54 protein-coding genes and 7 pseudogenes (2 of these 61 only partly in view) are annotated in these 56,149 nt (G+C 55.8%); 27 read left to right on the top strand and 34 right to left on the bottom strand.

Annotation, left to right across the window (positions count from 1 at the left end; translation table 11 throughout):
- Positions 1–1,423, top strand: the 3' portion of a protein-coding gene (locus tag ACWPW2_RS07620; protein ID WP_454122190.1) for a methyl-accepting chemotaxis protein. It extends 236 nt beyond the left edge of the window; 1,423 of the gene's 1,659 nt are visible here — the last part of the coding sequence; its start codon lies off the left edge, out of view; its stop codon occupies positions 1,421–1,423.
- A gap of 154 nt (positions 1,424–1,577) precedes the next feature.
- Here the strand turns inward: ACWPW2_RS07620 and ACWPW2_RS07615 are convergent, their stop codons facing one another.
- A complete protein-coding gene (locus tag ACWPW2_RS07615) occupies positions 1,578–2,195 on the bottom strand; it encodes a LysE family translocator (protein WP_454122188.1) in 618 nt (205 codons plus the stop codon).
- A gap of 188 nt (positions 2,196–2,383) precedes the next feature.
- On the opposite strand from ACWPW2_RS07615, the gene ACWPW2_RS07610 reads away from it, so the two are divergent.
- The 3 genes from ACWPW2_RS07610 to ACWPW2_RS07600 all read left to right on the top strand — a co-directional run bounded on the left by ACWPW2_RS07610 (position 2,384) and on the right by ACWPW2_RS07600 (position 3,636).
- Entirely contained in the window at positions 2,384–2,824 is a 441-nt protein-coding gene (locus ACWPW2_RS07610; protein WP_454122186.1) for a GNAT family N-acetyltransferase, read from the top strand.
- 244 nt (positions 2,825–3,068) lie between these two features.
- Positions 3,069–3,320, top strand: coding sequence for a hypothetical protein (locus ACWPW2_RS07605; protein ID WP_454122184.1), 252 nt, complete (start codon positions 3,069–3,071; stop codon positions 3,318–3,320).
- Positions 3,292–3,636, top strand: a complete 345-nt coding sequence (locus tag ACWPW2_RS07600; RefSeq protein WP_454122182.1) for a low molecular weight protein tyrosine phosphatase family protein — start codon at positions 3,292–3,294, stop codon at positions 3,634–3,636. Before ACWPW2_RS07605 ends, ACWPW2_RS07600 begins: the two co-directional genes overlap by 29 nt.
- A 119-nt stretch (positions 3,637–3,755) precedes the next feature.
- Here the strand turns inward: ACWPW2_RS07600 and ACWPW2_RS07595 are convergent.
- Both ACWPW2_RS07595 and ACWPW2_RS07590 read right to left on the bottom strand, forming a co-directional pair.
- Positions 3,756–3,908: pseudogene (locus ACWPW2_RS07595) on the bottom strand (LysR family transcriptional regulator); the annotation flags it as partial.
- Between the two features lie 755 nt (positions 3,909–4,663).
- Complete coding sequence (locus ACWPW2_RS07590; protein ID WP_454122180.1) at positions 4,664–5,497, bottom strand: hypothetical protein; 834 nt, start codon at positions 5,495–5,497, stop codon at positions 4,664–4,666.
- A 66-nt stretch (positions 5,498–5,563) separates the two neighbouring features.
- Here ACWPW2_RS07590 and ACWPW2_RS07585 point away from each other — a divergent pair, with 66 nt between their 5' ends.
- The gene (locus ACWPW2_RS07585) at positions 5,564–5,878 is read left to right on the top strand and encodes a hypothetical protein (protein WP_454123670.1); all 315 of its coding nucleotides are present in this window, start codon (positions 5,564–5,566) and stop codon (positions 5,876–5,878) included.
- Here the strand turns inward: ACWPW2_RS07585 and ACWPW2_RS07580 are convergent.
- Positions 5,810–6,038: pseudogene (locus ACWPW2_RS07580) on the bottom strand (terminase small subunit); the annotation flags it as partial. The gene ACWPW2_RS07585 and the pseudogene ACWPW2_RS07580 overlap by 69 nt on opposite strands.
- 21 nt (positions 6,039–6,059) lie before the next feature.
- Here ACWPW2_RS07580 and ACWPW2_RS07575 point away from each other — a divergent pair.
- Positions 6,060–6,506 carry a hypothetical protein gene (locus ACWPW2_RS07575; RefSeq protein WP_454122178.1) on the top strand — a complete coding sequence of 149 codons (447 nt, stop codon included), beginning with the start codon at positions 6,060–6,062 and terminating at the stop codon, positions 6,504–6,506.
- Between the two features lie 205 nt (positions 6,507–6,711).
- On the opposite strand, the gene ACWPW2_RS07570 is transcribed toward ACWPW2_RS07575, so the two are convergent.
- The 6 genes and pseudogenes from ACWPW2_RS07570 to ACWPW2_RS07545 form a co-directional block, all read right to left on the bottom strand.
- The gene (locus ACWPW2_RS07570; protein WP_454122176.1) at positions 6,712–6,873 is read right to left on the bottom strand and encodes a hypothetical protein; all 162 of its coding nucleotides are present in this window, start codon (positions 6,871–6,873) and stop codon (positions 6,712–6,714) included.
- Between the two features lie 117 nt (positions 6,874–6,990).
- Positions 6,991–7,056: pseudogene (locus ACWPW2_RS07565) on the bottom strand (hypothetical protein); the annotation flags it as partial.
- Between the two features lie 363 nt (positions 7,057–7,419).
- A complete protein-coding gene (locus tag ACWPW2_RS07560) occupies positions 7,420–7,623 on the bottom strand; it encodes a hypothetical protein (protein ID WP_454122174.1) in 204 nt (67 codons plus the stop codon).
- 184 nt (positions 7,624–7,807) lie between these two features.
- Positions 7,808–8,203 (bottom strand): annotated as a pseudogene (locus tag ACWPW2_RS07555) (lysis protein); the annotation flags it as partial.
- Between the two features lie 65 nt (positions 8,204–8,268).
- Positions 8,269–8,528, bottom strand: a pseudogene (locus tag ACWPW2_RS07550) (lysozyme); the annotation flags it as partial.
- Positions 8,529–8,532: 4 nt separating this feature from the next.
- Positions 8,533–8,742, bottom strand: a pseudogene (locus tag ACWPW2_RS07545) (putative holin); the annotation flags it as partial.
- Positions 8,743–8,922: 180 nt separating this feature from the next.
- On the opposite strand from ACWPW2_RS07545, the gene ACWPW2_RS07540 reads away from it, so the two are divergent.
- The 3 genes and pseudogenes from ACWPW2_RS07540 to ACWPW2_RS07530 all read left to right on the top strand — a co-directional run.
- Positions 8,923–9,750, top strand: a complete 828-nt coding sequence (locus tag ACWPW2_RS07540; RefSeq protein ID WP_454122172.1) for an RNase A-like domain-containing protein — start codon at positions 8,923–8,925, stop codon at positions 9,748–9,750.
- 3 nt (positions 9,751–9,753) lie between these two features.
- Complete coding sequence (locus ACWPW2_RS07535; RefSeq protein ID WP_454122170.1) at positions 9,754–10,041, top strand: contact-dependent growth inhibition system immunity protein; 288 nt, start codon at positions 9,754–9,756, stop codon at positions 10,039–10,041.
- A gap of 364 nt (positions 10,042–10,405) precedes the next feature.
- Positions 10,406–10,570, top strand: a pseudogene (locus ACWPW2_RS07530) (integrase); the annotation flags it as partial.
- A 121-nt stretch (positions 10,571–10,691) separates the two neighbouring features.
- On the opposite strand, the gene icd reads toward ACWPW2_RS07530, so the two are convergent.
- A complete protein-coding gene (gene icd / locus ACWPW2_RS07525) occupies positions 10,692–11,942 on the bottom strand; it encodes an NADP-dependent isocitrate dehydrogenase (RefSeq protein WP_023481567.1) in 1,251 nt (416 codons plus the stop codon).
- Between the two features lie 188 nt (positions 11,943–12,130).
- Here icd and rluE point away from each other — a divergent pair, with 188 nt between their 5' ends.
- The 8 genes from rluE to ACWPW2_RS07485 all read left to right on the top strand — a co-directional run bounded on the left by rluE (position 12,131) and on the right by ACWPW2_RS07485 (position 19,958).
- The gene (gene rluE, locus ACWPW2_RS07520) at positions 12,131–12,778 is read left to right on the top strand and encodes a 23S rRNA pseudouridine(2457) synthase RluE (protein ID WP_139567072.1); all 648 of its coding nucleotides are present in this window, start codon (positions 12,131–12,133) and stop codon (positions 12,776–12,778) included.
- 17 nt (positions 12,779–12,795) lie between these two features.
- Entirely contained in the window at positions 12,796–13,254 is a 459-nt protein-coding gene (locus ACWPW2_RS07515; RefSeq protein WP_454122167.1) for an NUDIX hydrolase, read from the top strand.
- Between the two features lie 55 nt (positions 13,255–13,309).
- Positions 13,310–14,416 (top strand): tRNA 2-thiouridine(34) synthase MnmA, encoded by a 1,107-nt coding sequence (gene mnmA, locus ACWPW2_RS07510; RefSeq protein WP_042717548.1) that lies wholly within the window; start codon positions 13,310–13,312, stop codon positions 14,414–14,416.
- 74 nt (positions 14,417–14,490) lie between these two features.
- Entirely contained in the window at positions 14,491–15,120 is a 630-nt protein-coding gene (gene hflD / locus ACWPW2_RS07505; RefSeq protein WP_023481656.1) for a high frequency lysogenization protein HflD, read from the top strand.
- Between the two features lie 19 nt (positions 15,121–15,139).
- Positions 15,140–16,510 carry an adenylosuccinate lyase gene (gene purB / locus ACWPW2_RS07500; RefSeq protein ID WP_187802156.1) on the top strand — a complete coding sequence of 457 codons (1,371 nt, stop codon included), beginning with the start codon at positions 15,140–15,142 and terminating at the stop codon, positions 16,508–16,510.
- 135 nt (positions 16,511–16,645) lie between these two features.
- Positions 16,646–17,320: a two-component system response regulator PhoP gene (gene phoP, locus ACWPW2_RS07495; RefSeq protein ID WP_023481368.1), complete on the top strand. Its 675-nt coding sequence runs from the start codon at positions 16,646–16,648 to the stop codon at positions 17,318–17,320.
- Complete coding sequence (gene phoQ, locus ACWPW2_RS07490; protein ID WP_023481557.1) at positions 17,317–18,777, top strand: two-component system sensor histidine kinase PhoQ; 1,461 nt, start codon at positions 17,317–17,319, stop codon at positions 18,775–18,777. The genes phoP and phoQ overlap by 4 nt, the downstream gene beginning before the upstream one ends.
- 59 nt (positions 18,778–18,836) lie before the next feature.
- Positions 18,837–19,958 carry a ribosomal protein uL16 3-hydroxylase gene (locus tag ACWPW2_RS07485; RefSeq protein ID WP_023481605.1) on the top strand — a complete coding sequence of 374 codons (1,122 nt, stop codon included), beginning with the start codon at positions 18,837–18,839 and terminating at the stop codon, positions 19,956–19,958.
- 285 nt (positions 19,959–20,243) lie between these two features.
- Here ACWPW2_RS07485 and ACWPW2_RS07480 read toward each other — a convergent pair whose 3' ends face one another.
- Both ACWPW2_RS07480 and pepT read right to left on the bottom strand, forming a co-directional pair.
- Complete coding sequence (locus ACWPW2_RS07480) at positions 20,244–20,735, bottom strand: REP-associated tyrosine transposase (protein WP_454122163.1); 492 nt, start codon at positions 20,733–20,735, stop codon at positions 20,244–20,246.
- 414 nt (positions 20,736–21,149) lie between these two features.
- Positions 21,150–22,388: a peptidase T gene (gene pepT / locus ACWPW2_RS07475; RefSeq protein WP_454122161.1), complete on the bottom strand. Its 1,239-nt coding sequence runs from the start codon at positions 22,386–22,388 to the stop codon at positions 21,150–21,152.
- A 284-nt stretch (positions 22,389–22,672) separates the two neighbouring features.
- Between pepT and potA the strand changes: the two genes are divergently transcribed.
- The 5 genes from potA (at position 22,673) to ACWPW2_RS07450 (ending at position 27,146) form a co-directional block, all read left to right on the top strand.
- Positions 22,673–23,797: a spermidine/putrescine ABC transporter ATP-binding protein PotA gene (gene potA / locus ACWPW2_RS07470; RefSeq protein WP_454122159.1), complete on the top strand. Its 1,125-nt coding sequence runs from the start codon at positions 22,673–22,675 to the stop codon at positions 23,795–23,797.
- Positions 23,781–24,638, top strand: a complete 858-nt coding sequence (gene potB, locus ACWPW2_RS07465) for a spermidine/putrescine ABC transporter permease PotB (RefSeq protein ID WP_429217308.1) — start codon at positions 23,781–23,783, stop codon at positions 24,636–24,638. Before potA ends, potB begins: the two co-directional genes overlap by 17 nt.
- A complete protein-coding gene (gene potC / locus ACWPW2_RS07460) occupies positions 24,635–25,423 on the top strand; it encodes a spermidine/putrescine ABC transporter permease PotC (RefSeq protein ID WP_023481287.1) in 789 nt (262 codons plus the stop codon). Before potB ends, potC begins: the two co-directional genes overlap by 4 nt.
- Positions 25,423–26,469, top strand: a complete 1,047-nt coding sequence (gene potD, locus ACWPW2_RS07455) for a spermidine/putrescine ABC transporter substrate-binding protein PotD (RefSeq protein WP_124968616.1) — start codon at positions 25,423–25,425, stop codon at positions 26,467–26,469. Before potC ends, potD begins: the two co-directional genes overlap by 1 nt.
- A gap of 125 nt (positions 26,470–26,594) precedes the next feature.
- Positions 26,595–27,146 (top strand): sterol desaturase family protein, encoded by a 552-nt coding sequence (locus tag ACWPW2_RS07450; RefSeq protein ID WP_454122156.1) that lies wholly within the window; start codon positions 26,595–26,597, stop codon positions 27,144–27,146.
- Here the strand turns inward: ACWPW2_RS07450 and crtB are convergent.
- From crtB to lolC, 11 genes are all read right to left on the bottom strand, one after another.
- Positions 27,079–28,011, bottom strand: a complete 933-nt coding sequence (gene crtB / locus ACWPW2_RS07445; RefSeq protein ID WP_454122154.1) for a 15-cis-phytoene synthase CrtB — start codon at positions 28,009–28,011, stop codon at positions 27,079–27,081. The two genes, ACWPW2_RS07450 and crtB, sit on opposite strands and share 68 nt — an antisense overlap.
- Positions 28,008–29,489 (bottom strand): phytoene desaturase, encoded by a 1,482-nt coding sequence (locus ACWPW2_RS07440; protein ID WP_023481851.1) that lies wholly within the window; start codon positions 29,487–29,489, stop codon positions 28,008–28,010. Before ACWPW2_RS07440 ends, crtB begins: the two co-directional genes overlap by 4 nt.
- Positions 29,482–30,657, bottom strand: a complete 1,176-nt coding sequence (gene crtY, locus ACWPW2_RS07435; protein ID WP_454122151.1) for a lycopene beta-cyclase CrtY — start codon at positions 30,655–30,657, stop codon at positions 29,482–29,484. The genes ACWPW2_RS07440 and crtY overlap by 8 nt, the downstream gene beginning before the upstream one ends.
- Positions 30,654–31,919 (bottom strand): glycosyltransferase, encoded by a 1,266-nt coding sequence (locus tag ACWPW2_RS07430; RefSeq protein ID WP_454122149.1) that lies wholly within the window; start codon positions 31,917–31,919, stop codon positions 30,654–30,656. The genes crtY and ACWPW2_RS07430 overlap by 4 nt, the downstream gene beginning before the upstream one ends.
- Complete coding sequence (gene fni, locus ACWPW2_RS07425) at positions 31,916–32,944, bottom strand: type 2 isopentenyl-diphosphate Delta-isomerase (protein WP_454122147.1); 1,029 nt, start codon at positions 32,942–32,944, stop codon at positions 31,916–31,918. Before fni ends, ACWPW2_RS07430 begins: the two co-directional genes overlap by 4 nt.
- Positions 32,945–32,947: 3 nt before the next feature.
- A complete protein-coding gene (locus ACWPW2_RS07420; protein ID WP_076769696.1) occupies positions 32,948–33,865 on the bottom strand; it encodes a polyprenyl synthetase family protein in 918 nt (305 codons plus the stop codon).
- Between the two features lie 253 nt (positions 33,866–34,118).
- Positions 34,119–34,940, bottom strand: a complete 822-nt coding sequence (cobB, locus tag ACWPW2_RS07415) for a Sir2 family NAD+-dependent deacetylase (RefSeq protein WP_454122144.1) — start codon at positions 34,938–34,940, stop codon at positions 34,119–34,121.
- A gap of 10 nt (positions 34,941–34,950) precedes the next feature.
- Entirely contained in the window at positions 34,951–35,868 is a 918-nt protein-coding gene (gene nagK, locus ACWPW2_RS07410; protein WP_454122142.1) for an N-acetylglucosamine kinase, read from the bottom strand.
- A gap of 36 nt (positions 35,869–35,904) precedes the next feature.
- Positions 35,905–37,149 carry a lipoprotein-releasing ABC transporter permease subunit LolE gene (lolE, locus tag ACWPW2_RS07405; protein WP_094420209.1) on the bottom strand — a complete coding sequence of 415 codons (1,245 nt, stop codon included), beginning with the start codon at positions 37,147–37,149 and terminating at the stop codon, positions 35,905–35,907.
- Complete coding sequence (gene lolD / locus ACWPW2_RS07400; RefSeq protein WP_200133276.1) at positions 37,149–37,850, bottom strand: lipoprotein-releasing ABC transporter ATP-binding protein LolD; 702 nt, start codon at positions 37,848–37,850, stop codon at positions 37,149–37,151. Before lolD ends, lolE begins: the two co-directional genes overlap by 1 nt.
- Positions 37,843–39,042 (bottom strand): lipoprotein-releasing ABC transporter permease subunit LolC, encoded by a 1,200-nt coding sequence (gene lolC, locus ACWPW2_RS07395; RefSeq protein ID WP_094420211.1) that lies wholly within the window; start codon positions 39,040–39,042, stop codon positions 37,843–37,845. The genes lolD and lolC overlap by 8 nt, the downstream gene beginning before the upstream one ends.
- A gap of 289 nt (positions 39,043–39,331) precedes the next feature.
- On the opposite strand from lolC, the gene ACWPW2_RS07390 reads away from it, so the two are divergent.
- From ACWPW2_RS07390 to ldtC, 3 genes are all read left to right on the top strand, one after another.
- Complete coding sequence (locus ACWPW2_RS07390; protein WP_454122139.1) at positions 39,332–40,405, top strand: acyltransferase family protein; 1,074 nt, start codon at positions 39,332–39,334, stop codon at positions 40,403–40,405.
- Positions 40,406–40,515: 110 nt separating this feature from the next.
- Complete coding sequence (mfd, locus tag ACWPW2_RS07385) at positions 40,516–43,962, top strand: transcription-repair coupling factor (RefSeq protein ID WP_454122137.1); 3,447 nt, start codon at positions 40,516–40,518, stop codon at positions 43,960–43,962.
- A 476-nt stretch (positions 43,963–44,438) separates the two neighbouring features.
- The gene (gene ldtC / locus ACWPW2_RS07380; RefSeq protein WP_454122135.1) at positions 44,439–45,398 is read left to right on the top strand and encodes a L,D-transpeptidase LdtC; all 960 of its coding nucleotides are present in this window, start codon (positions 44,439–44,441) and stop codon (positions 45,396–45,398) included.
- Positions 45,399–45,482: 84 nt separating this feature from the next.
- Here ldtC and bhsA read toward each other — a convergent pair whose 3' ends face one another.
- Complete coding sequence (bhsA, locus tag ACWPW2_RS07375; RefSeq protein WP_312120360.1) at positions 45,483–45,740, bottom strand: multiple stress resistance protein BhsA; 258 nt, start codon at positions 45,738–45,740, stop codon at positions 45,483–45,485.
- Between the two features lie 240 nt (positions 45,741–45,980).
- Between bhsA and ACWPW2_RS07370 the strand changes: the two genes are divergently transcribed.
- Positions 45,981–46,616 carry a TetR/AcrR family transcriptional regulator gene (locus ACWPW2_RS07370; protein WP_454122132.1) on the top strand — a complete coding sequence of 212 codons (636 nt, stop codon included), beginning with the start codon at positions 45,981–45,983 and terminating at the stop codon, positions 46,614–46,616.
- A 510-nt stretch (positions 46,617–47,126) separates the two neighbouring features.
- Here ACWPW2_RS07370 and ACWPW2_RS07365 read toward each other — a convergent pair.
- From ACWPW2_RS07365 to hinT, 8 genes are all read right to left on the bottom strand, one after another.
- Positions 47,127–47,666 carry a glycine zipper 2TM domain-containing protein gene (locus ACWPW2_RS07365; RefSeq protein ID WP_023481678.1) on the bottom strand — a complete coding sequence of 180 codons (540 nt, stop codon included), beginning with the start codon at positions 47,664–47,666 and terminating at the stop codon, positions 47,127–47,129.
- Positions 47,667–47,857: 191 nt separating this feature from the next.
- The gene (locus ACWPW2_RS07360; RefSeq protein ID WP_023481780.1) at positions 47,858–49,162 is read right to left on the bottom strand and encodes an NAD(P)/FAD-dependent oxidoreductase; all 1,305 of its coding nucleotides are present in this window, start codon (positions 49,160–49,162) and stop codon (positions 47,858–47,860) included.
- A gap of 259 nt (positions 49,163–49,421) precedes the next feature.
- Positions 49,422–49,964 (bottom strand): alpha/beta hydrolase YcfP, encoded by a 543-nt coding sequence (gene ycfP, locus ACWPW2_RS07355; protein WP_023481572.1) that lies wholly within the window; start codon positions 49,962–49,964, stop codon positions 49,422–49,424.
- A gap of 35 nt (positions 49,965–49,999) precedes the next feature.
- Positions 50,000–51,025 carry a beta-N-acetylhexosaminidase gene (gene nagZ / locus ACWPW2_RS07350; RefSeq protein ID WP_454122129.1) on the bottom strand — a complete coding sequence of 342 codons (1,026 nt, stop codon included), beginning with the start codon at positions 51,023–51,025 and terminating at the stop codon, positions 50,000–50,002.
- Between the two features lie 11 nt (positions 51,026–51,036).
- Positions 51,037–51,852: a thiamine kinase gene (gene thiK, locus ACWPW2_RS07345; protein WP_454122127.1), complete on the bottom strand. Its 816-nt coding sequence runs from the start codon at positions 51,850–51,852 to the stop codon at positions 51,037–51,039.
- A complete protein-coding gene (gene lpoB / locus ACWPW2_RS07340; RefSeq protein ID WP_023481498.1) occupies positions 51,833–52,486 on the bottom strand; it encodes a penicillin-binding protein activator LpoB in 654 nt (217 codons plus the stop codon). Before lpoB ends, thiK begins: the two co-directional genes overlap by 20 nt.
- A 10-nt stretch (positions 52,487–52,496) precedes the next feature.
- The gene (locus ACWPW2_RS07335; RefSeq protein WP_023481573.1) at positions 52,497–52,871 is read right to left on the bottom strand and encodes a YcfL family protein; all 375 of its coding nucleotides are present in this window, start codon (positions 52,869–52,871) and stop codon (positions 52,497–52,499) included.
- 1 nt (position 52,872) lies between these two features.
- Positions 52,873–53,232: a purine nucleoside phosphoramidase gene (hinT, locus tag ACWPW2_RS07330; RefSeq protein ID WP_023481409.1), complete on the bottom strand. Its 360-nt coding sequence runs from the start codon at positions 53,230–53,232 to the stop codon at positions 52,873–52,875.
- Positions 53,233–53,561: 329 nt separating this feature from the next.
- Between hinT and fhuE the strand changes: the two genes are divergently transcribed.
- Positions 53,562–55,748, top strand: a complete 2,187-nt coding sequence (gene fhuE, locus ACWPW2_RS07325; protein WP_454122124.1) for a ferric-rhodotorulic acid/ferric-coprogen receptor FhuE — start codon at positions 53,562–53,564, stop codon at positions 55,746–55,748.
- A 186-nt stretch (positions 55,749–55,934) separates the two neighbouring features.
- Here the strand turns inward: fhuE and ptsG are convergent, their stop codons facing one another.
- On the bottom strand, positions 55,935–56,149 hold the end of the coding sequence (gene ptsG / locus ACWPW2_RS07320) for a PTS glucose transporter subunit IIBC (RefSeq protein ID WP_023481473.1). Its footprint extends 1,219 nt past the window's final position; only the last 215 of its 1,434 coding nucleotides appear in the window; the start codon falls outside the window, past its right edge; its stop codon occupies positions 55,935–55,937.

Raw genomic sequence — 56,149 nt, 5'->3', positions numbered from 1 at the left:
CGAAGAGAGAATAAACAACTTGCTGAACAAGCTGAAATCGCTCACGGATTATTATATGGCAAATGATATTTCCAACGATGAAGATAAAGCGATGACCGAGCAGGCATACCGTAATATCGAAGCCGTTCGTGCGGCGTTACCCGCTTTTTTAGCTGCCTCAAGAAATCACGACAATGCGTTATCTTTGTCGCTTCTGAAAAGTGAAGATGGTCTGGGTGCCGCATCCCGTAAAATGGAAGCCGATTTCACTAACCAGATTGAATTAAATATAAAAATTGGCGACGCTCTGCGAGAACAAAACAAGAGCATTTATTCACAAACGTGGTGGATGATGACCAGTGCCGCAGCGGTGGTGATCCTTCTGCTTGGTCTATTTTCCATCAATATTATTCAGGGCATCAAGCGCAGCCTTAACAGCATAAAGAGCACAATGACAGAGGTCAGTAACAATCTCGACCTCACCCAGACTGCTACTGTCTACAGAAACGATGAAATAGGCCAGACCGCATCGGCCTTTAACGGCCTGCTGGAGAAAGTTTCGACAACGCTGTTATCGGTGAACCATGCTGCACAATCGGTCAGCACAGGCTCCGCGCAAATTGCCGCAGGGAATGAAGACCTCTCATCACGAACCGAAGAGCAGGCCGCCTCTCTGGAGCAGACCTCTGCCAGTATGGCCACTCTGAGTGATACCGTTCGCCAGAATGCTGAAGGCGCCGTTCAGGCAAGCGAACTGGCGAATAACGCTAACAATTTATCAAGCATGAATGCGGGCGCAGTCAGCCAGATGCTGGAAACGATGTCAGAGATTCGCGGAAGCTCAGAAAAAATCTCCGATATCACGGGCCTGATTGAAGGTATCGCCTTCCAGACCAACATCCTGGCGCTTAACGCGGCGGTAGAGGCTGCGCGTGCAGGCGAGCATGGCAGAGGGTTTGCGGTGGTTGCTTCTGAAGTGCGCAGCCTGGCACAACGTTCCTCTTCTGCTGCGCGCGAAATAAAAGATCTCATTTCTCTTTCTGTTTCCCAGGTTGAGCAGGGTCTTAACCAGGCAGCGAATGTGGGAAGTAACACAGAAAATGTGAGCAATGCGGTGCGGCAGGTCGCGGATTTGGTTAACGAAATCGCGGCTGCAACCAATGAACAGAGTAAAGGCATTGAGCAGGTTCACCTGGCGATCGGGCAAATGGATGAAGTGACCCAGCAAAACGCCTCACTGGTTGAAGAAGCCTCTTCGGCATCTAAATCCCTGCAGGAGCAGGCTGAAACCTTGTCGAGCCTGGTCTCTACTTTTACGCTCAGCGAAAACGCAGGGTATGTCGGAAAAGCGGCAAGTACGCCGATCGCCAGAACACAACAGCTGCAAACAAAACCCGCATCGGGCAGCAGTGCAGTCACTAATACAGACTGGGAAAGTTTCTGATTTTTGACTTTTACACAGGATTATTAATTACTAAAAAGCGCTGCTCTGGCAGCGCTTTTACCTTCAGGAAGATTTATCTGTTTTGTTATTCACCCTAAGTACCATTCTTTTCTCGCCGCGCTCTGAAGCTACCCAACTGCCCCGGCTTACTGAACTACTTCAGCAGCAGCCGTATTCCAAGTAACGCCACAATGCCTCCGCTTAGTTTATCTATAAACTTACGGTATTTAATGTAAGCCTGCCGTGGCCCGTGAGTTGATAATAAGCATGCAACGACTGCATACCAGAGCACATCAATAACGAATGCCATTGTTGGCAGGATGATGTACATAACAGGCTGAATATTTTTGCTAAGCGCTGCGGAAAAAATACTGGCAAATACCAGTGCTGTATGGGGATTGCTGATCTGCGTAAATACGCCAGTCATAAATGCTTTTGAGGCGCTGACTTCCTCTGTTTCGGCCAAATCATTAAAACGATTTGAAGGACGACGAAACATTTTCAAAGCCAGCCATAAAAGATAGCAACCGCCTGCAAGCTTCAGCCCTGTGTACAGTGACGGGATCAACGTCAGCAGGGTGTGTAGACCCGCTAACGCGATGACAGCAAAAATAAACGCACCAAAACCCATACCTGCAGCAACAGCTAAAGCGGCCCGTCTTGAACTGGACATGGCCGTTCGGGCAACGAGAAGAAAGCTTACTCCCGGGCTCATTGCGCCAAACAGGATAGCTACGCCAATAGCAGAAAACGCGATCACATCACTAGTCATTCATCTTCTCCAACGGTAACAGTGCCGGCCGCTCCGCCCACCATGAACGGCATCCGGTTAACAACATAACACAATGCCAACAATATCAGCCCCTGCGCATAGTACGGATGCTCGTCTCAGAAATTTTGTTGAATTGATTAGTCAAATCTGAATATCTTTATCGAAGTCAAAATAAGGAAGCGATCACAATGATTTCAATCAGAGCAGCGGAACTCAAAGACATTCCATCGTTAAAACGTCTCTTCCTGCAATTGGGCTATAAGACAGAGAGTGCGAGCTTAGAACAACGTATCCGTGACCAGCATGACACGCTGTGTACTTTAGTTGCCGAATCAGAGAAAGAGGTTTGTGGCGTTATTGTCATAAACTTCATCATGCCTGTTCATGAAAATAACTTATGGGCATTAATCTCAGCGCTGGTAATAGATGAGTCGTCACGAGGACAAGGCGTGGGGCAGCAACTCCTTATCGCCTCTGAACGCATCGCGGCTATCAAGAAATGTTCTCAGATTGAACTATCAAGCAGCGAAAAAAGGGTTAAAGCGCACAAATTTTATGAAAATAACGGATATAAGGAAGTAAGAAAACGCTTCGTAAAGCTCCTCACCGATCTGCCGCCGCTTGATTAATATCCCGGTGTAAGCGATTCGATCGAGCCCGTACCCGCGAGGTGCTGGGTTACCAGCCAACTGATGACGCTTTTGGGGAGTTTAATACGGGAGCAGAGCGGTGGTTTTAAAAAGCCGTGGTGCCCGGAATGGCTTAGTGGCGATAACCTGTATGCAAAATATGCCCGCAAGATGCTAGAATCTCCCGGATTGTTCTCCCCGTATTATCGCGGCTGCTGACCCCGATCAATCTGAGAGAGAAGCAATGGAAACAACACGTAACCGAGGCTGGCGCAAAGCGCAGAAACAACGTAACCGATCTCGCGATGCTCATACGGCCTCATTAACTTTTCGTGGCGAAAAAAACTGGAAGATGCTCTACACGCGGTCAGATAAATTACTGCGTGCGGCACAACTGGGATTTGAGTATCCGCGTATCACTAACCAGCAACTTGCTATGCAAGGCCTGGAAGAGTACCAACGCGTTGATGAAAGTACTTTTTATATGCAGCCGTAATCAATGGCGAAGCCCTACGGCGGAACAGGTGTTCCGCCGTCATCCATCTCTTAATGTGCGCTCTGCGGGCACAAGCCGAAATGCAAAAAAGAGAGTCTCTTACGAATTGCTTCAATGGGCCGATGTCATTTGTGTTATGGAACAAAAGCATAAAAACCGTTTAGTGGCTGAATATGGTCGGGTCATCGCATTTAAACCTCTGCATGTCCTTGATATCCCCGATGATTATCTCTTTATGGATCCCCAGCTGATCGCAATATTTGAAGATATCGTACCGCCAACGCTGGGGCTCACCGATCAGGAAACGAATAGCTAATAAGCATTGCTTTCGTTCACCGATTTATTTCACATACCTTTTATTGTCCTTATCCGTTTTGGGTGCCAGGCGGATCTTCTGCCTCTTTACCTTTTGATTCGATCGGCTGGAAAGCGATGTTAGTCCGACGTATTAATCTTCCCGTGAGTTTCATTCTGGAAAAGCTCGTCGACCCAGTCAGCAAATGCGCGTATGGCAGGAGAAAGAAAGCGCTGATGAGGATAAAGCAGGCTGACCGCGACTGACGGCGGCTGCCAGTCAGTAAGAATCTGTTGATGTTCAAGGCAAGATCGCTGTCCTCATACATCTCGCGGCCGTAAATCGGGCCGAAGCCGCTGACACGCTCAATCGCTCTGCTGTGGTAATAGAACATCACGCCGCGCAGGCCAGTGTAGTATGCATGCTTATCTTCCCAATAAAGCTCAGCTATATCGCGTAGCCTACCCGACCCAACTAGCTTAAGAAAATGATTAGCCAGATGTGGCCCAGGTGATTCGATGTAAGGCAACCACTAGCTGTCAGCAATGGCAAGGCATCATCTTCACATAGAAATAGATGCTTACTCCATTAGCGCGGTAAGGCTGACATCCTTCGATGCCACCATTCCAAGTAAAAAATAATGCCGGATAAACTTTACGCCTTCGGGCACTACTGCTGGTGACGGTGACCGCCATCAACGACAACCACCAGCGCGCCGGCAAGCAAATGTCGGAGGTGATACTCCAGCGCCTGGCTGATTACGCCTGCGCGATTATGCGTGGAAATGGCTATACCGATCCGGCTACGGGTCGTGTTGCTGACAGGCGCGTAGGGGCACCATTGATAGTGACCTGCATAAATCTTATTTTGATGTGAGCCTGTCACATGGGACAGTCGCCCGAGAAAGCGGCTTTCCCTTGGCTCATGACTGAAATACTCTCGATTCTTGAGTACGCGCTGCGTTATACAAAAGGCTCTGGTGTTCCAGAGCCTGATCGAAAATTTAAGAGCATGTATATTTTGAGTATTATAAAAAAAATAAAAAATCCTATTGAGCAATATCCACAAACTCCATCTCTTTAAGCATTACTTTTATTACCTCTAATCCAAAAGGTGATAATCGTTCTACACTCATGCATATCGGGTTGTTGAAAGGATTGAAAAACAACCTTGTTGCTCCCCCACCTAATTTCACTAGATTCTTATTAAGCAATGTTTCAATTAAGTGCTCTTCCGTACTGTAAATTTGTGGCCCAACTTTACTAATCAAACGCTTAAGAGTATTGATAACGAGGGAAAAGTTCTCATTATCTTTTTCATAAAACTCAATGAATTTTTTAAAACCATCATCAGATTTAGCTCTAAGCCTGTAATGATTTATTCCAAACTCTTTGCCATTACAAGGCGCCTTGACTATGACTTCCTCTAAAAGACTCAAGAGCCCCGCTGAAAAAACCACGTTACTCTCTGTAAATTGCAGGCTATATGCTGAACTTGAGCTTTCAGGCAGATAAACATACCGCAGGTCATCTGGTAAACCAGACTCGTGTAACTCATTACAACGTAGACCACAATATATTTTTTCTTCTAAGGATTCTTCTGAATTAGAAATAGGAATCAATTTACCTTCATAATATGCATTTTCATGAACACCAAACCCAAGAACCTCACGAAGCCTTACCCCAAGAAATCGGGTATAACGCTCTCTGTTCCCCATCTCTTTTTTTGGATTTAAAATTGATTTTATTCTGTCGGGATATACTTTTTTAGCAGAACCATCTATAGCCACAAGTAGCAAAGCTAAGGCTGCCTCATACTTTCCATGCGAAATATTGAATCTAGCATCATCTACACGCTTCCGAATATCACCTTCTCGTGCCATAGTGCCCTCCTCATTTAGACCTAAGAGAAGTTAGCACTAACGCTTTACAAAAAGTATACAAGCAGCATGGGTATAGAGAAAATCTTGATCTGGATACCGTTATCAAACCCACCAGCAGGTAAGCTTTGTATTGGTCCACAATCAGACGCGCAACTGCAGCGCATTACCACATACAAGCTTCCAGCATTTTTAACTGGCGATAGCCAGGCAGCGCGCAGCTTCCTGTGCTTCGACAGAGTGATTCGCCGTCTCAGAAAGTTCAGCGCTTACTTTTTCCCGCTCGGTATCGAGAAGGTTGCAGAAATGGCAGCTGATTTCTTCAAAGCGATTCAGAAAATATATCGCATTTATGCCAATCAGATCGTTGCGCTGCGCTTTTAGCTCGTAGATTCTGGTCTGAATGCTAAGTTTCGCTAAGTTTTCAGCGCCCTGTTCGTTCGCGGTCTTTTCGCTGTCCACCTCCCCGAATAGTCGCTTGCGTAGAGTTTAAATCGATGAGGTACTCGCGACAGAACATTTCTTGTTTGTCGGTGAGTGCCATTATTAACTCCAAGGATTGAGTATGTCTGAAGTAATTAAGCGCACTTCCAAGAACGCCGGTGATGCAGGTGAATACTTCGTAGCTTATATGCTGTCGCGCTTGGGCATAAGCGCAGCACTTACCACAAGTGGCTCAAGCGCCGTGGATATAATTGCCACAATTAACGGTTCAAAGAGCATCAGCATTCAGGTTAAAGGCTCTTGGGCAAGAAGTCAGCCACGTCAATGGATGGTCGGCAAACACATGCCTGCTGCCTCTCCAGATTTCTTTTACGTGTTTTGCAATATGTCTGAGGACATAACCACAAGAAATGCTCCTGAAGTTTTCATCGTTCCCAGCGAAGTAGTCGTGAGTAATTCCACCTGGCATCACAGTGCCCCACTCTTCAAAATCGCAAAAGGTGAAGACGAGAAGTATCTGGAACGCTGGGACTTTATTCAGTCTGCTCTGGCACGTACTCCATCTTAAGCACGTCTTCCGGCGGAAGGTATACCCAAGCGCCATCTTCCTTTGCCACACCAATGAAGCTGTTGACGATTTCAGGTTGTGGTCTGTTCAGCAGGCCAACATGAGTTTCACCTGAATTGTTTTTACTGTGATGCGGTAGGTGTCGGTCATATTGGCTCCAATAAAAAAACCGCCCGAAGGCGGTTTATAGAATCATGATGAAAATTTATCTTTCGCTGGCTTTTAAAACATCATCAAGCGCCGCTTCATCATTATCTTCTTCATTTTCATAGCCATAGATATCATTCAGATCATCCATTTCATCTTCATGATCATCATCATTTTCGTCGAAATCTTGTTCGTCGAAATATTCATTATCACCAAACATTAGTCACCTGCTAGCTATGATGGTTAAGAAACCAGAAAGAGCACCTTCAATCTAACAAATGTTGTGAAAAAACACACCCATCAATGTGCCTCATTGAGTTAATTAGTTTAACCACGGCTAACGCACATATGCTTGCAGGCCTGTCAGTTGCCTAATTACCCTTTCTGCTCGCTTTCTGAGGGTGAAGTAATCCCGTTGAAAGGCGTCTGTAAGTGCGGGCTGGAGGCATCGTCCATGCCGTCGGCGCGAAGTAAATCCAGTATCCGTTTAGTATGCCGGTGCGACAAAGCTATTAACCTGTTATGGCTGACGGCGCGTCATCTTACCGGAGTACTTTTCGCCGTCCTGAGTAGTGATCGTGATTTCGTAGATGTCGGACATCGATAGCCTCATTCCCTATCAAGGGGGAATAACTTTTGATTATCGGCTAATTACTTTTTTACTACTGCGGTGAATTTTCCCATGAGTAAGTAATAAAAAAGCCACCTGCTGAAAGTGGCTTTTTCCTGCAACTAATTTTTTTTAAATATAAGTTTTTTTTTGGAATTACCTTCCAATCGTTTTCTGAATAGCATCAGCCAACTGCGGGAGCTTTTTTATAGCCTCTTCTAAATCGTAAGCAACATTTTTCGCATTTGTCGGGGCTGATAGCGCAGCCTTTATGATATCAAGGGCAGCCTTTGTAGCCACTAAACGTTGGTGCTCCGCGTCAGAAATTCGTGCGTCAGAAGATTTAAAGTAATTGTCCATCTTTAGCCATCCATTAAGTAATCGGATGATCAGATTACCCTTGAGACTTATCCAGATAAAGCATTATCGAAGCCCCTCATTGCAGGCTTCTGTAATGCGCTACTTCGCATTTTCTTCGACCTGCTTATCCCTCTCTTCGCGAAATTTGGTTGGATTATCCAAATTTTGAACTGCCATGATTACCTCACTTTAGACATCGTGTGTTGATGTAGTCCTGCAGGTAGCCGACCTGCTTGGTCATTGTTTCGATTCGCTCTCTGAAGATGAAATAATTTCGATTAGCGGCGTCATTAAGTCGTGGGCCGGTACCATCATCCATGCTCGTGGTGCCGGTCGCTCCGCGCGCTGGACATCTGGCGTTGAGCTGCAACCGACGCTTGCCAGTAGCAACATCGCGCTCAAACTTATCGATAGTGGCTTTAGCATCTGTCAGTTCTCTCGTGTATTTGGCATCAAGCGCAGCGACATCGTGCTGCCGGGTCTGCATGCCGCCAATTGTGTCTTTCGCCAACTTCAGGCTGTGGGTGGCTTTATCGCGCTGGTCTTTGAAGGTGATGGCGTTATTGCGGTAATGGTTGATCGTCTAGGTGATGGACAGAACGCCTGCGAGTAAAAGCAAAGCCGCGGCGGCTTTCCAACTGGAGATCATTTTTTGCTGTCCGAGAGGAACAGTGCCCGTTCTGCCTCACGACGCCGCGTAAGGCCAGGCAGTACTTTGCCACCAGACTTATTCCAGCGCGGGAACTCATCAGCAGCACCGGCGAGTCACCATCGTTAAGCTTTTTCAGCAGCGTGGGAGTCGACAGCGCGCGGGCGCCGAGCTTGTAGGCGAAAGAAACCAGCGCATCAAACTGGCCCTGCGTCAGCTTCACCTTCACCAGTTTCAATACGTCGCTTTCGTGGCCCCCAGCCCGGACCGTACACACCTGCAAAGTCCGAGACAACGAAATATGCCGTTCGCCGCGGCAAAGTCAGATCGGCGGCAGTTGCCACGTAGAACGCCGCGCCGGCGAAAGCGCCAAAAACGACACTGTAATCAGTACCAGTCAGAAGCCCATAAAGACTGGCACCAGTTAAGGCGCAGGACGCCGCAGCAGACCCGGATACAGATTCGGACATTAAGCCCCCTCGTTTGCTGTGAGTCCTCTCGAAATGAGGGGAAAGGAAAATCCACGCATAAAAGCGAAACTGAGATTGTTGGCATAAAAAAAGAATAAAAAGGCTTTGTTCGGATCATCCTTTTTGCGAAGCGTAGAGACTTTTTCTATTATCGATCTCGAAGAACTCTGGAGAAAAAATATGAGTGATGGATTACAGATTGTTATGTCACCAGTTCAAATGGCAGCGGTCCTGTCGGATAAAACCGTAACTGAAGCCGAAACCATGCAAAACCGCCTTCTCGGCGGTCTCGGCGTGGTTATGGGGACATTAGAGCTGGTTGGTGCGACAGTCCTTTGCGTCACACCTGAACCTACCACGCTGACCAAGGCAGCCTGTGTTGTTGTTGGCGCTCATAGCATGGATTCACTGCAGGCAGCCATCGACCAGACAATTACAGGGCGTGATACCCGCACAGCGGCTTACCAGCTGGCTGTGCAGACAGCCCGTCAGTTTGGCGCGGATGAGGATACCGCATTAAACATCGGTTTGACTGTTGATATTGCAGTGCCGGTAGCCTTCGGCTTGTCGCTTGGCGCTTCCCGGGTTGCCTACGTTCGCGCAGGCAATTTCAGGCTGGCAGAGCATGAAGCTGTAAAAGGTATTAAGGCTGGTGGTCATACAATGGCGAAACATATCGCTGTTCCTGAAGAAGAGTTGCTGGCTCGCCTTGCCAGAACCCCTCAAATGCAGTCCACATCGTCTTTTTTTAAGCTGGAGCAGGCTGAAAAAGTTATCAGTTCTGCACTTAAAGCCAACCGGTTGAAAATTCTGCACTGGGCAAATCTGTCCCGAAGCGCAGAAAATACGCTGGATATTACATATAAATCAGGCTCAGCAGTTGGTTACGGTTTCCGCCAAGGGAGTCAGGCCAAAGAAACTCTTTATGTAGTACGAATTGTTCTTCTCAAAAAAATGTATAACAACAAGCCTTATTACGTTTTAACTGCCTATCCATTCATGGGATAAATAATGGACAAAAATTACGAAACACTAAGAAAGCTTCTGGTGATTTTTTTCGGTCCGGATTATCAAATATTTGGCGAAAACATCGACGAAATTATGACTTCTTATGTTGAGATGGAAAACGAATTAGCTATTCGCAATCTCAAACAACAGGCTTCTCAGGCAATTGCCATACAAAGTGATGAGGAGTTAAACCGCACTATGACTGCGCTTGCAGAGAGTCAATTTTCACCAGCCCCATGGGGTGAAACATGGCGTTCCTTTTTACAAAAAATTCTGCTCCATATTTCATGACAGGAAGAACTTTTTCAGCAAAAGGTTGTAGCCTTAACTGAATAAGTTGTGAACTGACTAACTGGAAAACCAGACATCCGGAAAGTGACTAACGCCAAATAAAAACCCGCTACTATGAGCGGGTTCTGAGCAGGATATACAATACCCATCGTTAGAAAAACCCCACCCATTTTTTTTGAATTTAGCAAGCATCTTGTCGCTAAAATCTTTAAGCAGGATCCTAACGTGTGATTTCTCGCAGCATATTTCGGCGAGTGCCATGGTGTCAGTGCGCAACGCTCTGCAAAGCGGGATCACAAACAAGTCGTGCGCCTGCGCGCCCATTCCACCCTACCCGTGTCCTGTCAGGTAGTGAGGGTCGTTAGCCCCTACTTTCCATGAGCAGCGTTCTTTATCGGAACGGCTATACAGAGACCAGGCTATAGATACGCAAAAACTCCTTGGGTATAAGACGCAGAAAATGACGGACAGATATAATGATGACCGAGGGAAAGACTGGGTGGTAGTGAGCGCAAAAACAGGGTCGTGAAGAGGGAGTTTTGGGGAAGGTTTTGGGGAAGGTTTTGGGGAAGGTTTTGGGGAAGAACTCCACCGCCCAATAAAAAACGGGAACCATTCGGTTCCCGTTCTCATACAACCCGCAGCGCGGATTACATATTCGCGATAATCGCGTCGCCAAACTCTGAACATTTCAGCAGCTTAGCGCCATCCATCAGACGTTCGAAATCGTAGGTCACGGTTTTGGCAGCAATCGCGCCTTCCATACCTTTAACGATCAGGTCTGCGGCTTCGAACCACTCCATATGACGCAGCATCATTTCTGCGGACAGAATGATGGAGCCCGGGTTCACTTTATCCTGGCCTGCGTATTTCGGCGCGGTGCCGTGGGTCGCTTCGAACAGTGCGCACTCGTCACCGATGTTCGCGCCAGGTGCGATACCGATACCGCCAACCTGCGCCGCCAGGGCGTCGGAGATGTAGTCGCCGTTCAGGTTCATACAGGCGATAACGTCATACTCTGCCGGACGCAGCAGGATCTGCTGCAGGAACGCATCGGCGATCACATCTTTAATGATGATCTCTTTGCCGGTTTTCGGGTTCTTGATTTTCTGCCACGGGCCGCCGTCGATCAGCTCACCGCCAAACTCTTGCTGAGCCAGCTGGTAACCCCAATCTTTGAACGCGCCTTCGGTGAACTTCATGATGTTGCCTTTGTGCACCAGCGTCACGGAGTCACGGTCGTTGGTGATGGCATATTCGATCGCTGCGCGAACCAGGCGTTTGGTGCCCTCTTCGGAGCACGGCTTGATGCCGATACCGCAATGTTCCGGGAAGCGAATTTTCTTCACGCCCATCTCTTCGCGCAGGAATTTGATCACTTTTTCCGCGTCGGCAGAGTCAGCTTTCCACTCGATGCCAGCGTAGATATCTTCGGAGTTCTCACGGAAGATGACCATGTCGGTCAGCTCAGGCTGTTTCACCGGGCTCGGGGTGCCCTGGTAGTAGCGCACCGGGCGCAGGCAGACATAGAGATCCAGCTCCTGGCGCAGGGCAACGTTCAGAGAACGGATACCGCCGCCAACCGGGGTGGTCAGAGGGCCTTTAATCGCTACGCGGTAATCACGAATCAGATCAAGTGTTTCAGGCGGCAGCCAGACATCCTGGCCATAAACCTGGGTCGATTTCTCGCCCGTGTAAATCTCCATCCAGGAAATTTTACGCTCACCTTTGTAGGCTTTTTCCACAGCGGCATCGACCACTTTCAGCATTGCCGGGGTCACGTCAACGCCGATACCGTCGCCTTCAATAAACGGGATAATCGGGTTAACAGGAACGTTGAGCTTGCCATTTTGCAGGGTGATCTTACTACCTTCCGCCGGAACAACTACTTTGCTTTCCATTCACCTCTCCTTCGAGCGCTTCTGGTTGTTTTGCTCGCTGACTTCATGCCGGGGCGCTCAGACTGCGTCCGCTCACCTGTTACGTGAATCACACAGAGCAAACCGTTTTTTTGTTAATGAATTGTAATGAGCCCGTCAATACTAACCGATAGTTCGACGCCATGAAAGGCAATCATGATTCCGCTATAATGCGGCAATTGATAACCTGTGAAAATACCATGAAGAAAACTTCTTATAGAAATCACAAGCTTGAGCGATTCAGCTCACGACAACCCGCCCGAACGGCTGAAAAAAGCGCGCCAACGCGCGTGATTTTGTTTAATAAACCCTACGATGTTTTACCCCAGTTCACCGACGAAGCCGGGCGCAGCACCTTGAAAGAGTATATCGACGTTCCCGGCGTCTATGCCGCAGGCCGTCTCGATCGCGACAGCGAAGGGTTACTGGTGTTAACAAACGACGGCGCGCTGCAAGCGCGGTTGACCCAGCCGGGTAAACGCACCGGGAAAATCTACTATGTGCAGGTCGAAGGTGAACCCACGGAAGAGGCGCTTGCACAGTTACGCACTGGTGTGACGCTCAACGATGGCCCTACCCTGCCCGCTGAAGTTGAGCGCGTCGAGGAGCCCGCCTGGCTGTGGCCGCGCAACCCGCCGATTCGCGAGCGCAAATCGATCCCGGCCAGTTGGCTTAAAATCACCCTTTATGAAGGCCGCAATCGCCAGGTGCGGCGAATGACTGCCCACGTTGGCTTTCCCACTTTGCGCCTCATCCGCTACGCTATGGGAAACTACACGCTGGAAAACCTCGCCAATGGCGAATGGCGTGACGCTTAACTGCCAGGGAGAAATCGATGTTTAAACCCCATGTCACCGTAGCCTGTGTGGTTCATGCGCAGGGAAAGTTCCTCGTTGTCGAAGAGACGATCCGCGACAAAGTGTTGTGGAACCAGCCTGCCGGTCATCTTGAAGCGGACGAAACATTAGTGCAGGCCGCAAAGCGCGAGTTATGGGAAGAGACCGGCATCGACGCCGCGCCGCAGCACTTTATCCGCATGCATCAGTGGATAGCCCCCGACAGCACGCCTTTTTTGCGCTTCCTGTTTGCCATCGAGCTTAACGAAATGTGCGCCACTGAGCCGCACGACAGCGACATCGACCGCTGTTTGTGGGTCACGGCTGAAGAGATCCTCACCGCGTCAAACCTGCGCTCGCCGCTGGTTGCCGAGAGTATTCGCAGCTACCAGAGCGGCCAGCGTCTGCCGCTGGCGACAATCGGAGAATTTAACTGGCCGTTTACAGGGGATGCCTGAGCGAGCAGTGCGTGCTAGAATACGCCGCCCTGAAGTTCTTCGTTGTGAGTATTCTATGTCTGATAGCCCAAAAAAAGTGATCGTCGGCATGTCCGGCGGTGTCGACTCTTCCGTTTCCGCCTACTTGTTGCAGCAACAAGGTTACAAGGTGGAAGGCCTGTTCATGAAGAACTGGGAAGAGGATGACGGCGAGGAATACTGCACCGCGGCGGCGGATCTGGCCGACGCGCAGGCCGTCTGCGACAAGCTCGGCATTGAGCTTCACACCGTCAATTTTGCCGCAGAGTACTGGGACAACGTCTTTGAGCACTTCCTTGCGGAGTACAAAGCCGGGCGCACGCCGAACCCCGATATTCTCTGCAACAAAGAGATCAAATTTAAAGCCTTCCTTGAGTTCGCCGCCGAAGATCTTGGCGCGGATTATATTGCCACCGGCCACTATGTGCGCCGCGCCGATGTCGACGGCAAAAGCCGCCTGCTGCGCGGTCTCGACGGCAACAAGGATCAGAGCTACTTCCTCTATACGCTGGGCCATGAACAGATCGCCCAGAGCCTCTTCCCGGTCGGCGAGCTGGAAAAGCCGCAGGTGCGTAAAATCGCCGAAGAGCTGGGCCTTGCCACCGCGAAAAAGAAAGACTCAACCGGTATCTGCTTTATCGGCGAGCGCAAATTCCGCGAGTTCCTCGGCCGCTATCTGCCCGCACAGCCGGGCAAAATCGTCACCGTTGATGGCGAAGCGATCGGCGAACACCAGGGCCTGATGTACCACACATTAGGCCAGCGCAAAGGCTTAGGCATCGGCGGCACCAAAGAGGGCAGCGAAGATCCGTGGTATGTGGTCGACAAAGATGTCGAAAACAATATCCTTATCGTCGCCCAGGGCCACGATCACCCGCGCCTGATGTCGGTCGGGCTGATTGCCCAGCAGCTGCACTGGGTCGATCGCGAGCCGGTCAACGGCACGCTGCGCTGTACGGTGAAAACCCGCTACCGCCAGCAGGATATTCCCTGCACCGTCACGGCGCTGGACGACGATCGCATTGAAGTGCGTTTCGACGAGCCGGTGGCTGCCGTCACGCCTGGTCAATCCGCCGTCTTCTATCTGGATGACGTCTGCCTTGGCGGCGGCATTATCGAGCAGCGCCTGCCGCTGCCGGTTTAACTCTGTTTTAGCGATATCGGACTGGCTAACGCCCGCGCAGATGCAGTCAGACGCGGGCACAAAAAGGAGTAAGTGTGGCGAAGAACTATTACGACATTACCCTGGCGCTGGCAGGCATCTGTCAGTCAGCACGTCTGGTGCAGGAGCTTGCGCACCAGGGCCACTGTGACGCCGACGCGCTGCACGTTTCCCTTAATAGCGTTATCGATATGAACCCGGACTCCACCCTCGGCGTGTTTGGCGGCAGCGAAGCCAACCTGCGCATTGGCCTGGAGTCGCTGCTTGGCGTGCTCAACGGCAGCAACCGCCAGGGGCTGAACGGGGAAGTGACCCGCTACACCCTGAGCATGATGGTGCTCGAGCGCAAGCTGGCGGCAAAAAAAGCGGCGATGGAGACGCTCGGCAACCGCATTGGCGGCCTGCAGCGCCAGCTTGAACACTTCGATCTGCAATCCGACACCCTGCTGAGTGCGATGGCCGCCATCTATGTCGACGTCATCAGCCCGCTCGGGCCACGCATTCAGGTCACCGGCTCCCCTGCCATTTTGCAAAGCGCGCAGGTGCAGGCCAAAGTGCGCGCCACCCTGCTGGCTGGCATCCGCGCCGCCGTGCTGTGGCACCAAGTGGGCGGCGGTCGGCTACAGTTAATGTTTTCCCGTAATCGCCTGTCGACACAGGCCAAACACATTCTCGCTCATTGTTAACCTCCCGGAGTTGTGACTTATGGAATTATCCTCACTGACCGCCGTTTCCCCTGTCGATGGACGCTACGGCGATAAAGTCAGCGCGCTGCGCGGGATCTTCAGCGAATTCGGTTTGCTGAAGTTTCGCGTTCAGGTTGAAGTACGCTGGCTGCAAAAACTGGCGGCACACGCGGCGATCAAGGAAGTTCCTGCTTTTGCCGACCACGCAAACGGTTTCCTCGATAAAATTGTGACGGACTTCTCGGTTGAAGATGCGCAGCGCATCAAAACCATTGAGCGCACCACTAACCACGACGTGAAAGCGGTGGAGTACTTTCTGAAAGAGAAAGTGGCCGAGGTTCCGGAACTGCACGCGGTCTCTGAGTTTATCCACTTCGCCTGCACCTCCGAAGATATCAACAACCTCTCCCACGCCCTGATGCTGAAAAGCGCTCGTGATGAGGTGATCCTGCCCTACTGGCGTCAGCTGATTGACGCGGTGAAAGCGCTGGCCGTTGAATACCGTGATATTCCGCTGCTGTCGCGCACCCACGGTCAACCGGCCACCCCGTCGACCATCGGTAAAGAGATGGCGAACGTCGCTTACCGTATGGAGCGCCAGTACCGCCAGCTCAATCAGGTGGAAATTCTCGGCAAAATCAACGGCGCGGTCGGTAACTATAACGCCCACATCGCCGCCTATCCGGAAGTGGACTGGCACCAGTTCAGCGAAGAGTTTGTCACCTCATTAGGCATTGAGTGGAACCCCTACACCACGCAGATTGAGCCCCATGACTACATCGCCGAGCTGTTTGACTGCATGGCGCGCTTCAACACCATCCTCATCGACTTCGACCGCGACGTCTGGGGTTATATCGCCCTGAACCACTTTAAGCAGAAGACCATCGCCGGGGAGATTGGCTCCTCGACCATGCCGCATAAAGTGAACCCGATTGACTTTGAAAACTCCGAAGGCAACCTCGGCCTGTCCAATGCCGTGCTGCAACACCTGGCGAGCAAACTGCCGGTCTCGCGCTGGCAGCGCGATCTGACCGACTCGACGGTGCTGCGTAATCTCGGCGTCGGCGTCGGTTATGCGCTGATCGCTTACCAGTCGACTCTGAAAGGCGTCAGCAAACTGGAAGTGAACCGCGACCGTCTGTTGGATGAGCTGGATCACAACTGGGAAGTGCTGGCCGAGCCGATCCAGACGGTGATGCGCCGTTACGGCATTGAGAAGCCGTACGAAAAACTGAAAGAGCTGACCCGCGGTAAGCGCGTTGACGCCGAAGGCATGAAGCAGTTTATCGACAGCCTGGCGCTGCCGGAGGACGAGAAAGTGCGCCTGAAAGCGATGACGCCGGCCAACTATATTGGTCGCGCTATCACCATGGTTGATGAGTTGAAATAAGCCCCGCCCGCTCTGCCCGCCCTCTTTCGCCGGAAAGAGGGCATCTTCCTGTTACGGTTGAGTAAATGTTTATCCCTCTTGTAACAAAATCAGCGTTAAACTATTCACTCCAAAAATAGAGGGAGAGGTCTGACGATGCGCGTACTGGTTGTGGAAGATAATGCTCTGCTGCGCCACCACTTAAAAGTGCAGTTGCAGGAGCTGGGACATCAGGTCGACGCCGCTGAAGATGCAAAGGAAGCGGATTACTTTCTGAACGAACACCTGCCGGATATCGCGATTGTCGATCTCGGCCTGCCGGATGAAGATGGCCTGTCGCTGATCCGCCGCTGGCGCAGCCATGAGGTCTCGCTGCCGGTGCTGGTGCTTACCGCGCGTGAAGGGTGGCAGGATAAGGTCGAAGTGCTGAGCGCGGGTGCCGATGATTACGTCACCAAACCGTTCCATATTGAAGAAGTGGTGGCGCGTATTCAGGCGCTGATGCGCCGTAACAGCGGCCTCGCCTCACAGCTGATTTCCATGCCGCCTTTCCAGGTCGACCTCTCACGCCGCGAACTCTCGGTTAACGAAGAAGTGGTGAAACTCACCGCCTTTGAATACACCATTATGGAGACGCTGATCCGCAACAGCGGCAAAGTGGTGAGCAAAGATTCGCTGATGCTGCAACTCTACCCCGATGCCGAACTGCGCGAGAGCCACACCATCGACGTGCTGATGGGTCGCCTGCGCAAAAAGATTCAGGCCCAGTATCCCGATGAGGTGATCACCACCGTGCGCGGTCAGGGCTACCTTTTCGAACTGCCAAAATGAAACGCCTGTTGCGGCACCTCTTCCCGCTCTCGCTGCGGGTGCGCTTTTTACTCGCCACCGCCGCGGTGGTGATGGTGCTGTCGCTGGCCTATGGCGTGGTCGCGCTGGTCGGCTACAGCGTCAGCTTCGATAAAACCACCTTCCGGTTGCTGCGCGGCGAGAGCAACCTCTTCTATACGCTGGCGCAGTGGAAAGAGAACAAGCTGGAGATCGACCTGCCGGAAAACCTCGATCTGCAAAGCCCGACCATGACCTTTATCTACGACAAAAACGGCAAGCTGATCTGGTCCCAGCGGAATGTGCCGTGGTTGCAAAAGCGTATTGAGCCGGAGTGGCTGAAGAGCGATGGTTTTCACGAAATTGAAGCGGATATTGACTCCACCAGCACGCTGATCAACGACGATCACGCCGCGTCGGAGCAACTCAAAGCGATCCGCGAAGATGACAGCGACTCCGAAATGACCCACTCGGTGGCGGTAAACCTCTACCCTGCCACCGCGCGTATGCCGCAGTTGACCATCGTGGTGGTCGATACCATCCCGATCGAGCTTAAACGCTCCTATATGGTGTGGAACTGGTTTATCTATGTGCTCTCGGCCAACCTGCTGCTGGTGATCCCGCTGCTATGGCTGGCGGCCTGGTGGAGCCTGCGGCCGATTGAGGATCTGGCGCGCGAGGTGCGCGAACTGGAGGAGCACCACCGTGAACAGCTTAACCCGGAAACCACACGCGAGTTGACAAGCCTGGTGCAGAACCTCAACCGCTTGCTGAAAAGCGAGCGCGAGCGCTATGACAAATATCGCACCACCTTGACCGACCTCACCCACAGCCTGAAAACCCCGCTGGCGGTGCTGCAAAGCACGTTGCGCTCGCTGCGCAGTGACAAAATGAGCGTCAGCGAGGCTGAACCGGTGATGCTTGAGCAGATCAGCCGCATCTCACAACAGATTGGTTACTACCTGCACCGCGCCACCATGCGTGGCAGCAGCATGCTAAGCCGCGAGCTGCATCCGGTCGCCGCGCTGCTCGATAACCTCACTTCCGCGCTGAATAAGGTCTATCAGCGTAAAGGGGTCAATATCACGCTCGATATCTCGCCGGAGGTTGGGTTTGTCGGCGAGCAGAATGACTTTATGGAAGTGATGGGCAACGTGCTGGATAACGCCTGCAAATATTGCCTGGAGTTTGTTGAGGTCTCTGTTAACCAGAGCGATGACATGCTGCACATTGTTGTCGAGGATGATGGCCCCGGCATTCCGCTGGCGAAACGCGAACTGGTGTTCGATCGCGGTCAGCGCGCCGACACGCTGCGTCCGGGCCAGGGCGTTGGGCTTTCGGTGGCGCGGGAGATCGTCGAGCAATATGGCGGGCAGATCCTCACCGGCGACAGCCTGCTCGGCGGCGCGCGTATGGAGGTGATTTTTGGTCGTCAGCAAACGGGAATAACGGGCGACTGAACCCCCTTAACCCAGCTATAATCGATTATTCAGCCCATGATTAATTGCCGGAAATATATATGGAATATCACGTAGAGATAAACTGGCCAGATTTTATTCAACGCTACTGGCAGAAACGTCCGGTGGTGTTGAAACGCGGAATCAAGGATTTCGTCGACCCGATTAGCCCGGACGAACTGGCGGGGCTGGCGATGGAGAATGAAGTCGACAGCCGCCTGGTCAGCCATCTTGATGGTAAATGGCAGGTAAGCCACGGCCCGTTTGAGAGTTACGATCACATGGGCGAAAACAACTGGTCGCTGCTGGTGCAGGCGGTGAACCACTGGCATCAGCCTGCCGCGGCGCTGATGAGCCCCTTCCGCGTACTGCCGGACTGGCGCACCGACGATCTGATGATCTCCTTCTCGGTGCCGGGCGGCGGCGTTGGCCCGCATCTCGATCAGTATGATGTGTTTATTATTCAGGGTACCGGCCGCCGCCGCTGGCGCGTCGGGGATAAAGTGCCGCTGAAGCAGCACTGCCCGCACCCGGATCTGCTGCAGGTCGATCCTTTCGAAGCGATCATCGATGAAGAGATGGAGCCGGGCGATATTCTCTATATTCCGCCAGGATTCCCGCACGAGGGTTATTCGCTGGAGAACTCCCTCAACTACTCGGTCGGTTTCCGCGCACCGAGCGGGCGCGAGCTAATTAGCGGCTTTGCCGATTACGTGCTGCAACGCGAACTGGGCAGCCAGCGCTACAGCGATCCGGACGTGCCGGAGCGCGATCACCCGGCGGATATCCTGCCGCAGGAGCTGGATAAGCTGCGCGAGATGATGCTCGGGCTGATTAATCAGCCGGCACAGTTTAACGAGTGGCTCGGCGAGTTTATCTCCCAGTCGCGTCACGAGCTGGATGTTGCGCCGCCAGAGCCGCCCTATCAGCCGGATGAGATCTACGATGCGCTGAAACAGGGCGACAAGCTGGCCCGTCTCGGCGGCCTGCGCGTGCTGCGCATCGGCGACGATGTGTACGCCAACGGCGAGAAGATCAACTCCCCGCACCGCCCGGCGCTCGAAGCGCTGGCTCGCCATAGCGTTATCTCCGGCGAGATGTTTGGCGATGCGCTGGACGATCCCTCCTTCCTCGCGATGCTTGCCGCACTGGTAAACAGCGGGTACTGGTTCTTCGAGGATTAATATCCTGTGGCGTCATCCGGCATCATGCCTGATGGCGCTGCGCTTATCAGGCCTACAACCCCCTCCAACCCGTAGGCCGGATAAGGCGTACGCCGCCATCCGGCAATAACCGACAAACCATCCCAACCCGTAGGCCGGATAAGGCGGTACGCCGCCATCCGGCAATGCGACAAACCATCCCAACCGTAGGCCGGATAAGGCGCTTGCGCCGCCATCCGGCAATGACCGACAAACCATCCTAAACCGTAGGCCGGATAAGGCGGTACGCCGCCATCCGGCAATGCATTACCGCCTTTCCCCGGCCTCCATATCGGCTATCTCCCCTGCCCAATCCTTCGGATACACTCCGGCGCGGACATCGCGATGAAAGGTGGAAAAGGGCCACTGCGCGGTGCATTTCACCAACCCATGTTTAACCGGGTTGATATACACATAATCCATATGATGCCGGTAATCCCGCTCATCGCGGATGGTGTGCTCCCAAAAGCGCGGCTGCCAGATCTCTTTCTGCCTGAGCGACTTGCTAAAGGCTTTTTTAAGCTCGCGCCAGCGCCCGGAAAAATCATCATCGTTTTCGGGTAACGTCCAGATGCAGTGCATATGCTCCGGGAGGATAACCCAGGCATTGATATGAAAAGGCTGACGGCGTTTCACCCTGAGGGTTGCATGACGCAGAGTATCAATATGGCGGGTAAGAAGATCGCTGCGCCTGTCGCGCAGGTTGACGGTGAAAAACCACGTGCCACCAGGCACATAATGACGACGATAGTCAGACATCTGGAAACTCCTTTTCCATTCGTAATCCCTGTTGCCTGATGGCGCTACGCTTATCAGGCCTACAAAACCAAAAAACATGCCATCCGGCAATGTGCACCGCGCCCGACATACTGCCTGATGGCGCTACGCTTATCAGGCCTACAAAACCAAAAAAACATGCCATCCGGCAATGCGCACCGTTCCTGAAAACTGCCTGATGGCGCTGCGCTTATCAGGCCTACAAAACCCAAAAAAACATGCGAACCCGTAGGCCGAATAAGGCGCTTGCGCCGCCATCCGGCAATGAGCTCCGTGCCCGACATACTGCCTGATGGCGCTGCGCTTATCAGGCCTACAAAACCCACAAAAACATGCAAACCCGTAGGCCGGATAAGGCGGTACGCCGCCATCCGGCAATGCCTACCGCTCCAGGAATCACCCCTGCGGTGCCTCCCTTTCGGCGGTTAACTCCGCGATGCGCACAATCACCTGCACCGCTTTCTCCATGCCGTTCAGGGTGGCGAACTCGTGTTTGCCATGATAGTTGTAGCCGCCGGTAAAGATATTCGGGCAGGGCAGCCCCATAAAGGAGAGCTGTGCGCCGTCGGTGCCGCCGCGGATCGGTTTCATCTGCGGCTCAATATCGCAATCGCGCATCGCCTGCTGGGCAATGTCGATAATGTGCGGGAACTCCGCCACTTTCTCGCGCATATTGTAATAACTATCTTCAATCACCAGTTCGATATAGCAATCCGGGTGCAGCCCTTTGCCCACCTCTTTGGCGATCTCCATCATCTTGCGTTTGCGGGCTTCAAACGATGAGCGCTCAAAATCGCGGATGATATAGTGCATCTCGGCGCGATCCACCGTGCCTTTAATGCTGGTGAGATGGTAAAAGCCCTCATACCCTTCGGTCTGCTCCGGGCTCTCCTCTTCCGGTATGCGCGCATGAATTTTGCTGGCGAGCGTCATGGCATTGACCATCACCCCTTTTGCGGTGCCGGGGTGAACGTTATTACCGACGATTTTTACCGTCACCGACGCGGCGTTGAAGTTCTCAAACTCCAGCTCGCCAATACCACTGCCATCCATGGTGAAGGCCCACTTCGCGCCAAAGGCCTCAACATCGAAATATTTCGCCCCTTTGCCCACCTCTTCATCGGGCGTGAACGCCACGCAGATATCGCCGTGGGGAATGTTTTTTGTCTTCAGCACCGCCAGCGCGGTCATGATCTCCGCCACGCCCGCTTTATCATCCGCGCCGAGCAGGGTTTTGCCGTCGGTGGTGATCAGCGTATGGCCGAGCAGCTGATGCAGCACCGGGAACATCACCGGTGAGAGGATCTCATCGCCGACACCCAGCGCAATATCGCCGCCACGGTAGTTTTCAAGGATCTGTGGGTTAACGTTTTTGCCGCTGAAGTCGGGCGAGGTATCGACGTGTGAGATAAAACCAATCGCCGGAACCGGCTTGTCGACGTTGGATGGCAGTTTCGCCATCAGCGTGCCCTTATCGCTTAAGGTCACATTGACCAGCCCCATCTCTTTAAGCTGGTCTTGCAGTAAATGCAGGAGCTTCCATTGACTATCCGTACTTGGCACCTGCCGCACGCCGGGCTTCGATTGCGTATCCAGCGTTACGTACTGCAAAAAGCGCTCTAATAACTTATCCATAAAGCCCCCTAACAAAATGTCACAACATTATCAGTAAGCGTGAAAAGACAAATATTGCGTCAGGTCACTTTTACCCGGCAAACGATAATATTTTAAAGGTCGTCGTATTAAACGTAGTTGAGAAAGTGACTGATTGAGCGGCGAAAAGCCATCAACGATTGGCGATTTAACCGCTTTGCCGTAGAATGCCTGGCCTTAAATCGTGCACAACCCTGAAGGTGGTTAATCACAAACCCCGCATCTGATACGCCCTTCGATGCGCAAACACGGGACAGAGTCAAAAATTGAATACACAATCGCGTTCGCGTTCGCGTTCGCCGCTGGTTGAGCTGGCCGGTCTGCGCAAAAGCTTTGATGGCAAAACGGTAATCTCCGATTTCAACCTCACCATTAATAACGGCGAATTTCTTACGCTGCTCGGCCCTTCCGGCTGCGGTAAAACCACGGTTCTGCGCCTGATTGCCGGGCTTGAGAGTGTCGATGTTGGCCATATCCAGTTAGATAACCAGGATATTACCGACGTTCCGGCGGAACATCGCCACGTGAACACCGTTTTTCAAAGTTACGCCCTCTTCCCGCACATGACCGTATTTGAAAACGTGGCGTTTGGCCTGCGGATGCAAAAGACGCCAGCGGCCGAGATTACCCCGCGCGTCACCGAAGCGCTGCGCATGGTGCAGCTTGACGAGTTCGCCCAGCGTAAACCGCACCAGCTCTCCGGCGGCCAGCAGCAGCGCGTCGCCATCGCCCGCGCGGTGGTGAATAAACCGCGTTTACTGCTGCTGGATGAGTCCCTCTCCGCGCTCGATTACAAGCTGCGCAAGCAGATGCAGAACGAACTGAAAGCCCTGCAACGTAAACTCGGCATCACCTTCGTCTTTGTGACCCACGATCAGGAAGAAGCGCTGACGATGTCCGATCGCATCGTGGTGATGCGTAACGGGCGCATCGAGCAGGACGGCACGCCGCGCGAGATCTACGAAGAGCCGAAAAACCTCTTTGTTGCCAGCTTTATCGGCGAAATCAACATTTTCAACGCCACGGTGATTGAGCGTCTCGACGAGAGCCGCGTGCGCGCCAACGTTGAAGGCCGCGAGTGCAATATTTACGTCAACTTCCCGGTAGAGAGTGGTCAGCAGCTCAATGTGCTGCTGCGCCCGGAAGATCTGCGCGTCGAAGAGATCAACGATATCGCCGAGGTCGAAGGGCTGATTGGCTACGTGCGCGAGCGCAACTATAAAGGCATGACGCTGGAGTCGATGGTTGAGCTGGAAAACGGCAAGATGGTGATGGTCAGCGAGTTCTTCAACGAAGACGATCCCGACTTTGACCACTCGCTGGATCAGAAAATGGCCATCAACTGGGTCGAAAGCTGGGAGGTCGTGCTGGCTGATGAAGAGCACAAGTAAATTCCAGAAAGCGGTGATCGCCACCATCGTCGGCTGGCTGGTGCTGTTTGTCTTCCTGCCGAACCTGATGATCATCGCCACCAGCTTTTTGACCCGCGACGACGCCAACTTCGTCAAGCTGGTCTTCACGCTGGATAACTACGCGCGGCTGCTCGATCCGCTCTACTTCGATGTGCTGCTGCACTCGCTGAATATGGCGCTGATTGCCACCTTCGCCTGCCTGCTGCTCGGCTACCCGTTTGCCTGGTTTCTGGCAAAGCTTCCGGCGACCGTGCGCCCGCTGCTGCTCTTTTTGCTGATCGTCCCCTTCTGGACCAACTCGCTGATCCGCATCTACGGGCTGAAGATCTTCCTCAGCACCAAAGGCTATCTCAACGAATTCCTGCTCTGGCTGGGGGTGATCGACACGCCAATCCGCATCATGTTTACGCCGGGCGCGGTGATTATTGGCCTGGTCTATATCCTGCTGCCGTTTATGGTGATGCCGCTCTACTCCAGCATTGAGAAGCTCGACAAACCGCTGCTGGAAGCGGCAAAAGATCTCGGTGCCAGCAAGCTGCAAACCTTTCTGCGCATTATTATTCCGCTGACCATGCCGGGGATTATCGCCGGCTGCCTGCTGGTGATGCTGCCAGCCATGGGGCTGTTCTATGTCTCGGACTTAATGGGCGGGGCGAAAAACCTGCTGATCGGCAACGTCATCAAGAGCCAGTTCCTCAATATCCGCGACTGGCCGTTCGGCTCCGCGACCAGTATCACCCTGACGCTGGTAATGGGGCTGATGCTGCTGGTCTACTGGCGCGCCGCGCGTCTGCTTAACAAAAAGGTGGAGCTGGAATGATCGGTCGTCTCTTCAGAGGCGGTTTCATGGCCGCCATTTACGCTTACCTCTATATTCCGATCATCATTCTGATCGTGAATTCGTTTAACAGTTCGCGTTTCGGCATCAACTGGCAGGGCTTTTCGACAAAGTGGTACGGCCTGCTGATGAATAACGACAGCCTGTTGCAGGCGGCGCAGCACTCGCTGACCATGGCGGTGTTATCCGCCACCTTCGCGACGCTTATCGGCGCGCTGACGGCGGTGGCGCTTTACCGCTACCGCTTTCGCGGCAAGCCGTTTGTCAGCGGCATGCTGTTTGTGGTGATGATGTCGCCGGATATCGTAATGGCCATCTCTCTGCTGGTGCTGTTTATGCTGCTCGGCGTGCAGCTCGGCTTTATGTCGCTGCTCTTTTCGCACATCACTTTCTGCCTGCCCTTTGTGGTAGTGACGGTCTTCTCGCGCCTGAAAGGGTTTGATGTGCGGATGCTGGAAGCGGCGAAAGATCTCGGTGCCAGCGAGTTCACCATTCTGCGCAAAATTATCCTGCCGCTGGCGATGCCTGCCGTGGCGGCGGGCTGGCTGCTCAGCTTTACCCTGTCGATGGATGACGTCGTGGTCTCTTCGTTTGTTACCGGGCCGGGGTATGAGATTCTGCCGCTGAAAATTTATTCGATGGTCAAAGTGGGCGTCTCGCCGGAAGTGAACGCGCTGGCCACGATTCTGTTAGTGCTGTCGCTGGTGCTGGTGATCGCCAGCCAGCTGATTGCTCGCGATACGACGAAAGCTAAGAGGACATCTTAATGAAAAAATGGTCACGCCACCTGCTCGCCGCAGGCGCGCTCGCCTTCGGTATCAGCGCCGCGCACGCGGATGATAACAAAACGATCTACTTCTATAACTGGACCGAGTATGTGCCGCCAGGCCTGCTGGAGCAGTTCACCAAAGAGACCGGCATCAAAGTGATCTACTCGACCTACGAGTCGAATGAGACGATGTACGCCAAGCTGAAAACCTATAAAGAGGGGGCCTACGATCTGGTGGTGCCTTCCACCTACTTTGTCGACAAAATGCGCAAAGAGGGGATGATTCAGAAGATCGATAAGTCGAAGCTGACCAACTTCCACAACCTCGATCCACAGATGCTCAACAAGCCCTTTGACCCGAGCAATGACTACTCGATTCCCTACATCTGGGGCGCAACGGCAATTGGCATCAATAGCGACGCAATCGATCCGAAAAGCGTCACCAGTTGGGCCGATCTGTGGAAACCGGAGTATAAAAGCAGCCTGCTGCTGACGGATGATGCGCGCGAAGTGTTCCAGATGGCGCTGCGCAAGCTCGGCTACTCCGGTAACACCACCGATCCGAAAGAGATTGAAGCGGCCTATAAAGAGCTGCAAAAACTGATGCCGAACGTCGCCGCCTTTAACTCCGATAACCCGGCTAACCCCTATATGGAGGGGGAAGTAAATCTCGGGATGGTGTGGAATGGCTCGGCGTTCGTTGCGCGCGAAGCGGGCACGCCGCTGGAGGTGGTGTGGCCTAAAGAGGGCGGTATCTTCTGGATGGACAGCCTTGCTATTCCGGCGAACGCGAAAAACGTCGACGGCGCGCTGAAGCTGATTAACTTCCTGCTGCGCCCGGAGATCGCCAAACAGGTGGCGGAAACCATCGGCTACCCGACGCCGAACCTTGCCGCGCGTAAGTTGCTCAAGCCGGAAGTGGCTAACGACAAATCCCTCTACCCGGATGCGGAAACCATCAGCAAGGGCGAGTGGCAGAATGACGTTGGCAGCGCCAGCGCCCTGTATGAAGAGTATTATCAGAAGCTAAAAGCCGGTCGCTAAGATCGCAGATCGCCAGCCGGTGCGGCACTTTTCACACCGGCTGGCGATAAAAAACCCGCCGCTGTCGTTGTGTATCCGCGCGACTGCACTAGAGTCAATGGATGTCCGGTTAATAAGGGATACCGATGCTCGTCTTATGGAACACGCTGATCACGCTTGCCACTGTTGCCGCGATGGAGATTATCGCCACGCTTGCGCATAAATATGTCATGCATGGCTGGGGATGGGGCTGGCACCGCTCGCACCACGAACCGCGCACCGGCACCTTTGAAGTTAACGATCTCTACGCCGTGGTCTTCGCTCTGCTGGCGATTGTGCTGATCGCCCTCGGCACCGCCGGTTTCTGGCCGTTACAGTGGATTGGCGCAGGCATGACGCTGTATGGCGCGCTCTACTTTATGGTGCACGACGGGCTGGTGCATCAGCGCTGGCCGTTTCGCTACGTGCCGCGCCGCGGCTACCTGAAACGCCTCTATATGGCTCACCGCCTGCACCACGCGGTGCGCGGCAAAGCCGACTGCGTGTCGTTTGGTTTTCTCTATGCCCCGCCGGTTGAGGATCTGCAACAGACCCTGCGCCAGCGTAAACGGGCGGAGCATGAGCAGAAAGTCAGCGCGCGCGAGGACGCTGCCACAGGTGAGCAGGACGCGGCGCAGACCGCGACAGACGGGAAGTAAGCGCCATCCCCGCCCCTTTCGTCAGTAAGCCGAGTTTCTCGGCCTTGCTGGTGCCCTGCCGCTGTTCCCACGCTGCCGCTCCGGCAGCCATCACTTTAATGCCAATCTGCCGGTAAACGCCGTGCGCGGCGGCAATCGCCCACGCCGAGCGCAGCGGCAGACCGCGCAATCCGGCTTTCGCCGACGCGTAATAGGGCTCAGCGGCCATCACCAGCCTGCGTGCCAGCCGCGCGATATGTTGCCGTTTCGCCGGGTCGGCAATCTCACTGGCCGTCATCCCCTCCTCCGCCAGCCACTGCGCAGGCAGATAACAGCGCCCATTTTCCGCATCTTCAACAATGTCGCGGGCAATATTGGTTAACTGAAACGCCAGCCCTAAATCGCAGGCGCGATCGAGCACCAATTCATCGCGCACGCCCATGATCCACGCCATCATCAGGCCAACCACGCCCGCGACGTGATAACAGTAGCGCAGCGTATCGTCAAAGGTCTGGTAGTGGGTCTCGCGCACGTCCATCGCGAAACCCTCGAGATGCGCAAAGGCGAGATGCGCGGGCATTCCATGGCGCGTGACCACCTCCTGGAAAGCGGCAAACGCCGGTTCGCCCATCGCTTCGCCGTCAAAGGCGCGCTGCGTCTCCAAGCGCAGCATCGCAAGGCGCGCCAGCGCGCTCTCCTGCTGCGGCACTTCAGTGCGAAAGCCAAGCTCCTGCTCATCAATCACATCATCGCAGTAGCGGCACCAGGCATAGAGCATCAGTGCGCTGCGCCGCGTGGCGGGATCAAACAGTTTTGAAGCGGTGGCAAAACTTTTCGAGCCGACGGTAATCGTCTCCGTCGCATGGCTCATTAACGCATCATTCATCCGCTAAGCGCCTCGACCATCAGCCCCGCCGTCGCTTTCGCCGAACCGATCACGCCGGGAATGCCCGCGCCAGGGTGAGTCCCTGCGCCAACGAGGTAGAGGTTGTCGATCTCGCTATCGCGGTTATGGGGGCGGAACCAGGCGCTCTGGCGCAGGATCGGCTCCACGGAGAAGGCGGAACCCAGGTGCGCGCTAAGCTGGTCGCGGAAATCGATTGGGGTAAACATGCGCTCGGTGACCAGCTGTTCGCGCAGGCCGGGCATATAGTGCTGCTCCAGATAGGCAAAGATGCGATCGCGCAGGCGCGGCCCTTCGACGGCCCAGTCGATCTTCGCCGTGCCAAGGTGCGGCACCGGCGCAAGGACGTAGTAGCTGCCGCAGCCGGGCGGTGCCAGCGATGGATCGGTGACGCAAGGCGCGTGCAGGTAGAGGGAAAAGTCCTCCGCCAGCGCTTCGCCGTGGAAAATCTCCTCAATCAGCTCTTTATAGCGCGGCCCGAAGCAGACGGTGTGGTGCGCCAGCTGATCGTGGTGATGATTGAGACCAAAATAGAGCACAAACAGCGAGTTGCTCATGCGTTTGCGCTTCAGCGAGGCGGCGCGTTTCACCCCGGTCGGATGGTGGCCGAGCAGCTTCTCGTAGGTGTGCACCACATCGGCATTCGACGCCACCGCGGCGGCCGCAATACGACGGCCATCTTTTAACTCGACGCCGGTGATGCGTTTACCGTCTGCCTCCAGCTTGCTCACTTCAGCATTCAGTTCCAGCGTGCCGCCGAGATCTTCAAACAGCTTCACCATTCCCTGCACCAGCGCCCCGGTGCCGCCGCGGGCAAACCAGACACCCCACTCCCGCTCAAGGGCGTGGATCAGCGTATAGATTGACGAGGTGGCAAAGGGGTTACCGCCCACCAGCAGCGAATGGAAGGAGAACGCCTGGCGCAGGTGCTCATCTTCAATAAATTTGGAGACCATGCTGTAGACGCTGCGCCACGCCTGCAAGCGCATCAGCTGCGGGCCAGCGCGCAGCATATCGCGGAAGGACAAGAACGGCACGGTGCCGAGCTTCAGGTAACCCTCTTTAAATACCGCTTTTGAGTAGTCGAGAAAACGGCGATAGCCCTCGACGTCGCGCTCGTTAAAGCGGCGGATCTGCGCTTCAAGTCGCGCCTGATCGTTATCGTAATCAAACACCTTCCCCTGCTCCCAGCAGAGGCGATAGAACGGCGTCACCGGCAGCAGGTCGACGTAATCCGCCATCTTTTTACCCGCCAGGGTAAAGAGTTCTTCAATGGCGCTGGGATCGGTAATTACCGTTGGCCCGGCGTCAAAGGTAAAGCCCTGATCCTGATAGACATAGGCACGGCCGCCCGGCTTGTCGCGCTGCTCCAGCAGCACGGTCGGCACGCCCGCCGCCTGCAGGCGAATGGCTAATGCCAGCCCGCCGAATCCGGCCCCGATGACGATGGTTTTATTCATGATTGAAGGCTCGCAGTCCAGGTATGTGTTTAAGTACGGCGCGCATGGCTTCGCCCACCGGTACCGGCGGTTTTCCTGTCAGGATCCGCGCTTTATCAAAAAAGGTGAGTCTGTCGGCGTAGAACCGCGCGATCAGCGCCGGGTTGAGGCCATAAAAGCGCTGCATCACCTGCCAGCGCGCACTGGCGTCACCCGCCAGAAACAGCATGCGGTTGAGCATGCGGTAGAAGCGCTGCTGACGCCAGACGCGCTCGGCGTAGTGTTTGATCAGGGTAAAGAGTTTGTCGCCCTCAGGCACCGGCTGCTCAGCGATAAGATCCGCCAGCGCCACCGCGTGCGGCAGAGAGTAGCCGGTCGTGGCGTGAAACAGCCCGGCGCGCAGGCCGCTACAGGGTTGCGGCGCGCGCGACTGCCAGAAGGCGCGGATATCGCCATCCAGCGTGATAGGCAGGTTGCCCTGCTCTTCGCGCACCAGCGTTGTCAGCGTCCAGCCCTGCTGGCGCGCGTAATCGGCGATGTGCTGGCGCGCCTCATCGCCGCTGAGAGTGGGCCGGTCAATATAGTGGGTGTCTTCGATCAGCACCTCGCGCGCCGAGAGCGGCAAGGTGTAGACAAAACGATACCCGTCCGCCTGGCTGACGGTGGCATCCATCAAAATCGGCTGCTGAAGCTGGTGCGGCTCGGCAAGCTGCCAGTGCTGGCCGAGGAAAGATTGAAAGCCGGGGGTCAGATGGGCATCCGGCAGATAGCCGCGCCCGTCGATCACCGCCCCGGCGTGCAGCGTTTCGCCGCTCTCAAGAGTGACGCTCTGCGGGGTCAGGCTCGCCACCGGCGTATCGGTTAACAGCGCAGCGCCAAGGGTATCGGTAATTTTCTGCGCGAAGTGCTCTGAGCTGATACTGAGATAGCCGCCCTCCAGCGTGCGCTGGCGCGCCGGGAAACGCACTTCGTAACCCGGCCAGCGGTGGCTGACCAGCGGGGCGATCCAGCGGTGCTGTGCCTGCGTCAGATCCGCCTGATGGAAAGACCAGGTGTGATTGCCGCCAGGCTGCGCGCCCGCTTCAACCATAAGCAGACGCAGATCGGGCCGGGCATGGTGCAGACGCCAGGCGATAAGGCCGTTCGCCAGCCCGCCGCCGACGAGGATCAGATCCCAGCGCGGGCTCATAGCGCACCCGCCATCACCGGCTGCCTGCTGGTCAGCGCAAGTTCGACAATCTGCGCGGCGCGCGGTGCGCCGCCCGCCTGCTGCAACGGTTGCTGCATCGCGGCAAGCTTGATGGCGTAACGATTATCCGCCAGCAGCGCGCGCAGGTTTTTCTCCACCTGCGCGCTGCTGGCAAAGCGTGAAACCCGGCGACCAATCTGGTGGTACTCCACCCGCGCCGCGACGCCGGGCTGATCGAAAGCCAGCGGGATCACCAGAACTGGTGTGGTGCTATTGATGGCGTCCATCACGGTATTCATGCCGCCGTGGGTGACCACCACATCGGCGTCGCGCATCACCGCCGTCTGATCGGCAAAGTCGGTTACTTCCGCCCCACGAGCGACCAGCTTCTCCACCTGGCGCGCGTTCAGCCCACCACAGTGGGCGATCAATAAGCGGACATTCATGCGCCGACAGGCGCGGGCGATGGTGCGAAACAGCCGGTAGCGGTGCCCCTGCAAGGTGCCGAGGGAGGCAAAAATCAGCGGCCGTTCGGCGCCAGATTGACTATCACGTACGATCTCCTGCGGCTGGCGCAGCGGCCCGACCGCGTGGAACCAGGCGGGAAGCTGGCGCGGGAAATCGAAGCAGGCCAGCGTCTGGCTGATCTGCGCCAGCGGCGAGAGGCACTCATGCATCGCGTTACGCTCAGGGATGCCGAAGCGGCGCGCATGCCGGGCAATCACCGCGTTCTGACGCGCCATTACCTTGTCATAAACCTGGGTGCTGGCACGGTAGAGTTTTTTTCGCCGCTCACCGGGCGCATAGCGAAAAGGCATCACCGGCAGCGGGATGGTTTCATCCCGGTTAACGGGCAGCGCGCAGGCGACAGAGACAAACGGCAACCCCAGCGCCTCTGCCACCAGCCCACCGGCAGGCTCCATCTGATCGACAATCACCCCGTCGACGCCAAGCTGCGCCAGTACCGCAGGCAGCGCGTGGCAGAGCATATCGGTGGTGCTTGCCAGATCCTTGATCAGCCGAATGATGCCCGGCCCTGCGGGATGGGCCATCAGGCGTAAAGTGCGTTGCAGACGGGCGGGCGGATGGCTCTTTTCGCCGACCGCGCAAAAACCGATGCGCGGATCCTGCAATAACTGCTGCGCCCCGGCCTGATTAACAAAGGTGATGCGGTGTCCGCGCGCGATAAGCGCCTGTGCCAGCGCTTCCAGCGCGCGCATATGGCTGTAGAGCGGCGGTGAGATCACAGCATAGTGGCTCATGCTTCACGCACCAGCGTCGCCTGGCGTAGCGCCTCCAGGTTAGCGCTGCCAGTGCAGAAACAGGCGACACGAAGTTGATCGATCACCACCTGGAAGTGGGCGGTGACGGTTTCACACGAGACGGTGGCGCTGCCGAGCACGGCCGCAGCCTGGCCCACCAGCGACGCACCCAGCCGCAGCGCTTTCGCCGCATCAATGCCGTTAGCGATGCCGCCAGAGGCGATAAGCGGCATCTCCGGCAGCGCCTGTTGCAGGTCGGTCAGCGCCTGCGCGGTCGGAATGCCCCAGTTGGCAAAGGCCATTGCCACAGCGCGATGATGAGCCTGCGCGGCGCGCTCCCCCTCCACCGCCGCCCAGCTGGTGCCGCCTGCCCCGGCGACATCAAGCATCGCCACACCGGCCTCACTCAACTGGCGCGCGACATTGACGGATAACCCGGCTCCCACCTCTTTAACTACCACCGGGACGGGAAGGGCCGCCACGGTTTTCTCAATCGCTGCCAGCACGCCGCGCCAGTCGCGATCGCCGCCGCTTTGCAGTGCTTCCTGGAGTGGATTGAGGTGAATAATCAACGCGTCGGCTTCAATCATCTCCACCGCGCGCCGCGCGTAATCGACGCCCTCAGGCCCGGCAATCTGCGCCGCACCGAGGTTTGAGAGCAGCGCGATATCCGGTGCCAGCTGGCGCAGTTCACGGGTTAAGCCTGAATTCTCTCTGCTCTCCAGCGCCACGCGCTGTGAGCCAACCCCCATCGCCAGACCAAGCTGCTGCGCCGCCTGCGCCAGATGGCGGTTGATCATCGCCGCGCGGCTGGCACCGCCGGTCATGGAACTGATCAGCAGCGGTGCGCGCAGGGATTTGCCAAACAGCGTGCAGCCAAGATCGATTTCGTCCAGATGCAGCTCCGGCATCGCGCAGTGTTCAAAACGCCACAGCTCAAAGCCGGTGGTACGTTTCATGGCGCTGTGTGGGCTGTTAAGGACGATATCGAGGTGATCGTTTTTACGTTTCGCCAGATCCTTCATGTGCTAGCACCCCGGCAGCGTCGTCGCCCGGCTTTCGCCAAACAGCGTCATCTGTTTATCGAACCAGGCGCGCATAAAGCGGCGCGTCGAAACGCCGCGCGGGCAGGCATTAGCAAGGTGTTCATCGGCGCTACGCAGATGGTCGCTCAGGCGCTGATGCACAACCTCCGCGCCCAGCATCGCCACCAGCGTCGATTTGCCATCATCTTTATTGAGATCTTTCCCGGTGCCGTTCAGCCCGTCGGTCAGATCGTCCATCAGCTGGAACGCCTGGCCGAGATCGAGGGCGAAACAGCGCAGCCGCTCGCGCACCTGCGGCGAAGCCTCGGCGGCAATCGCCGCCATTTGCAGCGTGGCATCAAACAAGCGGCTGGTTTTTAACTCATTGGTCAACTGGATAGCTTCCGGGCTGCGCGCCTTGTCGCCCTCATGCAGATCGAGAAACTGCCCCTGCACCAGGCCCTGAAGCCCAACGGCGGTAGAGAGTTCCGCGACGGAGGCCGCTTTGCAGGCCGCCGATAACCCCTGCGCCTCTGCCACCACACCAAAAGCGCGGCTCAGCAACGCAACGGCGGCGAGTATAGCGACGTTTTCACCATACTGGCGGTGAATAGTCGGTCGCCCACGGCGCAGCGCGGCGTTATCCATACAGGGGATATCGTCCAGCATCAGCGAAGCGGCATGCACCATTTCGACGGCACAGGCGAGATCGAGCAGCCCACGCTGGTCAACATCGCAGCCAAGATCGTGTGCGGCAAGCATCAGTAGCAGCGGGCGGACACGCTTGCCCGCCACCAGGGTCCCTTCGCGCATCGCGCTGTAGATCTGATCCTGCTGCGCACCGGCGGGTAACAGGTGATCGAGGCGTTGTTGCAGCGCGTCGCGTAATGTCTGCAATTGGGCGTCGTGGTTGAGATTCATCGTGGCTGTCCCTCGTTATCCTTGAAGCGATGGCCGGGTAAATAAGTCAGAGCATGAGGGCAGCGGTTAGCCTGCTGCGCTCGTCGGAGTACGTGAAAAACTCCGCGCAGCCTGGGCGCTAATCTCTGCGGTGTCGTATTGGCAAAGCGTAGCGTAGATTGGGACATTTGCTCCGTAACGAGCGAATTCATAAGAATTTTTACATTATTACAACATAGCCGCCCGGTCAACCTTGCGCGACCGGGCGAGGCGCTTATAGCCCCTTCAGCAGCTTGTCGACGTAAGCCGGAACAACCTCGCTTGCCAGCCCATACTGCTTCTCTTCAAACTCGCTGCCGACCTGGCTCGGTTCGAGATTGAGTTCGACGGTATGCGCGCCGTGCAGCTTCGCCTCATGGACAAACCCGGCGGCGGGATAGACATGCCCGGAAGTCCCAATGGCGATAAAGAGATCCGCCATCGCCAGCGCGCTGTAGATCTCATCCATGCCGAGCGGCATTTCGCCAAACCACACCACGTGCGGGCGCAGCGGCGCGGGGAACTGGCAGCAGTGGCACTTATCCTCTTCGGTAACATCGCCGGTCCACTCCAGCACCTGCCCGCTCTGAGAACAGCGCACTTTCAGCAGCTCACCATGCATATGGATAATATGCTGATTGCCGGCGCGCTCGTGCAGGTTGTCGATATTCTGCGTAATCAGCAAAAAGCGATCGCCCAGCGCCTCTTCCAGCTTCGCCAGCGCCAGATGCGCGGCGTTCGGTGCGATCTCCGGCAGCTGTAACTGGCGGCGGCGATCGTTATAGAAGCACTGCACCAGCTGCGGATTACGGGCGAAACCTTCCGGCGTCGCCACATCTTCCACATGATGCTCTTCCCAAAGGCCATCCGCAGCGCGGAAGGTTCGAATACCGGATTCAGCGGAGATCCCCGCCCCGGTTAAGACTACAACTCTCGGTTTTTCCATTACGTCATGCACCATTATGTCGCGGAAAAAGATTCGCTGGCGTAAGCGCTCGCGCAGGCGGCGCTTGTTGCGGCGAAAACGGCTGAGACGATGTGAACGTCGCGATTGCATGGGCATCCTCTCAGGGGTGGTCTGCAAGGTGAAGGAAGGCCGCGCCGCGCATACCGCCCGCGTCGCCGTGGCGCGCGCGTTCGATACGGGGAACGTCGCCGGCCGGTAACAGATGCGGCGCGATGCGATCCGGCAGCAGCCGGGTCAGCGCGCTGAAGTTGGATAATCCGCCGCCAATCACTATCAGATCCGGGTCGATAATCGTCAAAATATTGCCAAGGCAGACCGCCAGCAAATCGACGTAGCGCTCAACATGCGCCCGCGCGTTTGCCTCGCCCTGCTCCCAGCGCGCGATAATTTCCGGCGCTGTCAGAGTCTGATGATAGAAGTGTTGGTAGAGCCACGCAAAACCGCGACCGGAGAGATAGTTCTCAATACAGCCGATATTGCCGCAGCCGCAGCGCAGAAGAGGGAAGTCAAACCCCATCAGGGAGAGTGCATCGACGGGCAGGCGAATATGGCCAAATTCGCCGGTGATAAAGCGCCGCCCGGGGATCGCTTTACCGTTAAACACCAGCCCGCCGCCAACGCCGGTGCCGAGGATCAGCCCCATCACCAGCGGATAGCGGCGAAACTCCTCATCCCAGGCCTCTGAAAGGGTAAAACAGTTGGCATCGTTATCGATACGCACGTCGCGATCGAGTAGATGGCTGAGATCGCGGCGCAGCGCCTGCCCGCTGGCGGCGGGCAGATTGGCGGCGTAGAGTGTGCCATCGGCGGTTTCCGGCATTCCCGGAATGCCAATGCCGACGCTGCCCTTCACCCCACTGCGGCGATCGGCTTCCGCCACCAGCGTGGCGATAGCCTGCAGAAAGGCGTCGTAACTTTCGTGGGGCGTGGCAATACGCGTTTCCCACTGTAACTGCCGCCCGGCGTCAAAGAGGCCGAGCGCGATTTTACTGCCGCCAATATCAAACCCGTAGTGCATTGCCACTCCTTCGTTGTGGCGCCGTAACCCGCGGGATTACTGCCCGCTCAGCACCCTTGCCGGATCGATGTTGCTTGCCCGGCGCGCCGGATACCAGCTCGCCAGCAGGCTCAACAGCAACGCCGTCACCAGCACGTACACCACATCCAGTGGATGGAGTTCTGACGGCAGGAAGTCGATAAAGTAGATATCCCCCGACAGGAACTGATGGCCGATAAGCTTCTCAATACCGTTAATAATCGGCGTCAGTTGCAACGAGACAATGACGCCAATCACCGCACCGCAGAGGCTGCCAAACAGCCCCGCCAGCAGACCGTACCAGACGAAAATCGCCCGGATCAAGCCATCTTTCGCCCCCAGCGTTCGCAGCACGGCGATGTCGCCGCTCTTATCTTTTACCGCCATTACCAGCGTCGAGACGATGTTGAAGCAGGCGACGCCAATCACCAGCACCATCGCCAGATACATAATCGCGCGGATCATCTGAATATCGCGGTACATGTAGCCATATTTGCCGATCCAGCTTTTGATATAGACATAGCTGTTGGTCACTTCGCCCGCGTCGCGCACCAGCTTTTGGGCGTTGAACACGTCGTTCACTTTAATGGCGATGCCGGTGACGCTGCTGCCCATATCGAGATAGTTCTGCGCATCTGCCAGCGGGATCATCGCGTAGTTGTGATCGAGCTGGCCGCTCAGTTGCAGAATACCGGTGACATGCAGGCGCACGCGTTTTGGCTGCAACAATTTATGCGCATCGTCGGAGTTGGGGATCATGATTGAGACCCAGTCGCCCTGCTTCACTTTCAGCGCGTCTGCCACCCCTTTGCCGAGGATGATCTGCTGGGAGCCGGCGCTAAAGCCTTTCCACGCATCGCCCTGCACAAACTTCGGCAGCGCGCTGAGCTGCATCTCCTGCGCCGGATCGACGCCTTTGACCTGAATGGCGCGCAGGTTCGCCCCGCTCTCCACCAGCCCGGTAAAGTTGATATAGGGCGCGGCAGCGGCGATACCCGGCACTTTTTGCACTTTGCCGAGCACCGTTTCCCAGCCGTTCCACGGCTGATTGACCGGCTCGATTTCGCCGTGCGGCACCACCGCGAGAATGCGGTTGTTCAGTTCACGTTCAAAGCCGTTCATCGCGCTCAGGCCAACAATCAGCACGGCTACACCGAGCGCAATGCCGACGGTGGAGATAACCGAGATCAGCGACACCATGCCGCTACGGCGACGGCCGCGGCTAAAGCGCAGGCCGATTAATAATGACAGCGGTGATGCCATTACTCAGCCCCCATCAGGGTCAGGTCGGTTTTCAGATGGCCATCGCGCATCTCCAGCTGGCGGTTCATGCGCTTCGCCAGTTGCAGATCGTGGGTGACCACCAGAAAGGCGGTGCCCTGGGTGCGGTTCAGCTCGCCGAGCAGTTCGAAGATGCTGTCGGCGTTGCGGGCATCGAGGTTACCGGTCGGTTCATCCGCCAGCACCAGACGCGGGTTGTTAACCAGCGCGCGGGCAATAGCGACGCGCTGACGCTCGCCGCCGGAGAGTTCAGACGGGCGATGGCTGGCGCGGTGCTCAAGGCCAACGGCGCGCAGCATCTCGCGGGCGCGGGTGTCGATCTCAGCCGGTTTTTTCTTGCCAATCAGCAGCGGCATCGCCACGTTTTCCAGCGCGGTAAAGTCCGGCAGCAGGTGGTGGAACTGGTAGATAAAGCCCAGCTCGCGGTTACGCAGCTCGGCCTTCGCGGTGGAGGAGAGTTTGCTCATCGGACGGTCGCCAAAAATGACGTCGCCGGAGGTTGGTGTATCCAGCCCGCCGAGCAGGTGCAGGAGCGTACTTTTACCGGAGCCGGAGCTGCCGACAATCGCCATCAGCTCCCCTTCCGCCATGCTGAAGCTGACATTGTGCAGCACATCGGTCTGCACGCTGCCTTCCTGATAGCGTTTGCACAGGTTGTCGCATTGCAACAGGATCTTATTCATAACGTAAAGCCTCAGCGGGTTGAGTGGCGGCAGCGCGCCAGGAAGGGTAAAGCGTCGAAAGTAGCGCAATGGCCATCGCCACCAGCGCAATGCCAACCACCTGTAGCGGATCGATCGCCACCGGCAGCGCTGCGCCGTCGAGCAGCGCACCGATAATCGGCATTAAATTATTTAACTGGCTGGCCAAAAGCGCCCCCAGCCCGGCACCAAGCAGCGCGCCGATAATCCCGGCGCTGGCTCCCTGCACCATAAACACCGCCATAATCTGGCGCGGCGTTAAGCCCTGGGTTTGCAGAATGGCGACCTCGCCCTGCTTCTCCATCACCATCAGGCCGAGCGAGGTGATGATGTTAAAGGCGGCGACGGCGACGATCAGGCTCAGCAGCAGCCCCATCATATTCTTCTCCATGCGCACGGCCTGGAAGAGCTCGCCTTTGCGATCGCGCCAGTCATGCCACTGGGTGCCTTCCGGCAGCGTTTGCTGGCTGAGCACATCCACTTTCAGCGGCTCATTGAGCCATAAACGCCAGCCGGTGATATTGCCCGCCGGGTAGCGCATCAGGCGCGAGGCGTCGTCGATATTGACCAGCATCTGATATTCGTCCACTTCGCTGTTGGCGGCGAAAGTGCCCGCCACCGTGAAGAGGCGCTGGCTCGGCAGACGTCCCATCGGGGTGAACTGGCTGGCGGAGGGGACCATCACGCGGATTTGGTCGCCGCGGGTAACGCCCAACTGGCTGGCCAACTGCTCGCCGAGAATGATGTTGTATTTGCCCGCCTGCAGCTGGTTTTGCTGCACGTTGACTAAAAACGGCGTCAGCGGATCTTTCTGCGCCGGATCGATACCGAGCATCACGCCAACCGCAACGCTGCGCGCGCTTTGCAGCACCACATCACCGGTGGTCAGCGGCGCAATACGCGATACGCCCTGCAGCTTGACGCTGCTGGCCGGAAGCTGTTGCGGGTTGAGCGAGCCTTTCTGGGTGGTCAGTGTGGCCTGGGGCATCAGCCCGAGGATGTTGTTTTGCAGTTCGCGCTCGAAGCCGTTCATCACTGATAACACCGTCACCAGCGCCATAACGCCCAGGGTGATGCCAATGGTTGACAGCCAGGAGACAAAGCGGCCAAAGCGGTCCGCCGCGCGTCCACGCATATAGCGTAGACCTATGAAGAGAGTGACAGGCTGATACATGAAATCCGTCTGGTTGCTGTGAGCAGAGTCAGGAGTATATAAGCGAAAGGTGAGAGCGTAAATGCGTGATACCGTAAGAATTCATCGGATTAATGTCAAAAAGCTTCGAAAAATCAAATCGCTACTTTTGCCGGAGCGCGTGTTATGGGCGGGTAAATTACCAGTCTGTCATTTTTTCACCCTCCACTTATTCCGAAAATGAATATATCCAGACTCTTTCCCGTTACATTCAGCGTTTGTATGGCCAGGATCTTTTGCCGGGATTATGGCAATAACAGGCACAAAACGAATGAAACAGAAAACATTATGGATAAACCAGATAAAAGGACTTTGCATTTGCCTGGTGGTGATTTACCACTCGGTTATAACCTTTTACCCCCATCTCTCGGTCTTCCAGCATCCCTGGTCAGAAACGCTTTCTAAGTGCTGGATCTACTTCAACCTCTATCTCGCCCCGTTCCGCATGCCGGTGTTCTTTTTCATTTCCGGCTTTTTGATCCGGCGTTATATCGATGATGTGCCGTGGAAAGACGCGGTCGATAAACGGATCTGGAGCATTTTCTATGTGCTGGCGCTGTGGGGCGTGTTGCAGTGGGTGGGCCTAAGCCACCTTAACGACTGGCTGGCGCCGGAGCGCGATCTCAGCAACTCCTCCAACGCCGCTTACGCCAACAGCTGGCACGGCTTTTTATTCGGTATGCTGACCGCCACCACCAGCCTCTGGTACCTCTACGCGTTAGTGGTCTACTTCACGCTGTGTAAACTGCTTAGCCGCTGGAAAGTGCCGATGCTGGCGTTGATGATTGTAGCGAGCCTGGCGATTAACTACCTGCCGCTGCCGTGGTGGGGGATGAACAGCGTCGTGCGCAATATGATCTTCTACAGCCTCGGTGCCTGGTACGGTATGCAGGTGATGGAGTTTGTTAAAACCGTCTCTCTGCGCCGCTATGCCCTGCTGTTTGCCGTCGCTGTGGTGGTGGCGTTTGGGCTGTGGATGTTTAATATGCCGCTGCCGCTCTGCCTGCTGTCGATTGTCGGCATCATGCGCCTCTTCCAGGAGATGGAGAAACGCTTCCCGCCGAGCGAAAAGAGCCTGCTCAATGTCGTCGGCTCCAATACGCTGGCGATCTACACCACCCACCGCATTCTGGTCGAGGGGTTCAGCCTGGCGCTGATCAAACCGCTTAACGCAGGCGTCTGGCCGCCTGCGGTCGAGCTGGCGGTGCTGATTGCCTATCCGGCGGCGGTGCTGCTGATCTGTACGCTGGTCGGGCTGATGGTGCGCAAACTCTCCTCCGCGCTGTTTGGCGATCTCTTTTTTACCCCGCCAACAAAGCACCTTTCGGCGGCGACAGCACGCTGACAGGGCGATTTCTTGGCTAAACTCACCTAATCACACATAATCCTCGTATTGCGTATCAAGGATATGCCCCCATAACGGGGGTATATCCATAATGAGATCTTCATATCCCCATGCCTGAACAATACCGTTATTCCCTGCCGTCTAAAGCGGGTGACCAGCGCCAGTTTGGCGAGCTTACCGGCGCGGCCTGCGCCACCGAAGTGGCAGAAATCATTGAACGACACGCCGGTCCGGTTGTGCTTATCGCCCCGGATATGCAAAACGCGCTGCGTTTACATGATGAGATCAGCCAGTTTACCGACAACCTGGTGATGAACCTCGCAGACTGGGAAACGCTGCCCTACGACAGCTTTTCGCCGCACCAGGAGATTGTCTCCTCCCGTCTCTCCACTCTTTACCAGTTGCCCGCGATGCAGCGCGGCGTGCTGATCGTCCCGGTTAATACGCTGATGCAGCGCGTCTGCCCGCACAGCTATCTGCACGGTCACGCACTGGTGATGAAAAAGGGGCAGCGTCTGTCGCGGGATCAGCTGCGTACGCAGCTTGATAGCGCTGGCTACCGCCATGTCGATCAGGTGATGGAGCACGGTGAATATGCCACCCGTGGCGCGCTGCTCGATCTCTTCCCGATGGGCAGCAGCCAGCCCTACCGCCTCGACTTTTTCGATGATGAGATCGACAGCCTGCGTCTGTTCGATGCCGATACCCAGCGCACGCTCGAAGAGGTGGAGGCGATTAACCTGCTTCCGGCCCATGAGTTTCCGACCGATAAGACCGCCATCGAGCTTTTCCGCAGCCAGTGGCGCGATAAGTTCGAGGTGAAGCGTGACGCGGAGCATATCTATCAGCAGGTGAGCAAAGGCACCCTGCCCGCCGGGATCGAATACTGGCAACCGCTCTTTTTCAGCGAGCCGCTACCGCCGCTGTTCAGCTACTTCCCGGCGAATACGCTGCTGGTGAATACCGGCGATCTGGAAGCCAGCGCTGAGCGTTTCCAGCAGGATGCGCAGGCACGCTATGAGAACCGCGGCGTTGATCCGATGCGCCCGCTGTTACCGCCCGAGGCGCTGTGGCTGCGGGTTGATGCGCTGTTCAGCGAACTGAAAAAATGGCCGCGCATTCAACTTAAAACCGAGCAGGTGGCCGATAAAGCGGGCCAGATTAACCTCGGTTACCAGAGCCTGCCGGATCTCTCAGTACAGGCGCAGCAGAAGTCACCGCTGGATAACCTGCGTAAATTCCTTGAGTCCTTCAGCGGCCCGGTGGTCTTTTCCGTCGAGAGCGAGGGGCGTCGCGAAGCGCTGCTCGAACTGCTGGCGCGCATCAAAGTTGCGCCAAAGCGCGCTCTGCGTCTGGATGATGCCAGCGCGCCGGGCGCGTGGCTGATGATCGGTGCCGCCGAGCGCGGGTTTATTGATACGCTGCGTAACCGGGCGCTAATTTGCGAAGGCGATTTGCTGGGCGAGCGCGTTGCGCGCCGCCGCCAGGATACGCGCCGCACCATCAACCCGGATACGCTGATCCGCAACCTGGCGGAGCTGCATGACGGCCAGCCGGTGGTGCACTTTGAGCACGGCGTAGGTCGCTATGCCGGGATGACGACGCTGGAAGCGGGCGGCATCACCGCAGAGTACCTGATGCTGACCTATGCCAACGACGCCAAACTCTACGTTCCGGTCTCGTCGCTACACCTTATCAGCCGCTATGCCGGCGGCGCGGAGGATAATGCCCCGCTGCACAAACTGGGCAGCGATGCCTGGACGCGCGCGCGGCAAAAAGCGGCGGAGAAGGTACGCGACGTGGCGGCGGAGCTGCTGGATATTTACGCCCAGCGCGCGGCGAAGTCGGGCTTCGCGTTTAAACACGATCGCGAACAATACCAGCTTTTTTGCGACGGTTTCCCCTTTGAAACCACCCCGGATCAGGCTCAGGCCATCAATGCCGTGCTGAGCGATATGTGCCAGCCGTTAGCGATGGATCGGCTGGTGTGCGGCGATGTTGGCTTCGGTAAAACCGAAGTGGCGATGCGTGCTGCTTTCCTTGCTATTGAGAACAATAAGCAGGTGGCGGTGCTGGTGCCGACCACCCTGCTCGCCCAGCAGCACTTCGATAATTTCCGCGACCGCTTTGCCAACTGGCCGGTACGTATCGAGATGCTGTCGCGTTTTCGCAGCGCCAAAGAGCAGGCGCAGATCCTTGAGCAGGCCGCCGAAGGGAAGATCGATATTCTTATCGGCACGCATAAGCTGCTGCAAAGCGATGTGAAAATGAAGGATTTGGGGCTGCTGATCGTCGATGAGGAGCACCGTTTCGGCGTGCGGCATAAAGAGCGCATTAAAGCGATGCGCGCCGACGTTGATATCCTGACGCTCACCGCAACGCCGATCCCGCGCACGCTGAATATGGCGATGAGCGGCATGCGCGATCTGTCGATCATTGCGACGCCTCCCGCGCGCCGTCTGGCGGTGAAAACCTTTGTTCGCGAATATGACAACCTGGTGGTGCGCGAGGCGATCCTGCGTGAAGTGCTGCGCGGCGGCCAGGTTTACTACCTCTATAACGATGTGGAGAACATCCAGAAAGCGGCCGACCGGCTGGCGGAGCTGGTGCCGGAAGCGCGTATCGCCATTGGTCACGGCCAGATGCGCGAGCGCGAGCTGGAGCGGGTAATGAATGATTTCCACCATCAACGGTTTAACGTGCTGGTCTGCACCACCATTATCGAAACCGGGATTGATATTCCGACCGCCAATACCATCATAATCGAGCGCGCCGACCACTTTGGCCTCGCACAGTTGCACCAGCTGCGCGGTCGCGTCGGGCGTTCGCACCATCAGGCCTATGCCTGGCTGCTGACGCCACATCCGAAGGCGATGACTACCGATGCGCAAAAACGGCTCGAAGCGATTGCCTCGCTGGAGGATCTGGGCGCAGGCTTTGCGCTGGCGACTCACGATCTGGAGATCCGTGGCGCGGGCGAACTGCTCGGTGAGGATCAGAGCGGGCAGATGGAGACCATCGGCTTCTCGCTCTATATGGAGTTGCTGGAGAATGCCGTCGATGCGCTGAAAGAGGGTCGCGAGCCGTCGCTGGAGGATCTTACCAGCCAGCAAACGGAGGTGGAGCTGCGTATGCCTGCCCTGCTGCCGGATGATTTTATTCCTGATGTGAATACGCGCCTGTCATTCTATAAGCGCATCGCCAGCGCGAAAGATGAGAATGCGCTGGAGGAGATTAAGGTGGAGCTGATTGACCGCTTTGGCCTGCTGCCGGATGCGGCGCGTAATCTGCTTGATATCGCCATGTTGCGCCAGCAGGCGCAGAAGCTGGGGATCCGCAAGCTGGAGGGGAATGATAAAGGCGGCCTGATTGAGTTTAACGAGAAGAACCACGTTAACCCGGCGTGGTTGATTGGCTTGTTGCAGAAGCAGCCGCAGCATTTCCGCCTTGATGGCCCGACGCGGCTGAAGTTTTTCCAGGAGTTGAGCGAGCGCAAAACCCGTATGGAGTGGGTGCGCAACTTTATGCAGCAGCTGGCGGAGAACGCCGTCGCCTGACGGCGGGTTAGCGCCTCTGCGCGCTTTTTGCCGGATGGCGGCGTACCGCCTTATCCGGCCTACGCGATCGTGCCCTTTTGTAGGCCTGATAAGCGTAGCGCCATCCGGCATGTTTCCGCGAACCAACGTTCGGTACCCCGCCCGCTTTTGCCGGATGGCGGCGTACCGCCTTATCCGGCCTACGGGGTCGTGCCCTTTTGTAGGCCTGATAAGTATGGTTTTGTAGGCTTGATAAGCGCAGCGCCATCAGGCATGTTTTTGGGAGCAAGGGTCGAACATTCTGCCCGCGTTTTGCCGGATGGCGGCGTACCGCCTTATCCGGCCTACGAACACGATGTTTTTCCCCTCATTCGTGTGTTTTTTTGTAATATTTACAAATGCTTTGCAATAACCAGGGTTTCCCGACGAACCCGATGAGCATAATCCTATTGAGTAGTCTTATTGAAATAACCTTATGATTTACATGGATTATGATCATGTGCAAAATGTCGCGCTTCGCTCACTGGATGACGCTGTTCGCCGTCGCCGCTACGCTTATCTTTGCCCTTCCCGCCCGGGCGAATACCTGGCCGCTGCCGCCTGCGGGCAGCAAGCTGGTGGGCGAAAACCGTTTCCATATTGTTGAGAACGATGGCGGTTCGCTGGAGGCGATCGCCAAAAAATATGACGTTGGCTTCCTCGCGCTGTTACAGGCCAACCCGGGTATCGACCCCTTTGTGCCGCGCGCGGGCAGCGTTGTGACGATCCCGTTGCAAACACTGCTGCCGGATGTCCCGCGCAGAGGGATTGTGATTAACCTCGCCGAACTGCGTCTTTACTACTATCCCCCCGGAAAAAATGAGGTCACCATCTACCCGATTGGCATTGGTCAACTGGGCGGTGATACGCTGACGCCGACGATGGTGACCACCGTTTCCGATAAACGCGCCAACCCGACCTGGACGCCGACTGCCAATATCCGCGCCCGCTACAAAGCGCGCGGGATTGATCTACCGCCGGTGATGCCAGCCGGGCCGGATAACCCGATGGGTCATCATGCGATTCGCCTCGCCGCTTACGGTGGCGTTTACCTGCTGCACGGTACCAACGCCGATTTTGGCATCGGCATGCGCGTCAGTTCCGGGTGTATTCGCCTGCGGGATAGCGATATTGCCGCGCTGTTTGCTGCAATCAGCCCCGGCACGCCGGTGAATATCATCAATACGCCGATTAAAGCCTCCGTCGAGCCAGACGGCACGCGGCTGGTGGAGGTGCATCAGCCGCTCTCCGAATCGATCGATGACGATCCGAAAACGCTGCCGATCCCGCTCAATGCGGCGATGAAGACGTTTCAGGCTGAAAGCGATGCGGCGGTGATGGCGCAGGCCATTGAGCTGCGTTCGGGTATGCCGGTGGACGTGACCCAACATGCGCAAGAGAGTATGCAGGCGATGTAACTAACGCCCGCCCATAAACAAAAAGGCTCTGCACAGTGTGCAGGGCCTTTTTTATTGCAGTGGCGTAGCTCGAGGGTGGTGAGCTTATTTGTAGAGCACTGCGGTACCGTGCAGGCGATCGGAGCCGGTCACGGAAGTAATACGGTAAGAGGACGCGCCCAGCTGTTCGGCTTTCTCAGCCACTTTTTTCTCAACGGATGCGAGGTTGGTGCTGCCGGTCACGCCGATGGCGGTCAGCTCCTGCTGCCCGGCTGGTGCGGACTGCACCTCAACGGCGGCAAAGCTGGCAAATGAGAGAGTACTTAAAACAACGGCGGTAAACAGCGTGTTGATGGTTTTCATAATGATTGTCCTGATGCAGGTGAACGGAGGTCGTTAGCATTAAGTTAACGATCGATAGGTAAATCATAAGTGTGATCTATATCACTCGTCAATATTTTTTTATAACGCTCATTAATTAATTTAAATAGTTCTTAATTTTCATAAGCATATGATTTATTAATATGTGCGGTTTTGCGGCTGGTCATTCACCAGGATTATTTTTATAATGGGTATTCAACAAACCAACAAAGAAGCGGCGATATGACCAGTGAAGTCAGCAGTTGTACGAAAAAAAGCCGTGGCCGACCGAAAGTGTTCGACAGGGAAGCGGCGCTCGATAAAGCCATGACGCTATTCTGGCAGCATGGCTATGAAGCCACATCACTCTCCGATCTGGTAGAAGCGACCGGGGCAAAAGCTCCGACGCTCTACGCAGAGTTCACCAATAAAGAGGGGCTGTTTCGCGCGGTCCTCGATCGCTATATCGCCCGTTTTGCCAGGCAGCATGAAGCGTTGCTGGAGTGCGAAGAGAAGCCGGTAGAACAGGCGTTGCTGGACTATTTCTCTGCCATCGCCAGATGTTTTACCAGCACCGATACGCCCGCAGGCTGCTTTATGATTAACACCTCCGCGACGCTTGCCGCCTCGTCGCAGGAGATTGCGAAGACGATTAAAACGCGTCATGCCCGCCAGGAGGAGACATTGCAGCACTTCCTCGCGCAGCGGCAGGCGAAAGGCGAGATCCCGGCAGGTGTTGACATCACCTCCCTTGCGCAGTTTCTTGGCTGCATATTGCAGGGCATGTCCATCAGCGCCCGCGAAGGCGCAAGCCTTGAAAAGTTACTGCAAATTACCCGCACCACCCTGCGCCTGTGGCCAGATTTGATCAAAGCGTAATAAAAAAATGAGACGGATTTCCGTCTCATTTCCTCTCTGTGATAGTAATTACACAATTCAACGATAGGTAAAATCTATCAGCCATTTCCCTGCCTTTGCTATGCTTAATTGTGATTATTGCGTCGCTAATCATTGTCGGCGGCAATATAAAACAATAAGTATCTTATTCTATTTCCCTTGCTCTCACTCTACGCGTAGTACCGATCGTTTTTTATGAGGATAAAGGGTCTTTTACTGACTAATCACATGCAGAAGGAAATGGAAATGATTTTGCTATTACCATTCATCAAAGTGTTAATAGTAATTACATTGTTATTTGGTCTGTGGGTCTTGCTGGGTGGCTCCGTACTGTTTGCATTTGTCTCTGTCCTCATTACCGGATTGCTGGTTGTTCGCCAACAAGACTTTATTTAATAACGAAAAAGCCTCGCATCGCGCGAGGCTTTTTTATGGCAAAAAAAGGCTCCTCAGCCTGAGCGATGAGGAGCCAATATGCAGAGTACTGCTTTTTTATGCTTTGTTATTCAGGATCAGCTGACCGTTGTTATCCAGCGGGATCTGCGTGCCGGGATCTTTATCCATGCGGATTTTCCCCTGCTGGTCGCCGATTTTATAGGTCACGTCATAACCGAGCATTTTTTCCGATTTGTCATAGACGGTGCTGCAACGCTGCTGAGTGGTCGTGTAGGTGTCCCTCTCCTGCATCCCGCCCTGAATCTGGTTGCCGGCATAGCCGCCGCCTAACGCGCCGACTACGGTCGCCACATCGCGTCCGCGTCCACCGCCAAACTGATGGCCGAGCACACCGCCCGCTACCGCACCCAGCACGGAACCGGTAATACGGTTCTCATCCTGCACCGGACGACGATGCGTTACCGTGACATTGCGACACGCCTCGCGCGGCGTTTTCACCGTCTCTTTGATCGGCGTGGCTGAAACCACCTGCGCATATTGCGGCCCGCGATCGAAAACATTGAGGCTGGCGACTGCGGCAACGCCCAGTGCAGCGGCCACGCCAATACCGATACCCGCTAACATTGATTTATTCACAGGATTCTCTCCCTGGTTGGCTATTGGTAACAATTTTGCAATGGTGCAAGAGGGCAGCCAATCAGAAATCGCGCAAAAATAGGGGTTCGGCAGGTGAAAGCGGAGTTATTCAGAGTTGTCCGAGCGCTAAAGGCACATCAGGCAGAGGGATATGCTGCTCCCGCGCCAAATGGCGGAGAGCAGCAGAAGGATCAGTGGAGCTTGAGGCGCGGGCGGATCACGCGGTTGATACTGCCCACCACCATCATCAGCCCGGTTTTAAAGTAGCCGTGCAGCGCCACCTGGTGCATACGGTAGAGCGAGATATAGACGAAGCGCGCAATACGCCCTTCTACCATCATCGAGCCGCGCATCAGGTTACCCATCAGGCTACCGACCGTGGAGAAGTTGGAGAGCGACACCAGCGAGCCGTGATCTTTATAGACATAATCTTTCAGCGATTTGCCTTTCATCTGCGCGAGGATGTTATGCAGCGCAAGGCTTGCCATCTGGTGCGCAGCCTGGGCGCGCGGCGGCACAAAACCACCTTCCGGACGCGCGCAGGAGGCGCAGTCGCCAATCGCGTAGATATCCGGGTCGCGCGTGGTTTGCAGCGTCTGCTCCACCACCAGCTGATTGATGCGGTTCGTCTCCAGGCCGCCAATCTCTTTCATAAAGTCCGGCGCTTTGATGCCTGCGGCCCACACCATCAGATCGGCCTGAATATACTCACCCTCTTTGGTATGCAGACCGCCCTCATCGGCGCTGGTGACCATTGTCTGCGTGAGGACACGCACGCCCATTTTGGTCAGCTCATTGTGCGCAGCGCCCGAAATACGCGGCGGCAGCGCAGGCAGAATACGCTCGCCCGCTTCCACCAGCGTTACGTTCAGCGCCTCGTTAGTCAGCCCTTTATAGCCGTAGCTGTGCAGCTGTTTAACCGCGTTATGCAGTTCAGCTGACAGCTCGACGCCCGTTGCCCCGCCGCCGACAATAGCGATATTCACTTTGCCGTTTGCGCCAAGGTTGGCAGAGTATTTCAGGAACAGGTTGAGCATCTCCTGATGGAAACGACGCGCCTGGTGCGGGTTGTCGAGGAAGATGCAGTGCTCTTTCACGCCCGGGGTGTTGAAGTCGTTAGAGGTGCTGCCCAGCGCCATTACCAGCGTGTCATACGCCAGCTTGCGCTCCGGCACCAGCAGATCGCCCTTCTCGTCACGCAGTTCAGCCAGCGTCAGCGTTTTGCTTTCGCGGTTAATATCGATAACGGAACCAAGCTGGAACTGGAAATGGTGATTACGCGCGTGCGCCAGATAGCTCAGGGCATCGACGCCTTCATCGAGGGAGCCGGTCGCCACTTCATGTAGCAGGGGCTTCCATAAATGGCTGTGATTGCGATCCACCAGGGTGATTTTCGCTTTTTTACCGCGCCCCAGCTTCTTGCCTAACTGCGTTGCCAGCTCAAGCCCGCCAGCACCACCGCCTACAATCACGATTTTTTTCAATGGTGTAGTCAAAGTGACCCCCTAAAATATTAACCAATTGTTAACTAAAAGTTATAAAAATAGCCCTTAATTAACAATGGTTTAAGCGCTGGCAACCAGGAATTGACCACGAGAATATCACGAACGGTTCAATGGTCATACCAAAATTGATGTACATCAAGTTTTGCTGCCGCAAAGATGAGCAAGTGTAGACGTACCCGCACAAATTACGCGCTAAAGAGGTGAAAAAAGGGAAGCTGCGGCAGGGGGAAACCTGCCGCAAAGAGAGGAATTAACCGAGGGTTTTGAAGGCTTTAATGCGCTGCAGATGCGGTGAGATATTTTTGAATTTATGGGACTGCTCTTCGTCCCAGACAATCTCGTAATAGTGGTGCAGCTCATTTGAAGTGCGCTGGCTGTCCAGCGCTTCATCCTGACGCGAGAGGATCACCAGGCAGCGGTCGCGGTTCTTTTCACGAAAGTTGGCGACGCACTTGGTGGCAATATCCCGGTACTCTTCCGGCCGGTCGATCTTTCCTTCCATATTTTCATAAGGAAAGAGATTGGGGTTGAAGATCACCTGGCGGATATCGCAGAGAAAACCGATGCGCTCCGCCCAGTAACCGCCCAGACCGACGCCGCAGATCAGCGGGCGTTCATCGACGTTGAGCTGCAGCATTTTATCCACCTCTTTGAGCAGATGCTGCATATCATGTTTTGGATGCCGCGTGCTGTAGCTAATCAGCCGGACATCGGGATCGATAAACTGCAGTTGCAGCACCTTTTCGTGGTTGCCGGGGCTGTTCGAGTCAAAACCGTGTAAATAGATAATCATGGTATCCTCACCACTTCGACGGTTTGTCCGCAGGGTTAATGCGCAGCTTTATGCGCCAGCCAGCGTTCGTGCAGCTGTTCCAGCTCGTTGTGAGCCGTCTTCCAGCGCGCTGAACTCATCAACTCCTGACGAGAAAATGAACCTTTATGATACAAATGTGTAACACGCTCTGCATTGATCGGTGACAGGTTATCCAGTACCTCAACGGCACCTTTACGATTATTACAGACCAGGATCATATCGCAACCGGCATCCAGCGATGCCTGCCCGCGTTCAGCGTAACTGCCCATGATCGCTGCCCCCTCCATCGACAGATCGTCGGAAAAAATTACGCCGTCGTAACCCAGCTCACCGCGCAGCACGGTTTTCAGCCACCAGGGTGAGCCGCTGGCCGGACGCGGATCGGCATCGGTGTAGATCACATGCGCCGGCATAATGGCATCCAGCTTGCTCTGCTCAATCAGCGTCTTAAAAATAGACATATCTTTCGCGCGGATCTCCGCCAATGGGCGCGGATCGAACGGCGTCTCTTTGTGCGAGTCTGCGGTTACCGCGCCGTGGCCCGGGAAGTGTTTGCCGGTGCTTTTCATGCCTGCGCTGTGCATGCCATCAATCACGCGGGTGGCCAGCGTTAACGCTTTCTGCACATCCGCATGGTATGAACGCTCGCCAATCGCCGCGCTGATATGCCCGACATCAAGCACCGGCGCAAAGCTGATATCAATATCCATGGCGATCATTTCGCTCGCCATCAGCCAGCCCGCCTCCTGCGCCAGTCGACCCCCCTCTTCCATGCCAAGTAGCGCCGCGAAAGATTGCGCCGCCGGCAGGCGGGTAAAGCCGTCGCGAAAACGCTGCACGCGCCCGCCCTCCTGATCGACCGCCACCACCAGCCGGTGGTGGGAAGCCGCGCGGATTTGGCGCACCAGCTCACGCAGCTGCTCGGGATCGTGATAATTCCGGGTAAAGAGGATCAAGCCGCCAACCAGCGGATGCGCCAGAATCTCGCGCTCCTCCGCATCCAGTTCGTACCCTTCAACATCCAACATCACTGGACCCACACTTACCTCTCTTATCCTTCAGACTGAAGCTGACGCCATATTTCATTCGCCAGCATAATAAATTGTTGATCGCCGGTCTGCTGCCAGCGGCGTTCATACCAGCCGACCATCAGCATTAACACCCACGGCCGCCAGCGCTTAACTTGCCGCCAGAGCAGAGGCGGATCGATATTCGCCTGACTGGCATAGTGCGCGGCAATTTCAGCGCGCTGCGCCTCGCTTTCGCACCAGATCCCCGCCAGCTCGAGCGCCACATCGCCATCGCCGGCATACTCCCAGTCGATAAGCCGTAGCCCCTTCTCGCCGTGCACAATATTCCCGGCGTGAACATCCATATGCAGCGGCGCAAGGCGCAGCGGCAGTGGTTCACGCTGACGCCGCAGCCGTTTTAGCTGACGCAGCCAGAAGGGCGTGCGCCGTGCGGGCGCGCAGCACTGCCAGTCGCGCTCCAGCAGCGGCAGCAGCGTAATGCGCCAGCCGAAGCGTTTTTGCCGGTGCAGATCATACAGCAATCTCGCCAGCGCGTCGGCCTGCGGCAGCGCGGTGTCAATGGTGCCGGGAATATAGTCGATTGCCATCCAGCCCGCCGCGAAAAAAAGCGGCTGCGGCGCAATAGTGGCAGGAAGATGGCGCAACAGACGATACTGGCGCAGAAAGGATGCAGGCGCGGCCTGATGCTGCTGGCGAAGCACCAGCGTCCGCTGCCCGTCGCTTATCAGACAGCTCCCGCCGCTCAGCCCAACTTGCTGGCTGGCGACGGGAGCATAGTGCGGAAAGTAGCGTGACAGGATGGCGTCACGCGTCAGATTACTGCTGCTGAACGGCACCTTTACCTGACCAGATAATCTCGCCGGTCTGCACCAGCATTAACTGCATTTGCAGCGAAGGTGCATTGGCATTGCCGGTTGCGTTGGAGTAGAGCACATACTGTGCGCCGACGTTGCGCGCGATGCCCATCGCTTTGCTGCGCGAGCCAAGGCTGTCCTGCGGCGACAGGCCGAGCTGCTGCTTGGCAACTGCTAGCTGTTGGGCGGTAATCAGCGTGAACTTGCCGTTGTTTGCGAGCGCGTTGCGTACCACTTCCGTGGCTTCACCGGTGTTAATCGAGCCGTTAGTGCGGTTGTTTACGCTGTCCACCAGCAGAACGCTGCCGGCATTCGCGCCGCTGGCCTGCAACATTTTGCCCACCATCGGCTGTACTGCGCCGTTCCAGTCGTAATGACGCTCGCGCGGCGTTGGCTGGCCGTTCTGATCCGGATGTTCAATCGGGCCCGGCTGCTGCGGCAGCGTTGGCACGGAAGGCACGCCAGGAATCGGCTGCTGCGGCTGCTGAGGTTGCGCCGGTTGCGTCGCGCCACCGCCTGCCTGCTCAACCGGAGCCGGTTGCTGGTCGGTGATACAGCCTGCAAGCAGCATGGCAAGGGTAGTCAGTAACGCGTAGCGTCCAATGGTCTTAATCAAGTGTCACCTCTTAGAGATAGAGATAGAGTCTGACGCTGTGCGCGCCGAGATAGTTAGCGCTGCCGTAGAGAGTCATGGTGGCATTACCGGGAACCGTTACGCTGCGCGGCGCTTCCAGCGGGTGCATCTCCAGACCTCTGGCGTCATACCAGTAAAAGCGATAGTGCAGCGTGACGGGCTGCTGGCGTTCGTTATAGATCTTTGAGGAGGCAGAAGGCTGAAGCGCCTCCCGGCTCATGGTCGGCGGCTGCGCGATGATGCCTGCGGCGAGGATGGAGGACTCCATCACCAGCGTTTGATCGCTGGCGACCGGGATCGCGGGCCGGGAGCCGCAGCCGACAAGCGCTAACGCCGTCAGCAGTAACGCAACACGCGCGACGCTCATCTTAAAGACCTTTATGAGCCAGCATCGGCCCCAGCACGCGCCCGCCCAGCAGGTGCATATGAATATGGTAAACCTCCTGCCCGCCGTGACGGTTACAGTTCATGATCAGGCGATAGCCATCTTCGGCAATCCCTTCATCACGGGCGATTTTCGCGGCAACGGTCATCATACGCCCCAGCGCCTGCTCGTGGGCCTGGGTTACATCGTTGACGGTTGGGATAAGCAGGTTCGGCACGATCAGCACATGTGTCGGCGCTTGCGGGGAGATATCGCGAAAGGCGGTAACCAGTTCGTCCTGATAAACGATGTCCGCCGGAATTTCGCGACGAATGATTTTGCTGAAAATGGTCTCTTCGGCCATGACGTTTTCCTTTTCTGAGTGCGGGCCAGGCCCGCCGTCGTCGTCAATTATGTGCCCTAGAGTATGATCGAGATTCTCTTGTTCTTTCAACTATAACGCTGTTTTTCTTTCCCCTTTTACGCCTGGCCTGATTGTGGCAGGCGCAGACGCTGGCTGGCGCAGATGAAATCGCATTTCATAATCGATAATTACATCTGTTTACACCAGTTAAGTGAATGCGTATATTTCGCATTTGCATTTCCATGCGCGCCTTGCGCTGATGCATTTACTTCCCGCAGCCAGCAACGTATTGGCTGCGGGTTCTGCTCACACACCATTAAGGGTTCATCATGTCTTTCCCGCAGAATGGCCGCTTCGGCGCTCGCGCCTGTACGGCCGCCCCTTCCCTGCTGGCTGTTGCCATTGCCTTTGCGCTCACCCCGGCCACCGCGTTTGCCGCCGGCAGTGAAGAGACGGTGGTAGTTGAAGGAACCAGTGCTGCCGACACCCGTGCCCTGACCGAACAGGATTACAATACGCAGACCACTGCGGCAGGCACCAAAATGACGCTGGTGCAGCGCGATATTCCTCAATCTATCAGCATTACTACCCAACAGCGGATGAAGGATCAGCAGCTGGAAACCCTCGGCGACGTGCTGAAAAACACCACGGGTGTGTTCGAGAGCGCGGCAGACTCCGATCGCAGCACCTACTATTCGCGCGGATTCCTGATTGATAACTATATGGTCGATGGCATCCCGACTATTTTTGAAACCCGCTGGAACCTGGGTGATGCCCTTTCCGATACCGCCATGTATGAGCGTATTGAAGTGGTACGCGGCGCAACCGGGCTGATGACCGGAGCGGGCAACCCTTCCGCCTCGGTAAATATGGTGCGCAAGCACGCCGACAGCCGCGAATTTACCTCAAACGTTTCGGCCGAGTATGGCAGCTGGAATAAACAGCGTTACGTGGCGGACGTCTCCACGCCGCTGACGGAAGATGGCAGGATCCGTGGCCGTGCGGTGGCCGGTTACCAGCATAACGACAGCTGGCTTGACCGCTACAGCCAGGAGAAGAAGTTCTTCTACGGCGTGCTGGATGTCGATCTGACCGCGTCGACCGCTTTCTCCGTTGGCTATGACTACCAGGAGACCGACGTTGATAGCCCAACGTGGGGCGGCTTGCCGCGCTGGTATACCGACGGCACAAAAACCCACCCAAGCCGCAGCGACAGCACCGCGCCGGATTGGGCCTACAACAATAAAGTCTCAAAACGCACCTTCGCCACCCTGAAACAGAGCCTCGGCAGCGACTGGCTGCTGACGGTGAACGGTACCCATACCGAGACGCAGCTCGACAGTAAAGCGCTCTATGTTGACGGCACCGTCGATAAAACCACCGGACTAATGGTTAGCCCCTACGGTGCTTCCTATCCCTATGTCGGCGGCACCGGATATAACACCGGTATGCGCAAAGTTGATGCGCTGGATACCTTTGCTAACGGCTCGTATGAGCTATTTGGCCGCCAGCATGAGCTGATGGTCGGCGGCAATCTGAGTAAGCAAAATAACCGCTACTTTAGCTCGTGGGAGAATATCCTCGATACGTCGCTCGGTAACTACAGCAACTTCAACGGCAACTACCCGGAAACCCAGTGGGCACCGCTGAGCCTGGCGCAGGAAGATACTATCCGTCAGCAGTCAGCCTACCTCGCGACGCGTATCTCCCTTGCCGATCCGCTGCACCTGATTGCAGGCGCGCGTTATACCAAATACAAGCTTGAGACGCTGACGCAGGATCTGGAGAAGAACAACCTCTCACCTTATGCGGGCCTGATCTTTGACATCAACGATACCTGGTCGACCTATGCCAGCTACACCTCCATCTTTAAACCGCAGGAGTATCGCGACGCGCAGGGGAAATATCTCTCGCCGGTCACCGGGAAAAACTACGAGCTGGGCGTGAAATCTGACTGGATGAACAGCCGCCTGACCGCTTCGCTTGCAGTGTTCCGTATCGAGCAGGATAACCTGGGTCAGACGACCGGCGGCGTGGTGCCGGGCACCAGCGGCGAAAGCGCGTATGAAGCGGTTGATGGCGCAGTGAGTAAAGGCGTTGAACTGGAAATTAACGGTGCGCTGACGGACAACTGGCAGATGACTTTCGGTGCCACGCGCTATGTCGCCGATGATAAAGATGGCAATGCGGTGAACCCGAACCTGCCGCGTACGTCGATCAAAACCTTCACCAGCTATCGCCTGCCGATGCTGCAGGAGTTAACCGTCGGCGGCGGCGTTAACTGGCAGAACAGCACCTGGGCGAATGTCAGCACCGCCAACGGCAATTTCCGCTCTGAACAGGGCAGCTATGCGCTGGTCGATCTGTTTGCCCGTTATCAGGTCACTAAGCAGCTCTCGGTGCAGGCGAATATCGATAACCTGTTCGATAAGAAATATGACACCAACGTCGACAGCCGCTCCTATGTGTTCGGCGAGCCGCGTAACTTCTCGGTAAGCGCCAATTACCGCTTCTGATATCGCATCAGTCAACATAAAGGAGCCTGCGGGCTCCTTTTTTTGGGCCACCTGTAGGCCGGATAAGGCAACGCCGCCATCCGGCAAAACCGCAATGCCGGATGGCGCTAACGCTTATCCGGCCTACAAATGCAGGGCAATAAAAAAGGGAGCCATCAGGCTCCCTCAGTCTCCCCAGACTATGGCTTAGCTGTTGCGGATGTACTCATCCATCTCGGTTTTCAGGTTATCGGATTTAGTACCGAAAATTGCCTGAACGCCGGAACCGGCAACAACCACACCCGCAGCGCCCAGTTTCTTCAGGCCAGCCTGATCCACTTTCGCTACGTCAGCCACGCTGACACGCAGACGCGTGATACACGCATCGAGGTTGGTGATGTTCTCTTTGCCGCCAAACGCGG

The organism is Kosakonia sp. Marseille-Q7440 (genome assembly GCF_965119485.1).
The sequence above is the reverse complement of the archived record's forward strand: the minus strand, read 5'-3'. Positions and strand labels throughout refer to the sequence as shown.

What these genes read in the sequence shown, in the direction of transcription:
- ACWPW2_RS07615 (WP_454122188.1), bottom strand. Translation starts at nt 2,195, where the DNA reads ATGACTAGTGATGTGATCGCGTTTTCTGCTATTGGCGTAGCTATCCTG.
- ACWPW2_RS07610 (WP_454122186.1), top strand. Translation starts at nt 2,384, where the DNA reads ATGATTTCAATCAGAGCAGCGGAACTCAAAGACATTCCATCGTTAAAA.
- ACWPW2_RS07605 (WP_454122184.1), top strand. Translation starts at nt 3,069, where the DNA reads ATGGAAACAACACGTAACCGAGGCTGGCGCAAAGCGCAGAAACAACGT.
- ACWPW2_RS07600 (WP_454122182.1), top strand. Translation starts at nt 3,292, where the DNA reads ATGAAAGTACTTTTTATATGCAGCCGTAATCAATGGCGAAGCCCTACG.
- ACWPW2_RS07590 (WP_454122180.1), bottom strand. Translation starts at nt 5,497, where the DNA reads ATGGCACGAGAAGGTGATATTCGGAAGCGTGTAGATGATGCTAGATTC.
- ACWPW2_RS07585 (WP_454123670.1), top strand. Translation starts at nt 5,564, where the DNA reads ATGGGTATAGAGAAAATCTTGATCTGGATACCGTTATCAAACCCACCA.
- ACWPW2_RS07575 (WP_454122178.1), top strand. Translation starts at nt 6,060, where the DNA reads ATGTCTGAAGTAATTAAGCGCACTTCCAAGAACGCCGGTGATGCAGGT.
- ACWPW2_RS07570 (WP_454122176.1), bottom strand. Translation starts at nt 6,873, where the DNA reads ATGTTTGGTGATAATGAATATTTCGACGAACAAGATTTCGACGAAAAT.
- ACWPW2_RS07560 (WP_454122174.1), bottom strand. Translation starts at nt 7,623, where the DNA reads ATGGACAATTACTTTAAATCTTCTGACGCACGAATTTCTGACGCGGAG.
- ACWPW2_RS07540 (WP_454122172.1), top strand. Translation starts at nt 8,923, where the DNA reads ATGAGTGATGGATTACAGATTGTTATGTCACCAGTTCAAATGGCAGCG.
- ACWPW2_RS07535 (WP_454122170.1), top strand. Translation starts at nt 9,754, where the DNA reads ATGGACAAAAATTACGAAACACTAAGAAAGCTTCTGGTGATTTTTTTC.
- icd (WP_023481567.1), bottom strand. Translation starts at nt 11,942, where the DNA reads ATGGAAAGCAAAGTAGTTGTTCCGGCGGAAGGTAGTAAGATCACCCTG.
- rluE (WP_139567072.1), top strand. Translation starts at nt 12,131, where the DNA reads ATGCGGCAATTGATAACCTGTGAAAATACCATGAAGAAAACTTCTTAT.
- ACWPW2_RS07515 (WP_454122167.1), top strand. Translation starts at nt 12,796, where the DNA reads ATGTTTAAACCCCATGTCACCGTAGCCTGTGTGGTTCATGCGCAGGGA.
- mnmA (WP_042717548.1), top strand. Translation starts at nt 13,310, where the DNA reads ATGTCTGATAGCCCAAAAAAAGTGATCGTCGGCATGTCCGGCGGTGTC.
- purB (WP_187802156.1), top strand. Translation starts at nt 15,140, where the DNA reads ATGGAATTATCCTCACTGACCGCCGTTTCCCCTGTCGATGGACGCTAC.
- phoP (WP_023481368.1), top strand. Translation starts at nt 16,646, where the DNA reads ATGCGCGTACTGGTTGTGGAAGATAATGCTCTGCTGCGCCACCACTTA.
- phoQ (WP_023481557.1), top strand. Translation starts at nt 17,317, where the DNA reads ATGAAACGCCTGTTGCGGCACCTCTTCCCGCTCTCGCTGCGGGTGCGC.
- ACWPW2_RS07485 (WP_023481605.1), top strand. Translation starts at nt 18,837, where the DNA reads ATGGAATATCACGTAGAGATAAACTGGCCAGATTTTATTCAACGCTAC.
- ACWPW2_RS07480 (WP_454122163.1), bottom strand. Translation starts at nt 20,735, where the DNA reads ATGTCTGACTATCGTCGTCATTATGTGCCTGGTGGCACGTGGTTTTTC.
- pepT (WP_454122161.1), bottom strand. Translation starts at nt 22,388, where the DNA reads ATGGATAAGTTATTAGAGCGCTTTTTGCAGTACGTAACGCTGGATACG.
- potB (WP_429217308.1), top strand. Translation starts at nt 23,781, where the DNA reads ATGAAGAGCACAAGTAAATTCCAGAAAGCGGTGATCGCCACCATCGTC.
- potC (WP_023481287.1), top strand. Translation starts at nt 24,635, where the DNA reads ATGATCGGTCGTCTCTTCAGAGGCGGTTTCATGGCCGCCATTTACGCT.
- potD (WP_124968616.1), top strand. Translation starts at nt 25,423, where the DNA reads ATGAAAAAATGGTCACGCCACCTGCTCGCCGCAGGCGCGCTCGCCTTC.
- ACWPW2_RS07450 (WP_454122156.1), top strand. Translation starts at nt 26,595, where the DNA reads ATGCTCGTCTTATGGAACACGCTGATCACGCTTGCCACTGTTGCCGCG.
- crtB (WP_454122154.1), bottom strand. Translation starts at nt 28,011, where the DNA reads ATGAATGATGCGTTAATGAGCCATGCGACGGAGACGATTACCGTCGGC.
- ACWPW2_RS07440 (WP_023481851.1), bottom strand. Translation starts at nt 29,489, where the DNA reads ATGAATAAAACCATCGTCATCGGGGCCGGATTCGGCGGGCTGGCATTA.
- crtY (WP_454122151.1), bottom strand. Translation starts at nt 30,657, where the DNA reads ATGAGCCCGCGCTGGGATCTGATCCTCGTCGGCGGCGGGCTGGCGAAC.
- ACWPW2_RS07430 (WP_454122149.1), bottom strand. Translation starts at nt 31,919, where the DNA reads ATGAGCCACTATGCTGTGATCTCACCGCCGCTCTACAGCCATATGCGC.
- fni (WP_454122147.1), bottom strand. Translation starts at nt 32,944, where the DNA reads ATGAAGGATCTGGCGAAACGTAAAAACGATCACCTCGATATCGTCCTT.
- ACWPW2_RS07420 (WP_076769696.1), bottom strand. Translation starts at nt 33,865, where the DNA reads ATGAATCTCAACCACGACGCCCAATTGCAGACATTACGCGACGCGCTG.
- cobB (WP_454122144.1), bottom strand. Translation starts at nt 34,940, where the DNA reads ATGCAATCGCGACGTTCACATCGTCTCAGCCGTTTTCGCCGCAACAAG.
- nagK (WP_454122142.1), bottom strand. Translation starts at nt 35,868, where the DNA reads ATGCACTACGGGTTTGATATTGGCGGCAGTAAAATCGCGCTCGGCCTC.
- lolE (WP_094420209.1), bottom strand. Translation starts at nt 37,149, where the DNA reads ATGGCATCACCGCTGTCATTATTAATCGGCCTGCGCTTTAGCCGCGGC.
- lolD (WP_200133276.1), bottom strand. Translation starts at nt 37,850, where the DNA reads ATGAATAAGATCCTGTTGCAATGCGACAACCTGTGCAAACGCTATCAG.
- lolC (WP_094420211.1), bottom strand. Translation starts at nt 39,042, where the DNA reads ATGTATCAGCCTGTCACTCTCTTCATAGGTCTACGCTATATGCGTGGA.
- ACWPW2_RS07390 (WP_454122139.1), top strand. Translation starts at nt 39,332, where the DNA reads ATGAAACAGAAAACATTATGGATAAACCAGATAAAAGGACTTTGCATT.
- mfd (WP_454122137.1), top strand. Translation starts at nt 40,516, where the DNA reads ATGCCTGAACAATACCGTTATTCCCTGCCGTCTAAAGCGGGTGACCAG.
- ldtC (WP_454122135.1), top strand. Translation starts at nt 44,439, where the DNA reads ATGTGCAAAATGTCGCGCTTCGCTCACTGGATGACGCTGTTCGCCGTC.
- bhsA (WP_312120360.1), bottom strand. Translation starts at nt 45,740, where the DNA reads ATGAAAACCATCAACACGCTGTTTACCGCCGTTGTTTTAAGTACTCTC.
- ACWPW2_RS07370 (WP_454122132.1), top strand. Translation starts at nt 45,981, where the DNA reads ATGACCAGTGAAGTCAGCAGTTGTACGAAAAAAAGCCGTGGCCGACCG.
- ycfP (WP_023481572.1), bottom strand. Translation starts at nt 49,964, where the DNA reads ATGATTATCTATTTACACGGTTTTGACTCGAACAGCCCCGGCAACCAC.
- ACWPW2_RS07335 (WP_023481573.1), bottom strand. Translation starts at nt 52,871, where the DNA reads ATGAGCGTCGCGCGTGTTGCGTTACTGCTGACGGCGTTAGCGCTTGTC.
- hinT (WP_023481409.1), bottom strand. Translation starts at nt 53,232, where the DNA reads ATGGCCGAAGAGACCATTTTCAGCAAAATCATTCGTCGCGAAATTCCG.
- fhuE (WP_454122124.1), top strand. Translation starts at nt 53,562, where the DNA reads ATGTCTTTCCCGCAGAATGGCCGCTTCGGCGCTCGCGCCTGTACGGCC.